Raw genomic sequence first — 55,954 nt, 5'->3', positions numbered from 1 at the left:
GGCGCTCGATCACCGGCGCCTTCTCCTCGATCACCAGCACCTCTTCCAGACCCTTGACGAAGTCCAGCGCGCGGTTCGGCTCGATGGGGAAGGACAGGCCGATCTTGTAGACGCGGATGCCGGCGCGGGCGAGGTCGTCTAGGGAGATGTCGAGGCGGCGCAGGCACTCGAGGAAGTCGAGGTGCGCCTTGCCGCAGGTGACGATGCCGAAGCGCGCCTGCTCGCAGGCGACGATGGTCTTGTCGATGCTGTTGCTCTTGGCGAAGGCGCGCACCGCGTCGAGCTTGTCGGCCTGGCGGGCTTCCAGCTGCAGCGAGGGCAGGTCCGGCCAGCGGTAGTGCAGGCCGCCGGTGGGAGGGGTGTAGTCCACCGGAGCGTCGAAGCGGGTCTGGATGCGGTCCAGGTCGACGGTCGAGCCGCTTTCCACCACCTCGGACAGCGCGGTGAAGCCGACCCAGGCGCCGGAGAAGCGCGACAGCGCCCAGCCGTACAGGCCGAACTCGAGGTATTCGGCGATGGTCGCCGGGGACACGGTCGGCACGCTCCAGGCCTGGAAGGCCAGGTCGCTCTGGTGCGGCATGGACGAGGATACGCAGCCGTGGTCGTCGCCGGCGACGATCAGCACGCCGCCGTTGGGCGAGGAGCCGTAGGCGTGGCCGTGCTTGAGGGCATCGCCGGCGCGGTCGACGCCCGGGCCCTTGCCGTACCAGTAGGCGAACACGCCGTCGACGGTGCGCGCGGGGTCGGACTCGACCTGCTGGGTGCCGAGCACCGCGGTGCCGCCGAGCTCTTCGTTGATCGCGGGGAGGAATTCGATCTGGTTGTCGGCCAGCAGGCGCTTGGCCTTCCACAGCGCCTGGTCGACCATGCCCAGCGGCGAGCCGCGGTAGCCGCTGATGAAGCCGGCGCTGTTGAGGCCGCGCGCGCGGTCGAGGGCGCGCTGCATCAGCGGCAGACGGACCAGCGCTTGGGTGCCGGTGAGGAAGATCTGCCCGCTGGTGGCTTCGAGGCTGTCGCTCAGGCGGTAGTCGCTGCGCAGCTGCACGGTGCTGGCGCGCTCGGTCGCATGGGTCATTGTTGTTGTCCTGCGAGGGGTTGTTCTGTGGGGAATAGTGTTCCCCAGCGCAGGCGGTTTTTTGTTTCTCTTTTTCCCTGCATGGCGGTAGATTCGAGAAAAAATGAATCGCCATATCGGTAAAAGGAGAATCCTATGCTCGACAAGTTCGCTCGCCAGCTGCTCCGCGAGTTGCAGCGCGACGCCCGGCAGACCATGCAGCAGCTCGCCGAGCGGGTCGGCCTGTCGACCACGCCCTGCTGGCGGCGCATCAAGGAACTGGAGGAGGAGGGGGTGATCCGCCGCTACACGGTGCTGGTGGATCGCGAGAAGGTCGGCCTGCAGAACTGCGTGTTCGCCGAGGTGGCGCTGAGCCGCCACGCCGGCGACGTCACTGCCGAGTTCGAGGCGGCGGTGGCCGCCACCCCGGAGATCGTCGCCTGCTACGCCACCACCGGCAAGGCCGACTACCTGATCAAGGTGGTCACCAGCGACATCAAGGCCTACGACGAGGTACTGCAGCAGCGCATCTTCCGCCTGCCCGGGGTGGCCAGCGTGCACACCAGCGTGGTGCTGCGCGAGGTGAAGAACGAGGTGAGCCTGCCGTTGTGAGGGGCAGGCCGCTGCGGCCGGATCGGTACGCGGCGCGTGCTACCACAGCCGATACGAGGCGTCCTCGTTCCCCTCTTCGGCTTGCGGCTGCGGAGGTTGCGCCTCCCGCTCGGGCGCGGCCAGCGCTGGCGGCTCCTCATCCCGCAGCGGCTGCATGGCGCGCTCGGCGAGGCTGCTCTCGATCTGTCCGGAGATGTGGTTGACCCCGGCCAGCACACCGGTCTCGGGGTTGTGCAGCAGATCGAGCCATTCCTCGTCGAAGGTGGCGTGCAGGTTCTGGCGCAGCTGGTTCTCCATTTCCGGACGCTGTTTTTCGCGCAGCATGGCGGTGAAGCCCGTCGTGCCCAAGGAAATCAGCATGCCTGCCACCCGTCCGACCGCTGCCGAGATGGCGCCTGCGACACTCCGGGTGGTGAGTTCGGTCACCAGCGTTTCACTGGTTTGCCGCGCCACGGAGGATATGCCGGCATCGGTCGTCCAGTCGCCGGAGCGTCCGGGCGTGCTGTGCAGGCGAGCGACCAGGGCCGCATAGGCCGGCTGGCCGTCGATGGGTTCGGCGCGGGCAAGCTGGTAGAGCGACGCGTTGTGGGCGGGGGGCGGTGCCAGCGCGATGGCGGGAATCTCCTGGAGGTGGCCGTCGAACTGGTCCAGGGGAACGCCGTAGCGTGGCGGCATGCCCTGCAGGTGTTCGCGGAGCAGGCGGATGTAGAGTTGCACCGTCTGTCCCGTGATCCAGTCGGGGTTGATCTCCCGGGCGACGGGGGCCAGCACGCGGTCGTGGTATTGCTCCTGCAGATAGGCAGCCAGACGCTCGACCGTCGGGTCCCTTTCTCCCCCGGCGTTCAGCTTGTACCAGGTCACCTTCATGGACAGCCATTGGCGGGTCCAGTAGCCGGAAAACCAGGGAATGAACGCTTCGTCGGTGCGCTGGTAGATGCGCTCCCGCCAGCGCTGCATGACGTCGCGGGCGTAATCCGAGGACTGCGCCCGGGCGTCCAGCGACGCGGCCGCGATGTCGCCGTCGATCTGCATCCAGGTGCTTTGCGGAACTACCACCGCAGGCGGGGGAGGGGGTGGCGGCTCGCGAGTGGCGCAGCCGCTCAGCGCCGTCAGCAGGACGACGATCAGGGCGCACAGCAGCGGGGTCGCCGGGGCCATGAACCGACTCGCCGGCGCCTGCCCGCTCGTCAGCGGAGTTCTCGCAACCGGGTTCGCAGGGCTGTTCATGCACGAACTGCCTGCTCCGCAGACCACAAGGGGCTGCGCTTTCCCTCCTCGCAAACTGCATGCGGAGCCTTCGCAGATTTGCCAGCCTCGCCAGCGGAACGTCCTGCGCGTCCGCGACCGTTCCTCAAGTCTAGGTGACGCAGCACTGCGGCGGAGCATTCTCCGGCGAACGGTCGGGGCGGGCGGCGAAGGCGGCCGTGGCCGGCGGCAAGGCGGTAGCCGGGGGGCGTTGCGGCCACCCCCCGGGAGATCGGCGAGGGTCTATTGCCGGGCCTCTACCTCCGCCTCCACTCGGCGGTTGATAGCCCGTCCTTCCGGAGTGGCGTTGTCGGCCACCGGGCGGCTTTCGCCGTAGCCGACAGCGTCGACGCGGTCGGCCGCCACGCCGTACTCGTTGACCAGCACGTCGCGCACGGCGTTGGCGCGCCGCTCGGACAGCCGCTGGTTGTAGGCGTCGGGGCCGACCGAGTCGGTATGGCCTTCGACGGTGGTGGTGGTCTGCGGATACTCGCGCATGAAGTCGGCCACTGCCTTGATGTCGACCTTGCTGCCTTCCTTGACCTCGGACTTGTTGAAGTCGAACTTGACGTCCAGCTCCACGCGTACCGGGGCGGCGGGCATCGGCTCCGGTGCGGGAGCGGCGGCGACCGGTTGCGGGCAGCCGGTGGCGTCCACCGGAGTGCCCTTCGGCGTGTCGGGGCACTTGTCTTCCTTGTTCACCACGCCATCGCCGTCGGCGTCGCCGCGTACCCAGCAGTAGGCCGCGCCGGTGAGGGCGCCGATGCCCAGGCCGCCGGCCGCCCATTCCGCGCTTTCGATGGCGCCCAGGGCCGCGCCGGTGACACCGCCGACGGCCGCACAGGGCGGCCAGTCGCTCTGGACCAGCCCGGCACAGCCTGTGAGCAGGCTGCTGGCCAGTACCAGGGGTACAGCTGTTCTTGCGATATGCATTGCCAGTTCTCCTCGATGGAACGGGAGGTACTACTTGTCTTGCCGGCCGTAACGGGCTGAGCAATGCAGCAAGTCTTGCACCGGATGTGGGGTTGTCAAAATGACGAGCCGCCCGGCGCCGCGGATGGCGCAGGCCGCGGCGGACCTTCTGACGAATGGCCGTGTCCAGTGGCCATGCCGCGCGGATCCTGACCTAACGTGAGTGTTTGTTCGCCCACTCCGGTGCCACCGGCCGAGCGAACTCCTGCAATCCCGCCCTCGTCAGGAGATCAGCATGAGCACTCCCTACTCGCGTCTCGACAGCAGGCAGGCCGCCGTCCTGCTGGTGGATCACCAGACCGGCCTGCTGTCGCTGGTCCGCGACCACGACCCGGACCGTTTCAAGAACAACGTGCTGGCGCTGGCCGATCTGGCCGCCTACTTCAAGCTGCCGACCATCCTCACCACCAGCTTCGAGAGCGGCCCCAACGGCCCGCTGGTGCCGGAGCTGAAGGCGCAGTTCCCCGACGCGCCCTACATCGCCCGGCCGGGCCAGATCAATGCCTGGGACAACGAGGACTTCGTCAGGGCGGTCAAGGCGACCGGCCGCCGGCAACTGATCCTCGCCGGGGTGGTGACCGAGGTGTGCGTGGCCTTCCCGGCACTGTCGGCCCTCGCCGAGGGCTTCGAGGTGTTCGTGGTCGCCGATGCCTCCGGTACCTTCAACGAGGTGACCCGACAGGCGGCCTGGCAGCGCATGGCGGCAGCCGGGGCGCAGCTGATGACCTGGTTCGGCGTGGCCTGCGAGCTGCATCGCGACTGGCGCAACGACGTCGAGGGACTGGCGGCGCTGTTCTCCAGCCACATTCCGGACTACCGCAACCTGATCAACAGCCATGCGGCCTTCACCGCAGGCAAGTAGTTCTGGCCGCTTCGCTCCGGGGAGGGGCGTGCGGCCGGGTCGACCGGCGGTATTTTGTCGGCCGGGGCGCGCGGAATCGGTGCCTGCGCAGGTCTTCGCCTAGAGTAGATAAGGTGCTTTACCACCCTGTAGTTGCCCTGCCGCTTCGCAGCGCAAGCGCAGGGCTTGCGAGCAGAGACGCTGCGCAGGTAAGCCACCATGTACACTCCGCGATACCCCATGGCCCTGTTAGGCAGCCTGCTCTGCCTGACCACCCCCGGCGTGGCCAATGCCGGGAGCATCGTGTCCTCCCCCTCGTCCGCCGCTGACGACCTCGGCCTGGTCTACCAGCTGCGCGAGGACACCCGCATCGGCCTGTTCTACAGCTTCCCGGTGGCGGGCGAGCAGGGTGCCGACAACCCGCCGCTGGCTCGAGCGAGCCTGCTGGATGCGCGCGGCCTGAGCAGCGCCCCGATGCCCGACATGAACCTGCCGCAGGCGGCGACCCTCAGCCTGCACCAGGCCCTGGGCGAGCAGTGGGTCGTGCAGATCAGCGCCGGCTGGCAGGACTGGTCGGCGTACAGCCGAACCGGTGTCGAGTGGGATGCCGCCACTGCGAGCGCCGTTGCGGCCAGGCGCAACTACCGCGACACCTGGCACCTGGCCATCGGCACCCAGTACCGGCCCAGCCCGAAACTGCTTCTGCAGGCAGGGGTGGGCTACGAGACCTCTGCGCTGACCGACGGCAGCCGGGCCTTCTCCGCCTCCATGGCGCCCACCTGGCGCCTGGCGTCGGGGCTCAGCTATGCCTACGACCGGAACACCGAACTCAACTTCAACTATGCCTTCACCCGGGTGGGCGACATGCCGGGGATCCAGGGCGGCGCGGAAAGAACCGGGCGTTTCGGCATCTCCGACGAGTTTGCCAATGCCTACTTCCATACCCTGACCTGGTCCGTGACCTGGCGTTACTGAAGCTTCCTGCACGGTGGCGACAGCGGGATGCGCGCCACCGGCTGGCCTGGTGTCGGGCTCCGCTGGCGGGGCGGCTCATTGCCGGGGGCAGGGGGGGCGAATAAAAAAGCGTGGCCGCGAGGGCCACGCGAAGGGCGAAGGGCAGGACTGAAATCCCTCCGCCTTGGAGATGGAGCGGCTGGACGCGGGCGGATGCCCGGCAGGGCGCGCAGAGGAAAAACGCGCAGGATTCTCCTCCGGATGGCCAGCCGCGGTGGGTCAGGCGCCGCTGCGCGCCGGCAGCAGCACGCCGCGGCATTCGCCGAAGCCGATCGAGGGCTGGCCCTCGCGGCGGCAGCGGGCACGCAGGATCACCTCGTCGCCGTCCTCGAGGAAGGTGCGGGTCTCGCCGCTGGCGAGCGTGAGCGGCTGCTTGCCGCCGAAGGTGCTCTCCAGCAGGCTGCCGAACTGGCTGGGCTCCGGGCCGGACAGGGTGCCGGAGCCGAACAGGTCGCCGGGCTGCAGCTTGCAGCCGCCGACGCTGTGATGGGCGACCATCTGCGCCACGGTCCAGTACATGTGGCGGGTGTTGCTCAGCGCCAGGCGCTGCGGGGGCAGGCCCCGCTCGCGCATGGCGGCGGTGAGCAGCAGCACTTCCAGCTCGATGTCGAAGGCGCCGCGGGCCTGGTCCTGGGCGTCCAGCAGGTAGGGCAGCGGCTGCGGATCGCCGGCCGGACGCGGCGGCTGGGCGGTGCGGAACGGCTCCAGCGCCTCGGGCATCACCACCCAGGCCGACACCGTGGAGGCGAAGTTCTTGGCCAGGAACGGGCCGAGCGGCTGGTATTCCCAGGCCTGCACGTCGCGCGCCGACCAGTCGTTGAGCAGGCAGAAGCCGGCGACGTGCTCGCCGGCCTCGCCGATGGCGATGGCCTCGCCCATCGCGTTGCCCTGGCCGATCCAGATGCCCAGCTCCAGCTCGTAGTCCAGGCGCTTGCTCGGGCCGAAGCTCGGCGCTTCCTGGCCCGGCGGCAGGGTCTGGCCGAGCGGGCGGCGAACCGGAGTGCCGGAGACGCACACGGTGGAGGCGCGGCCGTGGTAGCCGATCGGCACGTGCTTGTAGTTGGGCAGCAGCGGGTTGTCCGGGCGGAACAGGCGGCCGACGTTGTTGGCGTGGTGGATGCCGACGTAGAAGTCGGTGTAGTCGCCGACCTTGGCCGGCAGCTGCAGCTGGCAGGCGGCCATGGCCGGCAGCAGGGCGTCGCCGAGGGCCTCCATCTGCGCCTGTGCCGGCGAGCCTTCGGCGAGCAGTTCGCTCAGCGCGGCGCGCAGGGCGCGGCGGGCCGGGGCGCCCAGGGCGAAGAAGGCGTTCAGGCAGTCGCCGCTGGCGGCCTCGGCGGCGGCTTTCGCCTCGCCCTCGAACAGGCCGGCCTCGCAGGCGACCTTGAGGTCGAGGATGCGCTCGCCGATGGCCACGCCGCCGCGCGGCGCCTGGCCCTGCGGGCTGAAGATGCCCAGCGGCAGGTTCTGCAGGGGGAAGTCGGCGTGGCCGTTGGCCGAGGCGATCCAGCTGTTGCGGTTGGCTGCGTTGCTCATCAATCAGTTCCCCTCCGGGGTGAAGGTCTTGGCCATGCCGGCCCAGCAGGAATCGTAGTCCTTCTGCAGCTGCGGGCATTCCAGGGCGTATTGGGTCGGGCGCAGTACCTGGCCGCTCTCGAACATGAAGGCCATGGTGTTGTCGATCCTGTGCGGCTTGAGTTCGGCGGCGATGGCCTGGGCGGTGGTGGCGTTGTCCGGGCCGTGGGCGCTCATGCAGTTGTGCAGCGAGGCGCCGCCGGGGACGAAGCCCTCGGCCTTGGCGTCGTAGACGCCCTGGATCAGGCCCATGAACTCGTTCATCAGGTTGCGGTGGAACCACGGCGGGCGGAAGGTGCTTTCGGCGACCATCCAGCGCGGCGGGAAGATCACGAAGTCGACGTTGGCCTTGCCGGGCGTGTCGCTCGGCGCGGTCAGCACGGTGAAGATCGACGGGTCCGGGTGGTCGTAGCTGACCGTGCCGATGGTGTTGAAGCGGCGCAGGTCGTACTTGCAGGGCACCAGGTTGCCGTGCCAGGCGACCACGTCCAGCGGCGAGTGGTCCAGCTCGGTGGCCCACAGCTCGCCGCAGAACTTCTGCACCAGGCTGGTCGGCGCGTCGCTGTCCTCGTAGTGGGCGACCGGGGCGAGGAAGTCGCGCGGGTTGGCCAGGCCGTTGCTGCCGATGGGGCCGAGGTCGGGCAGGCGCAGGGCGCAGCCGTGGTTCTCGCAGACGTAGCCGCGCGCCGACTCATCCAGCAGCTCGACGCGGAACTTCAGGCCACGCGGGATCACCGCGATCTCCAGCGGCTCGACGTCCAAGCGGCCCAGCTCGCTGGCGATGCGCAGGCGCCCGACCTGCGGGACGATCAGCAGCTCGCCGTCGGCGTCGAAGAACACCCGCTGCATCGAGGCGTTGGCGGCGTACAGGTAGACGCTGATGCCGCTGGTGGATTCGGCGGGGGCGTTGGCGGCCAGGGCGACCAGGCCGTCGACGAAGTCGGTCGGCACCTGCGGGATCTCCAGCGGGCTCCAGCGCAGGCGGTTGGGGTTGACCGGGCCGAGGCGGTTGCCGGCGATCTGCCGCTCCAGGCGCTCGAAGCGGCCGTGGGCGGCGGACGGGCGGATGCGGTACATCCAGGTACGCCGCGCCTCGCTGCGCGGCACGGTGAAGGCGGTGCCGGACAGCTGCTCGGCATACAGGCCGTAGGGCACCTTCTGCGGCGAGTTCTGGCCGACCGGCAGGGCGCCGGGCAGCGCCTCGCTGGCGAACTCGTTGCCGAAGCCCGCCAGGTAGGCGAGATCTTCGCGGGTATGTTGTGCGTGCATAGGCATCGGGGGTGCTTTTTGTTATTTGCGTAAGTTTATTTTGATTAGCGTAATCATGGAGCCGTTGGGGCGTCAAGCGCAGGGCAATCGCTGTAGGGGCGAATTCATTCGCCTTGGCGGGACCATGCTGGCGAATGAATTCGCCCCTACAGGGTTTGCGAAAGCCTTACTGGAACATCTCCTTGTAGCTGCCGTCGTGCATCCAGGCGGCGTGCTTGGGCGCGCGCTTGGTCTGCGCCCACTCCTCGAGCATGGCCCACTTCACCTCATCCAGCGCTGCGAGCATCTTCGGCGAGCCGGTGTTGGCAGCCAGCTCCAGGCGGTGGCCGTTGGGGTCGAAGAAGTAGATCGACTGGAACAGCGCGTGGTCGGTCGGGCCGATGACCTTGATCCCGGCCGCCTCCAGGCGCGCCTTGGCGGCCAGCAGCACCTCCATGGACTCGACCTGCAGGGCCAGGTGCTGGGTCCACACCGGGGTGTTGGGGTCGCGGCCCATCTCCGGCTGGGTGGGTAGCTCGAAGAACGCCAGCACGTTGCCCATGCCAGCGTCGAGGAAGATGTGCATGTAGGGATCGGCCTCGCCGGTCGACGGCACAGCGTCCTCGGCGATCGACAGGATCAGCTTCATGCCCAGGTGCTGCTCGTACCAGCGGGCGGTTTCCAGCGCGTCCTTGCAGCGGTAGGCCACGTGATGGACTTTCTGCACGATCGGATTCATGACGGTCTCCCTTGCTCGATGGTTGCTGCGGGCTTGCCGGTTCGGAAGGGGAGCCGATGGCGTGCGCGCATTTTGTTATGTGTAATCAACTTACGCAAAACGTAACTCGCGTGTCGGGGAGCGTCAAGCGTAGAATTCGCCATCCATCGCCCAAGCACAGGAAGGACCATGACCAGCGATACCGAGCGCGCCGCGGCGCCGCGGCGGCAGAAGGTGCAATCCGCCGAGGTCGGCACCGACATCCTCAAGGGCCTGGCCGAGCTGGCCCCGGCCACCTCGCTGTCGCGCCTGGCCGAGCACGTCGGCATGCCGGCGAGCAAGGTGCACCGCTACCTGCAGGCGCTGATCGCCAGCGGCTTCGCCGAGCAGGACGAGACCAGCGGCCACTACGGGCTGGGCCGCGAGGCGCTGTTCGTCGGCCTGGCCGCCATCGGCCGGCTGGACGTGACCAAGGTGGCGCTGTCGCGCCTGGTCGAGCTGCGCGATGCGCTCAACGAGACCTGCTTCCTCGCCGTGTGGGGCAACAAGGGGCCGACCGTGGTGCACGTCGAGCAGGCGGTGCGCGCGGTGACCGTGGTCACCCAGGTGGGCTCGGTGCTGCCGCTGCTGGGCTCATCGACCGGCCTGGTGTTCGACGCCTTCCTGCCGGCGGTGGAGAGCGCCGCGCTGCAGGCCCAGGCGCTGGCCGAGCCGGGCGCGCCGAGTACCAGCGAGCTGGAGGCGCTGCGCGCGCAGATCCGCGCCCGCGGCCTGCACCACGTGCACGGGCTGCTGATGTCGGGGGTGAACGCGCTGTCGGCGCCGCTGTTCGCGGCGGGCGGCAAGCTGGCCGGGGTGATCACCGTGGTCGGCACCGCGCCGGGCTTCGCCGCCGATCCCGAGGGTGCGCAGGCCGAGCGGCTGCTGGCGGTGGCCCGGGAGATCAGTGCGCGGATGTGCGGGTAGGGGGCCTGGTCTTTCTCTCGTCTATGGCCCCGCACCCCAGGCCTGGCGCAGGGCCAGCAGGGCATGGGTGATGTCGGTCTCGGGGACGGCGGCGAAGCCCAGGACCAGGCCGGCCCGGGCATCCGCCGGCGTGTCGCCGCCGGGCAGCCAGTAGCGGCTCAGGCCGTTCAGCTCGACCCCGACCCGCTGCGCGGCGGCGAGCAGCGCACGCTCGCGGGCCAGACTGTCGAGCCGCACGCACAGGTGCAGGCCGGCCTCGACCGCCGGCAGCGGCGCGCAGCCGGGTACGTTCTCGGGCCAGCCGGCCAGCAGGGCATCGCGGCGGTGCCGCGCCGCCGCACGCATGCGACGGATATGCCGCTGGAAGTGTCCGGCGGCGATGAACTCGGCCATCACCGCCTGGGTGCCGATTTCGGAATGGCGCATGTCCAGGGCGCGGCGGCGCGCAAACGGCTGCGCCAGCGCCGGCGGCAGCACCAGATAGCCGAGACGCAGGGCGGGGAAGGCGATCTTGCCGAAGGTACCGACGTAGATCACCCGACCGCTACGGTCGAGGGCGGCCAGCGGCGCCAGAGGGGCGCCGCTGTAGCGGTATTCGCCGTCGTAGTCGTCCTCGACGATCCAGCGGTCGTTCCGCTCTGCCCACTCCAGCAGCTGCAGGCGCCGCGCCAGCGACAGGGTCACGCCGGTGGGGTACTGGTGCGCCGGCGTGACGTAGACCAGCCGGCAATCCCCCAGCCGCTCCAGGGCCTGCGTGTCCAGTCCCTCGCCATCCACGGCGATGCCCTGCAGCTGCGCCCCGGCCAGGGCGAAGGCCTCGCCGGCGGCCCGATAGCCGGGGTCCTCGACCGCCACCCGCTCGCCGGGGTGGACCAGCAGCTGCGCGCACAGGCTGATGCCCTGCTGGGCGCCGCAGGTGATCACGATCTGCGCCGGGTCGCAGTGCAGGCCGCGGCTGCTGCGCAGATAGGCGGCGATCAGCTCGCGCAGCGATGCCTCGCCAGCCGGGTCGCCGTAGCCCAGGCGCGCCGGCGACGGCTTGCGCCAGAAGCGCGCCGACAGCCGGGCCCAGGTCTCGAAGGGGAACAGGTCGAAGGCCGGCACGCCCACGCGGAAGGCGCGCGGCGCGCCTGGTAGCGGTGCGGGCAGGTGATGCGCGGCCAGATGCTGCAGCGCCGGGGTCGCGGCCGGGTCGCCGGCGGGCATGCTGACCGGCCGCACCACACCGGCCAGTTCGGCGACGTAGGTGCCGGCGCCGACCCGCCCCTCGACATAGCCTTCGGCGTACAGCTGGTCGAAGGCACGGGTCACGGTATTGCGCGACAGGCCGAGCAGGGCGGCCAGCTCGCGGCTGGCCGGCAGACGCGCGCCAGCGGGCAGGCGGCCGTCGAGGATGCGCTCGCGCAGGGTCTGGTACAACTGGCGGGCGAGGCCCTGGCGCGGATCGAGCTGGATGCCGGAAAGATCGACCGGCAGCGGCGGGAGCGACATGGATTGGCTCCATGAAAGTGACAGTAAATGGATCTTACAGCAGACCAATATTCCGTTCAGGATGGCTGCATCACCCCGCAAGAGCCACCGCCATGTACCTGCCCACCGCCTTCAGGCAGACCGATCTCGCCGAGCTGCACCGGCTGATCGCCGCCAGCCGTTTGGCCACTGGCGCGGACTGACCGCATCCATGGCCACCGACTGACCCACCACGCAAAGGAACCCGCATGTCCAGCACACCGCTCGTCATCCGCCCGCTCGACGCCGCCGATCACGCCGCCTGGCTGCCACTCTGGCAGGCCTACCAGCGCTTCTACGACACCGAACTCCCCGCCGCGACCAGCGCCGTCACCTGGCAGCGCTTCCTCGACCCGGCCGAGCCCATGCATGCCGCCCTCGCCTGGCGCGACGGCGTGGCCGTGGGCCTGGTGCACTGGATCTTCCATCGCTCGTGCTGGACGCCGGGCGACTACTGCTACCTGCAGGACCTGTACGTGGCCGAGGGCCAGCGCGGCGGCGGCATCGGCCGCGCGCTGATCGAGCACGTGCGCGCCCAGGCCGTGGCCGCTGGCGCCAGCCGCGTGCACTGGCTGACCCAGGAAACCAACTACCCGGGCCGCCAGCTCTACGACCGCCTGGCCGAGCGTTCCGGCTTCATCCAGTACCGCCAGCTGCTGTGAAGGAGACGTGGCCGTGACCGACACCGACCTCAGCCACTGGCAGCCCTGTCCCGTGCCGCAGCACGCCCCGCTGGCCGGACGCTTCGTCAGCCTCGAACCGCTCGACGCGGCGCGCCACGCCGGCGAGCTGTGGACGGCACTGCACGGACCGCACGCGGATCCGCAGCAGTGGCAGTACATGGCCTACGGTCCGTTCGCCGCACGTGACGCCTTCGACGCCTGGCTGGCGGAGCGGGCCGCCGGCCGTGATCCGCTTTTCTTCGCCGTGCGCGAGCACGCCGACGGCCGCGTGGTCGGCCAACTCGCCCTGATGCGCATCACCCCGGCCCACGGCTGCATCGAGATCGGCCACGTGCTGTTCGGCCCCGCCCTGCAGCGCACGCCGGGCGCCAGCGAGGCGGTCTATCTGCTGATGCGGCTGGTCTTCGCGCTGGGCTACCGGCGCCTGGAGTGGAAGTGCGATGCGCAGAACGTGCGTTCGCTGCGCGCTGCCGAGCGCCTGGGCTTCGTCGCGGAGGGCCTGTTTCGCCAGCACATGGTGGTCAAGGGGCGCAGCCGTGACACCGCCTGGCATGCCTTGCTCGACCACCAGTGGCCGGCCCGGCGGGCGGCTCTGGAGCGCTGGCTGGCGGCGGAAAACTTCGATGCCGAGGGGCGGCAACGGCGGCGGCTGGAGGAGCTGCGCAGGGAGTGAGCGGGCTATCCGGCGCGGATCGGCGTGCCGGCAGGTGCGCCGGAAAGAAAAACGGCAACCCGGAACCAAGCTGCCAGGCCGTCCGGATTGCCGTGGGAGAAACGTGGGGGCGCCGTGAGTGCCCTTTCCCCCGCAGCCCTCTCCCGCGAGCGGGAGAGGGGAAGGTGTCGCTTACTCGGTGGCCAGCACGCCGCGGCGGATCTGGTCACGCTCGATGGACTCGAACAGCGCCTTGAAGTTGCCTTCACCGAAGCCGCTGTCACCCTTGCGCTGGATGAACTCGAAGAACACCGGGCCCATCAGGGTTTCCGAGAAGATCTGCAGCAGCAGGCGCTGCTCACCGTTCTCCGAGGCGCCGTCGAGCAGGATGCCGCGCGACTGCAGCTCGTCCACCGGCTCGCCGTGGCCGGGCAGGCGGCTTTCCAGCATCTCGTAGTAGGTGGCCGGCGGCGCGGTCATGAAGCGCATGCCCAGTTCCTTGAGGGCGTCCCAGGTCTTCAGCAGGTCGTCGGTGAGGAAGGCCACGTGCTGGATGCCCTCGCCGTTGAACTGCATGAGGAACTCCTCGATCTGCCCGCTGCCCTTGGAGGATTCCTCGTTGAGCGGGATGCGGATCAGGCCGTCCGGCGCGGTCATCGCCTTGGAGGTGAGGCCGGTGTACTCGCCCTTGATGTCGAAGTAGCGGATCTCGCGGAAGTTGAACAGCTTCTCGTAGAAGTCCGCCCAGTAGGCCATGCGCCCGCGGTAGACGTTGTGGGTCAGGTGGTCGATCAGCTTGAGGCCGGCGCCCTGCGGGTGGCGGTCGACGCCCTCGATGAACTCGAAGTCGATGTCGTAGATCGAGCTGCCCTCGCCGAAGCGGTCGATCAGGTAGATCGGCGCGCCGCCGATGCCCTTGATCGCCGGCAGGCGCAGCTCCATCGGCCCGGTGGGGATGTCGATCGGCTGGGCGCCCAGCTCCAGGGCGCGGGCGTAGGCCTGGTGGGCGTTCCTCACCCGGAAGGCCATGCCGCAGGCCGACGGACCGTGCTCGGCGGCGAAGTAGGAGGCGAGGCTCTTCGGCTCCTTGTTGAGGATCAGGTTGATGTCGCCCTGACGGTACAGGTCGACGTCCTTGGAGCGGTGGGTGGCGACCTTGGTGAAGCCCATCATGGCGAAGATGGGTTCCAGGGTGTTCGGCGTCGGCGCGGCGAATTCGATGAACTCGAAGCCCATCAGGCCCATCGGGTTTTCGAACAGATCGGTCATTTCGGTATCTCGCTTCTGTATCTTGTTGTCTTGAAGTTTGGCAGGTCAGCGGGCAGGTGCCGGCGCCGGTGGGGCGCAGGACAGGCCGCGGACGCTGCGCGCGAGGAAATCGCCGATCAGCAGCTGGAGGCCGAGGATTTTCATCTGGCGTGTGCTCAGGTCGGCCTGTCGGCCTGGGCGTCCGGGTGGGCCTTCTGGAAGGCCGGGTGTTCGAGGGCCAGGCGCTCGACGCGGGCAATGCGCGGGTAGGGCGACAGGTCCACGGCGAAGCGGTGCGCGGCGTACAGCTGGGGCAGCAGGTAGGCGTCGGCCAGGCCCGGTTCGCCGAAGCAGAAACCCTGGTCGCCGATCAGCGCCTCGACCGCGCGCAGGCCCTCGCCGATCCAGTGGGCGATCCACTGCTGTACCTGTTCCTCGTTCAGACCCAGGCCGCGCAGGCGGTTGAGCACCGCGACGTTGTGCAGCGGGTGGATGTCGCAGCCGATCAGCGCCGCCACGCCGCGCTGGCGGGCGCGCTCGACGGGATCGCTCGGCAGCAGGGGAGGCTGTGGGTAGCGCTCCTCGAGGTACTCGATGATCGCCGGCGACTGGATCAGCAGTGCGCCCTCGTCGCTGCGCAGGGCCGGCACGCGGGCCTGCGGATTGATGGCGCGGTAGACCGGCTGCAGCTGTTCGGTGACGCCCGGCGCCAGGTTGACCGGGATATGGCGGGCTTCCAGGCCCTTGAGCGCCAGGACGATGCGCACGCGGTAGGAAGCGGTGGAGCGGTAGTAGGTGTAGAGGTCCATGGGGCGCGCGCTCGTCGTTAATTGTTTTTTGCGTAATGCAGTTATGTTTTGTGCAATTTGCGGATTCGCGTGGCCGCTGTCAAGACGAAAAACGGCCGGTGCATCTCCCGTGTCGCGCCCCTGCACGGAGCGCAGGGCGAACCTTGCCATGTCATCGAATTCCGCTATCGTGCCCCGTTCTTCCGGCTGCACAAGGCAAGTCCATGGCCAGTTCTTCCGTCGACGACCGCAGTCCCTGGGCGGTTTTCCTCATCTTCCTGCGTCTGGGCCTGACCTCCTTCGGCGGCCCCATCGCCCACCTGGGCTATTTCCGCGAGGAGTTCGTCAGCCGCCGGCAGTGGCTGAGCGAGCGCAGTTATGCCGATCTGGTGGCGCTCTGCCAGTTCCTGCCGGGCCCGGCGAGCAGCCAGGTGGGCATGGCGCTGGGGCTGTCGCGCGCCGGCTACCGCGGTGCGCTGGCCGCCTGGCTCGGCTTCACCATGCCTTCGGCCATCGCCCTGATCCTGCTGGCGCTGGGCATCGCCAGCCAAGGCGATGGGCTGCCAGCCGGCGCATTGCACGGCCTCAAGGTGGTGGCGGTCGCGGTGGTCGCCCAGGCGGTGTGGGGCATGGCGCGCAACCTGTGCCCCGATGCGCCGCGGGTGACGCTGATGGCGGCGGCCGCCTGCATCGTCCTGCTGCTTCCCTCGGCCTGGACCCAGGTCGGGGTGATCGTGGCGGCGGCCGTGGTCGGGCTGCTGCTGTTCCATCCCTCGTCGGCTCCCGGCAGCGATGAGTTGCCGGTGACGGTAAGCCGGCGCGCCGGGGCGTGCTGGCTGACGCTGTTCTTCGTCCTGCTGGCCGGCCTGCCGGTTCTCGCCGCCGTGCTGCCGGGGCAGGCCATCGATCTGGTGGATGCCTTCTATCGGGCCGGCGCGCTGGTGTTCGGTGGTGGCCACGTGGTGCTGCCGCTGCTGCAGGCCGAGGTGGTGCCGACCGGCTGGGTCGACAGCCAGGCCTTCCTCGCCGGCTATGGTGCGGCGCAGGCGGTGCCCGGTCCGTTGTTCACCTTCGCCGCCTTCCTCGGCGCCTCGCTCGAGGGCGAACCGTCCGGCTGGAGCGGCGGGCTGCTGTGCCTGCTGGCGATCTTCCTGCCGTCCTTCCTGCTGGTCGCCGGCGCCCTGCCGTTCTGGGAGCAACTGCGCCGCAGCCTGCGCATGCAGGCCGCACTGGCCGGGATCAATGCCGCTGTGGTCGGCCTGCTGCTGGCGGCGCTCTACCAGCCGGTCTGGACCAGCGCCATCGGTGGGGCAGGGGATTTCGGCCTGGCGCTGATCGCACTGGTCGCACTGATGTTCTGGAAGCTGCCGCCGTGGCTGGTGGTGGCCGGCAGCGGCCTGGCGGGCTGGGGACTGAGCCTCGCTGCATCCACCGTCTGAGGGAGGAGGGGAGGCTGCCGCAGCATCTGTTCCCCCTGTCTTTTCGGACCCTCCGAACCTTCACCGGACCTGATCCGGCAACCGGCGTGCCCTTGCCCATGATCGAGGCGGCTCTGCAGCCCGATGGGCAAGGGTCGGCATGGCTCATCGAGTTTATTCTTTGTTTAACATAATGAAATGTAGAAAACACATCTTCATCCTGAATCTCCCGGCCAGCCCGGCAATCAGTGCAAGAGCCGCCGGTGGAGCAGGGAGCAACGATCAACGCCCGCGATTGAAGGCGGCAGGCGCGATGATTAGACTTGCCGCCCAGAACCCTCCTACCTGTAAGGCTTCTCTCAGATGATCAAGAAGTGCCTCTTCCCGGCGGCCGGCTACGGCACCCGGTTCCTGCCCGCGACCAAGGCCATGCCCAAGGAAATGCTGCCGGTGGTGAACAAGCCGCTGATCCAGTACGCCGTCGAGGAAGCCTTGGATGCCGGCCTGAACGAAATCGCCATCGTCACCGGCCGCGGCAAGCGGGCGATCGAGGACCATTTCGACATCAGCTACGAGCTCGAGCACCAGATCCGCGACACCGACAAGGAAAAGTACCTGGTCGGCATCCGTCGCCTGCTCGACGAGTGCACCTTCTCCTACACCCGCCAGATCGAGATGAAGGGCCTGGGCCACGCCATCCTCACCGGCCGCCCGCTGATCGGCGACGAGCCGTTCGCCGTGGTGCTGGCCGACGACCTGTGCCTGAACCTGGAAGGCGACGCCGTACTGGCGCAGATGGTCAAGCTGTACAAGCAGTTCCGCTGCTCCATCGTCGCCATCCAGGAAGTGCCGCGCGAGGAAACCAACAAGTACGGCGTGATCGCCGGCGAGATGATCCGCGACGACATCTACCGGGTGAACACCATGGTCGAGAAGCCCAAGCCGGAGGATGCGCCGTCCAACTTGGCGATCATCGGCCGCTACATCCTGACCCCGGACATCTTCGACCTGATCGAGCAGACCCCGCCCGGCAAGGGTGGCGAGATCCAGATCACCGACGCGCTGATGAAGCAGGCCCAGGACGGCTGCGTGATCGCCTACAAGTTCAAGGGCAAGCGCTTCGACTGCGGTGGCGCCGAGGGTTACGTCGAGGCCACCAACTTCTGCTTCGAGAACCTGTACAAGGCCGGCAAGGCCTACTGATCCGCCAGCAGTTCCGGCAGCGAGTCCCGGCCGCCCCGGACCATACGGTCCGGGGCGGTTGCGTTTGGGGTGGTGGTATCCTGCCGGCCATCTGCAAGGAGATCCGACATGGCTTTCGATTTCGACCTGTTTGTAATTGGCGCCGGCTCCGGAGGCGTGCGCGCCTCGCGCTTCGCCGCCGGCTTCGGTGCCCGCGTGGCGGTGGCCGAAAGCCGCTACCTGGGCGGCACCTGCGTCAACGTCGGCTGCGTGCCGAAGAAGCTGCTGGTCTACGGCGCGCACATGGCCGACGAGTTCGAGCAGGCGCGCGGCTACGGCTGGTCGCTGGAGGGCGCGCAGTTCGACTGGCCGACCCTGATCGGCAACAAGACCCGCGAGATCCAGCGCCTCAACGGCATCTACCGCAACCTGCTGGTCAACAGCGGCGTGACCCTGCTGGAAGGCCATGCGCGCATCGTCGGCGCCCACGAGGTCGAGGTGAACGGCCAGCGCTACAGCGCCGGGCACATCCTGATCGCCGTCGGCGGCTGGCCGCAGGTGCCGGACATCCCCGGCCGGGAGCTGGCGATCACCTCCAACGAGGCGTTCTACCTGGAGCAGTTGCCGCGTCGCGTGCTGGTGGTCGGCGGCGGTTACATCGCCGTCGAGTTCGCGTCGATCTTCCATGGCCTGGGCGCGCAGACCAGCCTGCTGTACCGCGGCGAGCGCTTCCTGCGCGGCTTCGACGAGGCGGTGCGCAGCCACCTCGAGGAGGAGCTGCGCAAGAAGGGCATGGACCTGCAGTTCAACAGCGACATCGCCAGCATCGAGCGCCAGGCCGACGGCAGCCTGCTGGCGACCCTGCGCGACGGCCGCGCGCTGGAGGCCGACTGCGTGTTCTACGCCACCGGGCGGCGGCCGATGCTCGACGACCTCGGCCTGGAGAACGTCTGCGTGGCGCTGGATGCGCGCGGCTTCATCGCCGTGGACGACGAATACCGCACCAGCGTGCCGTCGATCCTCGCCATCGGCGACGTGACCGGCGGCGTGCAGCTGACCCCGGTGGCGCTGGCCGAGGGCATGGCGGTAGCGCGCCGGCTGTTCCGCCCGGAGGAGTACCGCCCGGTCGACTACGCGTTGATCCCCACCGCGGTGTTCAGCCTGCCCAACATCGCCACCGTCGGCTTGACCGAGCAGCAGGCGGTCGAGCAGGGGCACAAGGTCAAGGTGTTCGAGAGCCGCTTCCGGCCGATGAAGCTGACCCTCACCGACTGCCAGGAGCGCACGCTGATGAAGCTGGTGGTCGACGCCGACAGCGACCGCGTGCTCGGCTGCCACATGGTCGGCCCGGAGGCCGGCGAGATCGTCCAGGGCCTGGCGGTGGCGCTGAAGGCGGGGGCCACCAAGGCGGTGTTCGACGAGACTCTCGGCATCCACCCGACGGCGGCCGAGGAGTTCGTCACCATGCGCACGCCGCGGGCGGACTGAGTCCAGCCAGGAACGACGAGGCCCGCCAGATCGGCGGGCCTCGTCGTTTCAACCGGGGCTCAGTGGCCCTTGTGGTTGCCGTGCTCCATCGGCATCTTGTGGCTCATGCCCTGGCCGTCGGCGCCTTCCACCTGGACCTGCACCTCGACCTTGCCGGCCTTCTCGAACTCCAGGGTCAGCGGGAATTCTTCGCCGGCCTTCAGCGGCTGGCCGAGACCGAACAGCATCACGTGGTTGCCGCCCGGCTGGAACACCACCTCGCCCTTGGCGGGAATCTCCACGGCGGGGATCTGCTGCATCTTCATCAGGCCGTCCTTGTGGACGTGGGTGTGCAGTTCGCTCTTCTGCGCGCGCGGCGTGCTGGCGCCGATCAGGCGGTCGGCGGCGGCGCCCTGGTTCTTCAGGGTGAAGTAGGCGGCACCGGCCGGAGCGTTGGGCGGCAGCTCGCGTGACCAGGGGTGATCGATGGTCAGCTCGCCGACCTTGTAGTCATGGGCGAAGCTCGGCAGGGCGCAGGCGAGCAGGGCGGCCAGGCTCAGGGTGCGGATCAGCATCTGTGGATTCCTCATGATGGCGGGGGCCCGACGGGCGACTGCGCGCACCATAGCACAGCCCGACGGACGGCCAGCAGGCGACTAAAGCGCGCAGATCCGGCGCCCAGGTGGAAAGCTGTACAAGAAAGGCCGTGGTGTTCAACCTGCTCCAGTCAGGGGCCCGATATTCGCTGCGCTGATCAGTCTGGCTGTCTGTGCCTGTATAATTTTATTGTGCATATTTTGTGTTGTCGTATAGATTTCATGCAGGGTTCAGCTGGCGCGCCGTCGCAACTTGTCAGGTACCCGGTGACGCGACACTGAGCCCTGCCATTTCCGTGCGAGGACCCGTGCGATGTACGACTACCTGTCCGTGACCGGAACTGCCGTGACGCACAGTCTGCGGGTCGTCCTGCTCGGCCTCTGCCTGCTCAGCGGCAGCGCACTGGGCAACTGGCGCGAGGCTCTCCCCGAAGCCCGCCTGCTCGGCGAGGGGGGGCTGAGCCTGTTCGGCTTCCGCCTGTACAGCGCCCGCCTGTGGAGCCCGGCCGAGCGCCTCGCCGCCGGAGTGCCGTTCGCCCTCGAGCTGATCTACCACCGCGAGATCAGCCGCGAGCGGCTGGTGGAGGCCAGCCTCGACGAGATCCGCCGCCTGCACGGCGACCGGGTCGGCGCGGCGCAGCTCGCCGAATGGGCCGGACACATGCACCGGGCCTTCGTCGACACCGCGCCGGGATCGCGCATCACCGGCGTGTACCTGCCCGGATTCGGCGCGCGCTTCTACGCCGGCGACCGTCTGCAGCACGAGGTGCGCGACGAGGAGTTCGCCCGCATCTTCTTCTCCATCTGGCTGGATGCCCGCACGCGCAACCCCGAGCTGCGCGCCAGGCTGCTGGGCGCCGCCGCACCCTGAGGACCATCCATGCTGAAGAAACTCCTGCTGTCGCTCTGTGTCTGCCTCGGCGGCTGCAGCCAGATCGACGTCGAACACTACCGCGACCAGCAGCCGCGACTCGACCTGCCTGCCTACTTCGACGGCCGGGTGGACGCCTGGGGCATGTTCCAGAAGCGCTCGGGCGAGGTGATCAAGCGCTTCCACGTGGTGATCAACGGCCGCCGCGAAGGCGAACGGCTGATTCTCGACGAGGACTTCACCTACAGCGACGGCAGCAAGCAGAAGCGCGTGTGGACCCTCTATCCCGATGGCCCGGGCCGCTGGCGGGGCACCGCTGCCGACGTGGTCGGCGAAGCGCGCGGCGAGGTGGCCGGCAACGCCCTGCGCTGGCGCTACGTGCTCAGCCTGCCGGTGGACGGCAAGGTCTACCAGGTCGACTTCGACGACTGGATGTACCTGCTCGACGAGCGCACCATGGCCAACCGCTCGTTCATGACCAAGTTCGGCTTCGAACTGGGCCAGGTCACCCTGTTCTTCCGCAAGGAAGCGCCCTGATGGACTCCTTCCCCGACGGCTACCGCGCCCTGGTGATCGGCGCCTCGGGCGCCATCGGCTCGGCGCTGGTCGCGGAGTTGCGTGCGGACCCGCGCTGCGCGGCGGTGCTCGGCCTGTCGCGCGGCTCCCGGCCGACCATCGACTTCGCCGACGAGGCGAGCATCGCGGATGCGGCCGAGGCACTGGCCGCGCAGGCGCCGTTCCAGCTGATCGTCAACGCCGCCGGCGTGCTGCACGGCCCGGCGTTCATGCCGGAGAAGAAGCTCGGCGATCTCCACTACGACCAGCTGCTGGACACCTTCAGGGTCAACACCTTCGGGCCGGCGCTGCTGCTGCGCCACTTCGCCCGCCTGCTCGACCGCCGGCGCGGCGTGCTGGCCATGCTTTCCGCCAAGGTCGGCAGCATCGGCGACAACCGCCTGGGCGGCTGGTACAGCTATCGCGCCGCCAAGGCGGCGCTGAACATGCTGGTGAAGACCGCCGCCATCGAGGTGCGGCGCAGCAATCCCAACGCCGTGCTGCTGGCCCTGCATCCGGGCACGGTCGACTCCGCGCTGTCACGGCCATTCCGCGGCGCCGAGATCGGCCGCGCGCCGGTGCTGGCGGCCAGGCAACTGCTGCAGGTGATCGACGGGCTCGGCCCCGAGGCCAGCGGCGGCTTCTATTCGTGGAACGGCGAGCAACTGCCCTGGTAGGCGCTCAGCGGACCGCGCCAAGACGCAGGCGCAAGCCGTGCAGCAGCGGCACCAGCAGCGCCCAGATCAGCGCCAGCAGGAGCAGGGTCGGCCACAGGCCCAGCGGCAGGCCGACGCCGACCAGGCGCGCGCCGAGCAGGTAGGACAGCGGCCCGCCGAGGGCGCCGAGCAGGCTGCCCAACCACCAGGGCCGGGCGCTCCAGGCCAGGCTGTGGCCGAGGGTGGTGGCGAACAGCGCCCACAGCAGGGCCAGCCAGAGCGGCAGCACGCGGCTGTCGCCGGCGAAGTCGAAGACCCCGAGATTGAGCAGCAGGCTGTCGAGGGCGCAGCCGGCGAGGGTCAGCGCGCCGACCCTCGCCAGCTCGCCGTGCCCGCGGCCGACGAAGGCGAAATGGGCCAGCAGGCAGGCGCCGGCGAGCAGCAGCAGGGCCGGGCGCTGCGCCCCCAGCACGCAGGCGAACCAGCCGAGCTGGAACAGCGCCGCGTTGGCCAGCAGGCGCATGTCAGGCCTGCTGGCGGCCGAGCAGCGGCGCCGGGCGGGCCGCCGGCTTGGCCAGCAGCAGCTGCGCGGTACCGATGCTGCGCTCGAGGAAGCCCCCTTCGCAGTAGCACAGGTAGAACTCCCACAGACGGAAGAACTGCTCGTCGTAGCCGAGCTGCTCGAGGAAGTGGCGGGCGCGGCGCAGGTTGTCGTGCCACAGGCGCAGGGTGCGCGCGTAGTGCAGGCCGAAGTCCTCCATGTGGAACAGGTTGAGATCGGTGTCGCGGCCGACGACCTCCAGCATGCGGCTGATCGAGGGCAGGGCGCCGCCGGGGAAGATGTAGCGCTGGATGAAGTCCACCGAGCGGCAGGCCTGCGCGTAGCGCTGGTCGCGGATGGTGATGGCCTGCAGCAGCATCAGGCCGTCGTCCTTGAGCAGGCGGGCGCACTGGCGGAAGTAGGTCGGCAGGTAGCGGTGGCCGACCGCCTCGACCATCTCGATCGACACCAGCTTGTCGTACTGGCCCTGCAGGTCGCGGTAGTCCTCGAGCAGCAGGGTGATGCGATCCTCCAGGCCCTGCTCCTCGATCCGCCGGCGGGTATAGGCGTACTGCTCCTGGGACAGGGTGGTGGTGGTCACCCGGCAGCCGTAGTGGGTCGCCGCATACATCGCCATGCTGCCCCAGCCGGTGCCGATCTCCAGCAGGTGGTCGCCCGGCTGCAGGTCGAGCTTGCGGCAGATGCGCTCGAGCTTGTTGAGCTGGGCCTGCTCGAGGGTGTCGGCCTCGTCCTGGAACATCGCCGCCGAGTACATCATGGTCGGGTCGAGGAACTGCTCGAACAGCGCGTTGCCGAGGTCGTAGTGGGCGGCGATGTTGCGCCGCGAGCCCTTGCGGGTGTTGCGGTTGAGCCAGTGCAGGCCCTGCAGCAGCGGCCGGCCGAGGCGGGCGATGCCACTGTCCAGGGCGTCCAGCACCTCGAGGTTGGCGACGAACACGCGCACCACGGCGGTGAGGTCCGGGCTGCTCCAGTAGCCGTGGATGTACGCCTCGCCGGCGCCGATCGAACCGTTGCCGGCGACCATCGCCCAGGCGGCGGCATCGTGGATGTGGATCTCGCCGTGCAGCTCGCTGCCGGGCTGGCCGTAGCTGCGGCGTTCGCCGTCCTCGCAGACGGTGAGCTGGCCGTGGCGCAGGCCGGCGAGCTGGCGCAGCACGGCACGCTTGAGCAGGCCCGCGCCCAGTCCGTTGCCGGCGAACAGGCCCGGTTTGGCCGGGGAAAGGCTAGTGCTCTTCATGGCTGGGCTCCGGTCGTGCGGTACGGTGGTCGCCGTCCGCAAGTTGGTGGTCGAAGATCGGCACGCGCTTGAGTGCCAGGCGCAGGGCCTGCCAGTAGATGGCGGCCACGGTCTTGGCGGTCATCGCCGGGAAGGCCAGCAGGTGGCGGTGCAGGCTGCGGCGGTCGAGTTCGATGCGGCTGAGGCCGAGCGCGGCCTCGAACAGCTTGGCGTCGCCCTGCCAGTCCTCCATGTGGATGCGCAGCTGCTCCCCGGGGGCGGAGAGGCGCATGCGGTACTCCAGGTCGCGCGGCAGGAAGGGCGAGACGTGGAAGCCCTTGGCCACCCGGTGGCGCGACTCGCCGGTGGCATCGACCGGCAGCACATAGTGGTAGCGCTCCAGCCAGGGCGTGTTGCTGACCTCGCAGAGGATCGCGGCGAGGCGGCCGTCGGCCTCGAAGCAGTAGAAGAAGCTCGCCGGATTGAAGGCCAGGCCCCAGCTGCGCGGCTGGGCGAGCAGGCAGATGCGGCCCTGCGGCGCATGGCCGAGCGCCTCGCCGACGCGCAGGCGCACCGCCTCGGCCAGCGGCATGCCGCTGCGCGTGTACTGCGGCAGGAAATCCGTCTCGCGGATGGCGAACGGCGCCCAGCGCGAACGCCCGGCCAGCGGCGACAGGGCCAGCACCGCGTTCAGTTCGGCGAGATCCAGGTAGAGCAGGCCGATGCGGTAGCGGAAGGCGTGGCCGCGCGGCAGGAAGCGCCGGTGACCGACCCAGCCCTGGTAGAGCGCGCTGTTCACAGGCGCTCCCCGAAGGCCTCGGCCACGCGCAGCGCGCTGACCACGCCGTCCTCGTGGAAGCCGTTGGCCCAGTAGGCACCGCAGAAGAAGCTGTGCTGCTGGCCGTGCAGCTCGCGCCAGCACGCCTGGGCGGCGATGCCGGCGAGGCTGTACTGCGGATGGGCGTAGTTGTAGCGGCCGAGGATCCGCGCCGGATCGATGGCGGCGGTCTGGTTGAGGCTGACGCAGAAGGTCTTTGGCGCCTCGATGCCCTGCAGGATGTTCATGTTGTAGGTCACCGCCGCCGGCTGGCGCGCCGGGCCGCCGAGCCGGTAGTTCCAGCTCGCCCAGGCCAGCGGACGTTGCGGCAGCAGGCGGGTGTCGGTGTGCAGCACCACGTCGTTGTCGGCGTAGCGCAGCGCGCCGAGGATCCGCTGCTCGGTCAGGCTCGGCGCGGCGAGCAGCGTCAGGGCCTGGTCGCTGTGGCAGGCGAACACCACCTTGTCGAAGCGCTCGCGGCCGGCCGGGCTGAGCAGGGTGACGCCGTCCGCGTCGCGCTCGACCAGCCACACCGGGCAGTTGAGGCGGATGCGCTCGCGGAAGCTGGCGGTCAGCGGCGCCACGTAGGCGCGCGAGCCGCCCGCGATGACCCGCCACTGCGGCCGGTCGTTGACCGACAGCAGCCCGTGGTTCTTGAAGAAACGCACGAAGAACTGCAGCGGGAAGTCGAGCATGTCCGCCAGCGACATCGACCAGATCGCCGCGCCCATCGGCACTATGTAGTGGTCGACGAAGCGTCGGCCGTAGCGGCCGCGCGCCAGGTAGTCGCCGAGGGTGATGTCGGCGCCGATGCGCTCCTCGGCGAGATCCCTCAGTGCCTCGCGGTTGAAGCGCAGGATGTCGCGCAGCATGCCGAGGAAGCTCGGCGACAGCAGGTTGCGGCGCTGGGCGAACAGGCTGTTGAGGTTGTTGCCGTTGTACTCGCAGCCGCTGTCGGGGTCGTGCACCGAGAAGCTCATCTCGGTGGGGCGCGAGGCGACGCCGAGCCGCTCGAGCAGGCGGATGAAGTTGGGGTAGGTCCAGTCGTTGAAGACGATGAAGCCGGTGTCGATGGCGTAGTCGCGCCCGTCCAGCTGCACGTCCACGGTATGGGTGTGCCCGCCGATCCAGTCGCTGGCCTCGAACAGGGTGATCTCGTGGCGGCGGTTTAGCAGGTAGGCGGCGGTCAGGCCGGCGATGCCGCTGCCGATGATGGCGATCTTCATGGACGGTCTTCCGTGGTGGTGCGGGACATGCGCCGGCCCAGCGCCAGCTGCAGGCGGCGCGGCAGATGGGCGAGCAGCAGCAGGATGGCGACGAAGGCGCCGGGAAAGGCGATCTCGAACGGCCGCCGCGGCAGCCGCTCGGCGATGTGGCGGGCGGCGCGTTCCACGGGCCAGCGCATGGGCATGGGGAAATCGTTGCGGCGGGTCAGCGGGGTATCGACGAAGCCGGGGCTGACCAGGGTGACGGCGATGCCTTCGGCGGCCAGGTCGAGGCGCAGCGACTTGCACAGGTAGCGCAGCGCCGCCTTGGACGCGCCGTAGGCCTCGGCGCGCGGCAGCGGCAGGAAGGTCACCGAACTGGCCACCGCCACCAGGTGCGGCTGGTGGCCACGGCGCAGCAGCGGCAGCGCCGCCTCGATGCAGTGGGCGGCGGAGAACAGGTTGGCGCGCACCACGCGCTCGACCATGGCCGCCTCGAAGGCGCGCGCGTCGATGTACTCGCAGGTGCCGGCGTTGAGGATGGCGCAGTCCAGCGCGCCCCAGGCCGCGGCGATGCGCTGGCCGATGGCGCGCACCTGCTCGGCGTCGACGAGGTCGCCGGGCAGCACCAGCACCTGCTGCGGCCAGCGCTCGGCCAGGGCCTGCAGGGGCGCTTCGCTGCGCGCGCTGAGCGCCAGGTGGTGGCCCTGCTGCAGGAGGATTTCCGCCAGCGCGGCGCCGATGCCGCTGCTGGCTCCGGTCAGCCAGATGCGTTTCATGCCAGCCTCCGTTTCAGCCAGGCGATCACGCCGCCCAGCACGGGTAGGTGTTCGTAGAGCAGGGCGCCGGCATCGAAGTAGTCGCGGTGGCGGTACACCCGGTCGTCGTGCCAGCGCAGGTGCGAGCAGCCCTCGACGCGGATCGGCGCACCGCGGCGCAGGCGCGGGTGGCGGTAGCTCATGGTCCAGCGCAGGTAGCCCTCGCCGGCGCCGACCTGGTCGAAGCCGTGGAAGTCGAAGCGCAGATCCTCCACGTTGGCGTACATTTCGCCGAAGTAGTCGCGCAGGGCCTCCAGGCCGCGGATCTCGTGCAGCGGATCGCGGAACACCACGTCGCGGGTGTACAGCGCATCGAGGCGCTGCAGCCGGTGCTTGTCCAGGCGGGCGAAGTCGTCGGCGAAACGGCGCAGGAAGTCAGCCATGGCCGGCGTCCTGCCGCGCCCGCTGGCGCAGGTCGTCACGGGGCCAGGTCGATCGGCGCATGGCGCAGTTCTCCTTGCAGGCCGAGCAGGCCGAGGCCATGCAGGCACTGCTGGGCGTCGAGCGGGTCGAGGGTCAGGTGCAGATCGGCGATCGCTGCCAGCTGGTCGCGCTGGCGCTCCGCCGCCGGACCGCACAGCAGGCACGGGCAGGCCACACCCTGCAGCAGGCGGGCGAGGGCATCGCGGTCGAGCGCCTCGCTGGCGTAAAGCAGCACGGCACGCGGCTGCATGCGCTGTACCGCCAGCGCCAGCTGGGGCGCCGGCAGCGGCCAGTCGAGCACGCTGACCGGGCATTCGGCACTGCCGACCAGCCAGGCGCACAGCCAGAGCGCCGGCTCCAGCGGCGCCGAGGAGCAATTGACCAGCAGCAGCGGGGCGCTGCCGAGCAGGCGGTTGCTGTGGTACAGCCGCGCGCCCAGCTTGCTGCGCAGCCAGGACAGGAAGAACGCACGCTCCAGTTCGGCATTCGGCAGGCTGACCCAGCGCCGGTGCAGGTCCTCGAGCAGCGGCAGCAGCAGATGGCGGCATACCGTCGCCGGCGGGTAGAGGGCTACGGCCTGGTTGAAGCCGTCGTCGAGGGCGCGTTCGGCCAGGTTGGCGATGGCGCCCAGCAGTTGCTCCCGGCGCGCCCGCCAGCCGTGGTCGTCGGCACCGCTCGGCACCCGGGCATCGCTGAGCAGGCCACGCACCTGGCTGACCGACACGCCGCGCTCCAGCCAGTCGAGGATCTGCTGCACCTGCGCCACCTGCGCCTGCGAGTACAGGCGGTGGCCCTTGGCGGTGCGCTGCGGGACGATCAGCCCGTAGCGGCGCTCCCAGGCGCGCAGGGTCACCGGGTTCACCCCGGTGCGCCGCGCCACCTCGCGGATCGGCAGCAGGCCGGCCATTTCGTCGTCCGAAAAATCGTCGCGTGGATCGCGGTCGTCGTGCATGGTCAGATCGCGTCACGCAGGCTGGAGGTTGCCCGATGCAGCTGCGGGCCGGCGTTGCGGCCGGGCTTGTGGCGGGGGAGCGTGAGGGACATGGCAGTCTCCAACTTGTACGTCGCAAGATTTGTGTACAACCTTGCTACAGGATAAGTCGTTGCTGCCGCCGGTCAATAGGTTATGTATAGATTTTGTATAAATATTTGTCGCGGGCGGCGAGGTCAGTGCCAGCCGATCCGCCAGCGTGCGCTGTCGCGCAGCTCCCGCCAGTCGAGCCACTGGCTGCGGCCGCTGTACACCGCCTGCAGCTCGACTTCGAGCAGGTTGCCCGCTTCGTCCTCGAGCAGTTCGACGACCAGGAAGTGCTTTTCCCGGTTGCACGGCTGGCGAGCGGTCCACTTGGAGAGCCGCAGCTTGCGCGGATTGAAGCGGTTGGGCGGATTCTTCGAGGTTGGCGGTTCGATCTGGCTCATCACGGGCCTCGCGTGGTTACCCCACAAGGCTACGCCGGACGGGCAAATCTGTACAAGATGGCGAGTCGTACAAGGCGGGTGCGTACAGCTCGCAGGCCGCTGAGACCACTGCGGGCACTGGCCGCACGCGGTGCGCCGGCGCCGCAGGCGGGCGGGACGGAAGAGGGGAACGGCGTTGCCGGCGGACGACGGTAACGCCGTTCGGGTGGGAGCGGTTGTCAGCCTTTGGCTTGCAGCGCCGCGAGCTGGTTCTTCAGCTCGGCAACCTCGGCTTCCAGCTCGCGCACGCGCTGCTGCGCTTCGACCTCGGTGCTGACGTCCTTCTGGATGCCGATGTAATAAGTGAGCTGGTCGGCCTCGTTGAATACCGGGGTAATCGACAGCTCGTTCCAGAACACGCTGCCGTCCTTGCGGTAGTTGCGGATTATCTGTCGGCAGGGGCGGTTGTGCTTGACCGCCTCGCGGATCGCCGCGAGGCCCGGCTGGTCGCGGTCGCCATCCTGGAGGAAACGGCAGTCCTGATAGAGGATATCGTCGACGGAGTAGCCAGTCAGGCGCTCGAAGGCCGGATTGGCGTAGATCAGGATATTGTCGTCGCCTTCCTGTTCCGCGACCACGATTCCGTCGTTGGAGGCTTCGATCACCAGTTGCAGCAGCTTGGCATTGATCATCTTGCAGGTCCCGGGTGGTTTCCGCGCATTTTAAAGCAACTGCGCCATCCTGCATGCAGGCCGCGCGTTTTTCGTGGCCGGAAACGCCAGAAGACGGCGAATCGCTGCCATGCATCTGCCTTGCGAAGGCGAGCTCTGCGATACAATGGCGGCTCATCAAGTCCCTCGAGCCATTCGCCATGACCGAACTCACTGCAGCCCCGTCCCCCGCCAGCGGCCTGCCCTTGGGGGAGGAGCTGTTTCCGATCCGTGAAGTGGTCCGCCTCACCGGCGTCAACCCGGTCACCCTGCGCGCCTGGGAGCGTCGCTACGGGCTGATCCAGCCGGTGCGCACCGAGGGTGGCCATCGCCTGTACTCGCAGAGCGACATCGAGGCGATCCGCAGCATCATCGCCTGGACCGAGCGCGGCGTGGCGGTGAGCAAGGTCGGCAGCCTTCTGGCGCGCAACAGCGGGGACAAGACCGAGGCTCCGGTCGAACAGGGCTCGTCCACCGGCGAGTGGGGCGAATGGCAGGACCGGCTGCGCGAGGCGGTGCGCCATTTCGACGAGGTGCGCCTGGAGCAGCTCTACGGCCAGGTGTTCTCCACCTATCCGCTGGCGTCGGTGTTCCAGGACGTGCTCATGCCGCTGTGGCTGGAGCTGCAGCAGCAGGACGGCTTCGGCCAGACCAGCCAGTGGCTGTTCCTCGATGCCTTCCTGCGCGCCCGCGTGCTGCAGCGCCTGCAGTTCTCGCGGGCGGCGGCGGGGCGAGACTGCGTGCTGGTCGCAGCGATTCCCGGACAGTGTCGCGAGCTGGAGCTGCTGGTCACCGCGCTGCTGCTCGGTGGCGACAGCAATCCGGTGCGGGTGCTGCCGCCGGGCCAGCCCCTGGAGGAGTTGTCGCTGGTCTGCCAGGAAGTCCGGCCACAGGCGCTGGTGCTGTATTCCACCCTGGCGCCCAGCGCCGCGCTGCTGCGCCAGCTGGCCCGGCTGGTGCTGATCCTGGACTGCCCGCTGGCCCTGGCTGGCGAGGCCGCGGTGCTCGGCGAAGGCAGCCTGGCCGGCAGCGCCATCGCCTGCCTGGGCAACTCCGGTCGTCTCATGCAGCGCCGTCTGGCGCAGTTCCTCGCCGGCCACCTCGATACCTGAGGTCGTCTTCCTCAGTCCCCGTCGCCGTAGGGCGGCGGCAGCCGCTCCCGCGACCCGTCGGCTTCGGCCGGCCGCAGCGCCAGGCCGCCGAAGGAGATGGCCGGGTCGATGTAGCGCATCGCCGACTTCACGTCGCGCCAGCCCACGTAGCTCATCAGCGCCTTGAGGTCCCAGCCGTTACGGGTGGCCCAAGTGGCGAAGCCGCGGCGCAGCGAGTGGCTGGTGTAGGCCTCGGCCGGCACGCCGGCGCGCTCGAGGATGCGGCGCAGCAGGGCGACCAGGCTGCTGGCGTGCAGGCCGTCCTCGCCCAGGTGCCCCCAGCGGTCGATGCGGCGGAACACCGGACCCTGGGCGATGCCGGCCACCTCGATCCAGTTCAGGTAGGCGGCCACCGGGCACAGTCGCCGCAGCGCCGGCGCTTGGTAGGTGGTGCCGTGGTGGTCGCGGTCGCCCTTGCTGTGCGGCAGGTACAGGGTCATTCCCACGCCGGCCTCGGCGCGGATGTCCTCGACGCGCAGGCGGCACAGCTCGTCGCTGCGAAAGCCGCGCCAGAAGCCGACCAGCAGCAGCGCCGCATCGCGCCGGCAGCGCCGCAGGCTGGCGAGGTCGTCACACTCGGCCGCCTGCGCCGCCTCGCGCTCCAGCCAGTCCACCGCCTGCTGCAGGTGCAGCACCTGCAGCGGCGCCGCCTGCCTGGCCTGCTGCGGGTGCAGGGCGCGGATGCCGCGCAGCACCTGGCGCACTGCCGGCGCCTTGGTCGGATCGGGAAAGCCCTGGCTGTTGTGCCACTGCGCCAGCGCCGCGAGGCGCTGCTTGAGGGTGCTGAAGGCCAGCTGGTCGGCGTAGGCGGCGAGGTAGCGGAGGATGCTCTCGCTGCTGGCCGGCAGGAAGCCGCCCCAGGTCACCTCGAAGTGCTCGATGGCCGACCGGTAGCTGCGCCGGGTGTTCTCCCGCGTGCCGGCCTCGATGTAGCGCTCGACCTCGTTCATTGCCATTGACCCTGCGCCGCTGCCGCTGCGCTCTCGAACCTGATGAATGGCGGCCATCTTATCCCAGGGCAGCGACGGAAACGGAGCGCCCTGCAGCTCGGTCTGCCCGGCCCATTGCGGCGCCTCCTGCGGGCGCCCGGCTCGGCCGGATAAAACTGACCCAGATCAAAGGTCGCTGCAGCTTGCCGGCGTCGGCGGGGATCTGGTCATGAAATGAAAAGCCACTGTCGCCAAATGAAAGGTCGGCAACGCGGCGCCTCCCTAAATTCCTCCTCACGGCCTGCCCGGCGAGCCCCGCCATCCGGCGCTTCGCCCGGTCGCTGCAACCGACCTTCGCCTGAGGAGAACAACAAGATGCGCGTAGAACCACTCACTTGCAGTATCGGCGCCGAGCTGATCGGCGTGAACCTCGCCGATGCCGTCCATGACGATGGCCTGTTCAACGAGATCAAGGGCCTGCTGCTGCAGAACAAGGTGCTGTTCCTGCGCGACCAGGACATCTCGCGGCCGGATCACGTGGCCTTCGCCCGCCGCTTCGGCGCGCTGGAAGACCATCCGATGGCGCCGACCCACCCGGAAGCGCCAGGCCTGGTGCAGATCTACAAGCGCCCCGACCAGCCGATCGACCGCTACGAGAACGCCTGGCACACCGACGGCACCTGGCGCGAGAACCCGGCCATGGGCTGCGTGCTGCGCTGCGTGGAGTGCCCGCCGGTGGGCGGCGACACCATGTGGGCGAACATGGCGCTGGCCTACGAACGCCTGCCGGTGGAGATCAAGGAGCAGATCGAGGGCCTGCGCGCCAACCACAGCTTCGAGTCGTCCTTCGCCGCCGCCATGCCGTTCGAGCAGCGTCTGGCGATGAAGGCGCAGTACCCGGACGCCGAACACCCGGTGGTGCGCATCCACCCGGAAACCGGCGAGAAGATCCTCTTCGTCAACGCCTTCACCACCCACTTCACCAACTACCACACCAAGGAGCGCGTGCGCTTCGGCCAAGACTACAGCATGGGCGGCAGCGACCTGCTGCGCTACCTGATCAGCCAGGCGTACATCCCGGAGTACCAGGTGCGCTGGCGCTGGAAGCCCAACAGCATCGCCATCTGGGACAACCGCAGCACCCAGCACTACGCGGTCATGGACTACCCGGCCTGCCATCGCAAGATGGAGCGCGCAGCCATCGTCGGCGACAAGCCGTTCTGATCCTCCCGTAAAACAAGCACAACACCGCCAATCCGAGGAAAACGCCATGAACTTCATCGATGGTTCGCTGTTCGTCGAAAACATGCAGAAACTGGTCATCACCGCCGCGCCCTACGGCCCGGAGTGGATGCCGTCCGACTTCCCGGAAGACATACCGGTGAGCATGGAGGCGCAGATCCAGAAGGCCGTCGACTGCTACAACGCCGGCGCCACTGTGCTGCACGTGCACGTCCGCGAGGAGGACGGCAAGGGCTCCAAGCGCCTGTCCAAGTTCAACGAACTGCTGGCTGGCATCCGCGAGGCGTGCCCGGGGATGATCCTGCAGGTCGGTGGTTCGATCTCCTTCGCACCGGAGAATGACGGCGACGTCGCCAAGTGGCTGTCCGACGGCACCCGCCACATGCTGGCCGAGCTGACCCCGACGCCGGACCAGGTGACCATCGCCATCAACACCAACCAGATGAACGTCTGCGAGCAGATGACTGCCGCCGACATCCGCGGCACCTCGCTGGCCGATCCGGTGATGCTCAAGGCCTACCAGGAGATGACCATCCCGGCCGGTCCCGCCTGGGTCGAGGAGCACATCCGCCGCCTGAGTGACAAGGGCATCCAGACCCACTTCCAGCTGGCCAACATCACCCAGCTCAACACCGTCGAGCGCATGATGCGCCGCGGCGTGTGCAACGTGCCGCTGATCCTCACCTGGGTGGCCATCGGTGGCGGCTTCGACTCGCCCAACCCCTACGACCTGGCCAACTTCGTGCGCGCCTGTCCGGACGGCTCGGTGCTGACCCTGGAAACCAGCATGCGCAACGTGCTGCCGCTGAACATGATGGCCATCGCCCTGGGCCTGCACGTGCGCTGCGGCATCGAGGACAACATCTGGAACCAGAAGCAGACCGCCAAGATGACCACCGTCGCGCAGATCGAGCAGCTGGTGCGCCTCTCCCGCGAGTTCGGCCGCGAGGTCGCCAATGGCCAGGAAGCGCGCGAGATCTACAGGATCGGCACCTTCTACAAGGACGCCGACGAGACCCTTGCCAAGAACGGCTTCGCCCCCAACCGCAAACCGGGTCAGGTGGGTTTCACCCAGCACGCCTGATTCCTTGAGCGGCCAGCGCTGAGCTGAGCCTTGCCGGCACGCCCGGCGGGACCTGCATGCAGATGCAGGCCTGCCGCGCCTGCCGGTTTTTTTGCGTGCGGCGCACGGAGAGGCAGGAATCCCCAGCGGTTGTCATGAAATGAAAAATCGCTGTCGCCCGATGAGAAGCGCAGGAAGGGGCAACTCCCTAAATTCCCTACTACACGAGCGGTATTGCTCAACAGGAATGCATTGGGGAGAGAAACATGGCCAAAGCCGTACGCTTCTATGAAACCGGGGGTCCAGAGGTTCTGCGCTACGAGGACGTCGAGGTCGGCGAACCCGGTCCCGGTCAGGTCCGCCTGCGCCACGTGGCGGTCGGCCTGAACTACGCCGATACCTACTTCCGCAACGGCACCTACCCGATCCCGCTGCCTAACGGCATGGGCGTGGAAGCCTCCGGCGTGGTGGAAGCGGTGGGCGAGGGCGTCACCAACGTGGCGGTCGGCGATCGCGTCACCTACACCGGCTTTCTCAACACCCTCGGCGCCTACTCGACCGAGCGCCTGATCCCGGCCGCGCCGCTGATCAAGCTGCCGGAAACCATCGCCTTCGAGACCGCCGCGGCGATGACCATGCGCGGCCTGACCTCGGCCTACCTGATGCGCCGCATCTACGACTTCAAGGCCGGCGACACCGTCCTGCTGCACGCCGCCGCCGGCGGTGTCGGCCTGATCGTCTCGCAGTGGGCCAAGCTGCTCGGCCTGACCGTGATCGGCACCGTGTCCACCGAGGCCAAGGCCGAAGTCGCCCGCGCCCATGGCTGCGACCACACCATCAACTACAGCCACGAGGACGTCGCCAAGCGCGTGCGCGAGCTGACCGATGGCGTCGGCGTCAACGTGGTGTTCGACAGCGTCGGCAAGAACACCTTCATGGCCTCGCTGGACTCGCTCAAGCGCCGCGGCCTGCTGGTCTGCGTCGGCACCGCCTCCGGGCCGATCCCGCCGTTCGATCCAGTGCTGCTGGCGATGAAGGGCTCGCTGTACATGACCCGTCCGGCGCTGGCCGACTACATCGCCGATCCGGCCGAGAAGGCCGACCTGGCCGGCGAGCTGTTCGATCACGTCGGCAGCGGTCGCATCAAGATCGAGATCAACCAGCACTACGCCCTGCAGGACGCTGTGGAGGCCCACCGCGACCTGGAGTCGCGCAAGACCACCGGCTCGTCGATCTTCGTCATCTGAGGAGGCCACCGCCATGCAAGTCGAACAACTGACCTGCGCCATCGGCGCCGAGCTGGTCGGTGTCAGGCTGGCCGACGCCATCCACGATGACGGCCTGTTCGCCGAGATCCGCGCCCAGCTGCTCAGGCACCGCGTGCTGTTCCTGCGCGACCAGGACATCAGCCGCGCCGAGCACGTGGCCTTCGCCCGTCGCTTCGGCGAGCTGGAGGACCACCCGGTGGCCGGCAGCGATCCGGAGCATCCGGGCCTGGTGCAGATCTACAAGCGCCCCGACCAGCCGATGGACCGCTACGAGAACGCCTGGCACACCGACGCCACCTGGCGCGAGGCGCCGCCGCTGGGCTGCGTGCTGCGCTGCGTGGAGTGCCCGCCGGTGGGCGGCGACACCATGTGGGCCAACATGGTGCTGGCCTACGAGCGCCTGCCCGACGAGGTGAAGGCGAAGATCGAGGGCCTGCGCGCCCGCCACAGCATCGAGGCCAGCTTCGGCGCGGCCATGCCGATCGAGAAGCGCCTGGCGCTCAAGGCCCAGTACCCGGACGCCGAGCATCCGGTGGTGCGCATCCATCCGGAAACCGGCGAGAAGGTGCTGTTCGTCAACGCCTTCGCCACCCACTTCAGCAACTACCACACCCCGGAGCACGTCCGTTACGGCCAGGACTACAACATGGGCGGCAGCGACCTGCTGCGCTACCTGATCAGCCAGGCGTACATCCCGGAGTACCAGGTGCGCTGGCGCTGGAAGCCCAACAGCGTGGCGATCTGGGACAACCGCAGCACCCAGCACTACGCCGTCATGGACTACCCGCCGTGCCATCGCAAGATGGAGCGCGCCGGGATCATCGGCGACAAGCCGTTCTGAACCACGCCTCCCCCCTGCGTGCATGCCATCGCCGCCCCGGCCTGACCGGGGCGGCCAGATAACAAGACCGAGGACCACAACATGCAATTCTTCGACGATTCCCTGCACCCCGAAAACATGGAGAAGGTGGTCATCACCGTCGCCCCCTATGGCCCGGAGTGGATGCCCGCCGACTTCCCGGAAGACATCCCGGTGACCATGGACGAGCAGGTGCAGAAGGCCGTCGACTGCTACGAGGCCGGCGCCACCGTGCTGCACCTGCACGTGCGCGAGCTGGACGGCACCGGCTCCAAGCGCCTGTCCAAGTTCAACGAGCTGATCAAGGGCGTGCGCGAGGCCGTGCCGGAGATGATCATCCAGGTCGGCGGCTCGATCTCCTTCGCTCCGGAAGGCGAGGGCGAGGCGGCCAAGTGGCTCTCCGACGACACCCGCCACATGCTGGCCGAGCTGACCCCGAAGCCGGATCAGGTCACCGTGGCGATCAACACCACCCAGATGAACATCATGGAGCTGCTCTATCCGGAATACCTGGAAGGCACCTCCCTGGCCAATCCGGCGTTCCAGGCCGCCTACAGCGAGATGACCGTGCCGGCCGGCCCGGCCTGGGTCGAGGAGCACTTGAAGCGCCTGTGCGCCAACGGCATCCAGCCGCACTTCCAGCTGACCGGCATGCACGCCCTGGAAACCCTCGAGCGCCTGGTGCGCAAGGGCGTCTACAAGGGCCCGCTGAACCTGACCTGGATCGGCATCGGCGGCGGTTTCGACGGCCCCAACCCGTTCAACTTCTTCAACTTCATCCACCGCGCGCCGGACGGCTGCACCCTGACCGCCGAGTCGCTGCTGAAGAATGTGCTGCCGTTCAACATGATGGCCATGTCCATGGGCCTGCACCCGCGCTGCGGCATCGAGGACACCATCGTCGGCCAGCACGGTCAGCGCATGACCTCGGTCGAGCAGATCCAGCAGTGCGTGCGCGTCGCCCACGAACTGGGCCGCGAAGTGGCCAACGGCAAGGAAGCGCGCGAGATCTACCGCATCGGCGTGCAGTACGAGACCGTCGAGGAAACCCTGCTGGCCAACGGCATGGCGCCGAACCGCAAGCCGGGGCAGAAGGGCGTGCCGCAGCGCGGCTGACCCTCAAGCGGGCCGGCGCACCGCCGGCCCGCCTGCGCGGTACAAACAAAGGTTGCGCAAAGGCTTCACCCCGGGCGAAGCCTTTGCAGAACCGGTCAGGCATGACCCATAACAACAATTACCTACGCCAGACAGACACAAGGAGGCAGCATGGCCGCCTACCACCCCACCGCCGACGACGGCGAAGACATCTCCATCGGCATCCCGCGTCGCTACGCCTGGATCGTCTTCGCCCTGACCTTCGGCCTGCTGATCTCCGACTACATGTCGCGGCAGGTGCTCAACGCCGTGTTCCCCATGCTCAAGGGCGAATGGGCGCTCTCCGACGCCCAACTCGGCCTGCTCAGCGGCATAGTCGCGCTGATGGTCGGCCTGCTGACCTTCCCGCTGTCGCTGCTCGCCGACCGCTTCGGCCGGGTCAGGAGCCTGACCATCATGGCCGTGCTGTGGAGCCTGGCGACCCTGGGCTGCGCGCTGGCGGAGAGCTACGAGCAGATGTTCGTCGCCCGCTTCCTGGTCGGCGTCGGCGAGGCCGCCTACGGCAGCGTCGGCATCGCCGTGGTGGTCTCGGTGTTCCCGCGCGAGATGCGCGCCACCCTGTCCGGCGCCTTCATCTCTGGCGGCATGTTCGGCTCGGTGCTGGGCATGGCCCTCGGCGGGGTGATGGCCCAGCACTTCGGCTGGCGCTGGGCGTTCGCCGGCATGGCGCTGTTCGGCCTGGCCCTGGCGCTGCTCTATCCGGTCATCGTGCGCGAGGCGAAGATCGCGCCCCAGCGGGTGGCCGACGCCGCCAGCCAGGCGGCCCTCAAGGCCCAGCGTCCGCTGCGCACCCTGTACTCCAGCCGCTCGGTGATCTGCGCCTACGTCGGCAGCGGCCTGCAACTGTTCGTCGGCGGCACCGTGATCGTCTGGATGCCCAGCTATCTGAGCCGCTACTACGGGATGGGCACCGACCAGGCCGGTGGCGTCGCCGCCATCATCGTGCTGTGCAGCGGTGTCGGCATGATCCTCTGCGGCATGCTCAGCGACCGCCTGTGTCGCAACCGTCCGGATCGCAAGATCGGCCTGGCCATGAGCTACTGCCTGGGCAGCTGCCTGCTGCTGTCGGCAGCCTTCGCCCTGCCGGTGGGCACCGCCCAGCTGGCGCTGATCTGCCTGGGCATGCTGATCGCAGCGGGCACCACCGGCCTCGCCGGGGCGATGGTCGCCAACCTGACCCACTACACCGTACACGGCACCGCGTTCGCCACCCTGACCCTGGCCAACAACCTGCTGGGCCTGGCCACCGGCCCGCTGCTCACCGGCAAGGTGTCCGACCTGATCGGCCTGGCCAACGCCTTCCAGCTGGTGCCGATGATCAGCATCGCGGCGGCGGCGGTGTTCTTCTACGCCAAGCGCTACTACCTGAACGACATGGCCCGCCTGAAGGGCGAGGGTGTCGAGGAAACCGCCACCGAAGCGGCACTGGAGGCCCAGTCGTGAGCCAGCCGCTGCATATCGAGGTGTTCTTCGACTTCATCTGCCCCTGGTGCCTGATCGGCAAGCGCCAGCTGGAGCGCGCGCTGGCCCGCCTGCGCGCCACCCGGCCGGATGTAAAGGTCGAGCTGGAGTGGCACGGCGTGCAGCTGCTGCCGGACCTGCCGGCCGCGGGCGTGCCGTTCGCCGAGTTCTACCGGCGCCGGCTGGGCAGCGAGCAGGCCGTGCGCCTGCGCCAGGCCCAGGTGCGCGAGGCGGCGGCCGCCGCCGGGGTGGACATCGACTTCGCGCGCATCCTGCGCATGCCCAACACCGCCGACGCCCACCGCCTGCTGCAGCGCGCCGCCACCATCGGCACCGCGCAGAAGGTCGAGGACCTGCTCGAGTGCCTGTTCGCCGCCTACTTCCACAACGGCGAGGACCTCGGCGATCCCGCCACCCTGCTGGCGATTGCTGAAGACTGCGGCTTCGCCACCACGGACCTGGCCGACGCCCTGCGCGGCGACGGCGCTCCGTTCTTCGGCGAGGCGGCCGGCATGGCCGCTGGCGGCGTGCCGTGCTTCGTCTTCGACCGCCAGCTGACGGTATCCGGTGCGCAGTCGACCGAGGTGCTGCTCGGCGCCATGCACGCCGCGCTGCAGCGTCGGGAGCAGCCGGCATGACCCGCCACATCGAAGTGCCGGCCGCCAGGGTGCCGGCGCCGGGCGCGCGCGCGCTGGTCGAGTCGGACGGCAAGAGCCTGGCGCTGTTCAACGTCGACGGCCAGTTCTACGCCATCGACGACAGCTGCCCGCACCAGGGCGCCTCGCTGTGCGGCGGCCGCCTGGACGGCCGGGTGATCCAGTGCTGCGCCCACGGCCTGCGCTTCAACCTGGCCAGCGGCTACCTGCTCAACTCGACCGCGCTCAAGGTCGCCAGCTATCCGGTCGAGGCACAGGCAGACGGCCGGCTGTTCATCGTCATCGCTTCCGAGGAGTCCGCTCAATGAGCGCCATCGCTCTCGTTTCCTTCCCCAGCCGCGTGCGCGAACTGGCGCCGGGCTTCATGGTCAGCCTGATCGCCGCCGCGGCGGCGACCTTCCTCTCCGAGCACTACGGCGCGCCGGTGATGCTGTTCGCCCTGCTGCTCGGCATGGCGCTCAACTTCCTCTCCGCGGACGGCAAGTGCAAGGTCGGCATCGAATTCACCGCGCGCACCGTGCTGCGCATCGGCGTGGCCCTGCTGGGCATGCGCATCACCCTGGAGCAGATCGCCGGCCTCGGCTGGAAGCCGGTGGCGCTGGTGGTGATCCTGGTGGCGGTGACCATCAGCGTGTCGGTGGTTGCGGCCAGGGCGCTCGGCTTCCAGCGCCTGTTCGGCATGCTCACCGGCGGTGCCACCGCCATCTGCGGCGCCTCGGCGGCGTTGGCGCTGTCCGCCGCGCTGCCCAACCATCCCCAGAAGGAGCGCGCCACCCTGTTCACCGTGATCGGCGTGTCGGCGCTGTCCACCGTGGCGATGATCCTTTATCCGATGATCGCCAACTGGTTCGGCCTGTCGCCGCAGGACGCCGGGGTGTTCCTCGGCGCCACCATCCACGACGTCGCCCAGGTGGTCGGCGCCGGCTACAGCATGTCCCCGGAGACCGGCGACACCGCCACCGTGGTCAAGCTGATGCGCGTCGCCATGCTGCTGCCGGTGATCGTCTGCGCGGCGATGATCACCCGCATGCAGGGCGCCGACCCCACCGGCAAGCGCCCGCCGCTGCTGCCCTGGTTCGCCGTCGGCTTCCTGATCCTCGCCTGCGTCAACAGCACCGGCTGGGTGCCGACGCTGGTGCAGGGCGGGGTCAACGAGCTGTCGCGCTGGTGCCTGGTCATCTCGATCAGCGCGCTGGGCATGAAGACCCAGCTCAAGGAGCTGGCCTCGGTGGGCATCAAGCCGATTTTGCTGATGGTGGGTGAGACCGTGTTCCTGGTCGCGCTGGTGCTCGCATTGATGCACTGGGGGCTGTGATCGCCGCGCTGCAGATTACCCGATGACGGACAAGGCCCAGTGGCTGCTGTCCGCCGAGGGCCCTGCCGCTACTTGCGCGGCACCACGCCGTGCTGCGCGCGCCAGCTCGCCGGCGGCATGCCGAACTGGGCGATGAACCAGCGGGTGAAGGAGCTGGGCATCGAGTAGCCGAGCATGTCGGCGATGCGCCCGAGCGAATAGCCGGGGTTCTCCAGGTAGCGGATCACCAGGTCGCGGCGCACGCCGTTGATCAGCTCGCTGAAGGTGGCGCCGCCTTCCTCCAGGCGGCGCTGCAGGGTGCGCACGTTCATGCCCTGGGTCTGGGCGATCTGCTCGATGGTGGCGCGGCCCATCGGCAGCAGCAGGTAGATGCTCTTGCGGACGTCGAACACCAGCGAGCTCTCGCCCTCGGTGTGCAGCGAATCCAGGTAGCGCCGGGCATGCCGCGCCATGGCCTCGTTGGCCAGCGGGTTGGCGGCGTCCAGGTCGGCGGCGGGGCAGACGATGCCGTTGAACTCGCTGCCGAACTCCAGCTTGCAGCCGAAGATGCGCCGGTGCACGGTCAGGTCGGCCGGCGCCTCGTGGGTGAAGTTGACGCTGATCGGGTGCCAGTGCGCGCCGAGCAGGGCGGCGCAGAAGCGGTGCATCACGGCGACCGCCAGCTCGCTGGCCTGGCGGCTGCGCGTCGGCTCGTCGGTGATCACTTCCTCGCGGATGATCACCGTCTTCCCCGCCTCCTCGATGAAGATCGCCAGCGAGTCGTTGAGCAGGTGGCGGTACTGCACGATCACCTGCAGGGCGTCGCGCAGGGTGCGCTGGTGGCTGAGCAGCAGGCTGACCTCGCCGAAATCCGACAGCTGGCGCAGTTCTGCCATGCGCAGGCCGAACGACTCGCAGCCGCTGACCCGCGCCGATTCCTCGAGCAGGTTGACCGCGGCGGCGACCGGAATGCGCTGGTTGGGGTCGTCGAGCTGGCTCTGGCTGAGGCCGAAGCGGGCGAGCAGGCTGAGGGCGTTGAGGCCCAGGTGGCGGGCAACTTCCTGGTAGTTGGTGAGCACGGCGGCTCGGGCGAGGGCGGTCATCTTGTTGTTTCCACGTTTTGCAAATGGCGTCCCGCTACGCTGGCGGGGACACCACTTATAGCCCTGGCGTCGCCAAATGAAAAGCCGTGATCGCTCTGCCACGGCCATTTCGGCGGGGCCCGGCGGCGGGATGGCGAGTCGGGTGGGTGGCAATGCGCCTGTCATCAAATGAAAACTGCCTGTCGCGGAATGTAAAGCGGGTCGGGGGAGCGCTCTTTACTGTTGATCTCAAGCAGTCGGCTGGCTGGCCGACCCGAATATCGAGAGCAATGGTGCTGACGTGGAAAAACTGCAAACCGCCGCAACCGTCCTGATCGTTCCCGGCCTGCGCGACCATGTGGCCGAGCACTGGCAGACGCTGCTGCAGGCCCGCCTGGCCAGGGTGCGCTCGGTGCCGCCGCTGGAGACCGACAAGCTCAGCTGCGCCGCGCGGGTCGAGGCGATCCAGCGCGAGCTGGCGCAGATCGACGGCCCGGTGATCCTGGTAGCGCACAGCGCCGGCGTGCTGATGGTGGCGCACTGGGCGGCCCGCTACCGCCATGACATCAAAGGCGCGCTGCTGGCCGCGCCGCCGGATCTGGACGCCCAGTGGCCGCAAGGCTACCCGACCCCGGAAACCCTGCGCGCCAACGGCTGGGATCCGCTTCCCGCCGGTCCGCTGCCGTTCCCGAGCATGGTCGCGGCCAGCAGCAACGATCACCTGGCCAGCTTCGAAGCGGTGGCCCGCCTGGCCGGGCAGTGGGGTAGCGAGCTGGTCAACTGCGGGGCCGTCGGTCACCTGAATCCGGCCGCCGGCTACGGGCCCTGGCCACAGGCCGAGGAGTTCGTGATGGCTCTGGACCGCCGGCAGGCGTAGGCGTCACAACCGGTCGCTCAGGCCGCCGCTCTCTGAAAGCGATTCATCGTCAACAACAATAAAAACAAGCGGAGTCAACGCAATGCATAACAAGCAAACTCTCGGTGCAACCCCGCTGCGTCGCAGCCTGCTGGCCACCGCCATCATGCTGGCCTCGCTGCCCGCCGCCCACGCCGTCGAGATCGACACCGGCAGCGAGGACTGGTCGGTGCGCTTCGACAACACCGTCAAGTACAACTACGGCGTGCGTACCGAGAGTGCCGGCAAGCGCTTCCTGGGCTCTCCGAACAACAACGACGGCGACTACAACTTCCGCAAGTCGGGCACCAACATCACCAACCGGGTCGACCTGCTGTCCGAGCTGGACGTGATCTACCAGGAGTCGATGGGCTTTCGCGTCAGCGGTGCGGCCTGGTACGACAAGGCCTATGACAACACCGGCTCCAACTCCAATCCGTTCGTCAACGGCAACGGCGACCAGTCCGGCATCAATCCGGGCATCGGCGGCCTGCCGGGCACCGGTGTCCCGCTGGGCAGCCCGCACCTGAGCAACTACGCGCAGCGCTACTACAGCGGCCCATCCGGCGAGATCCTCGACGCCTTCGTGTTCTACAAGACCGAGGTGGGCGAGCAGTCGGTATTCAGCACCAAGATCGGCCAGCACAACCTGTTCTGGGGCGAGACCCTGCTCAACCCGGTGCATTCGCTGAGCTACGGCCAGTCGGGCCTGGACCTGGCCAAGCTGGCCGCTTCGCCGGGCACCGAGGCCAAGGAACTGTTCGTCCCGCGCAACCAGATTTCCGCCTCCTTCCAGGTCAACCCGGAGCTGACCATCGGCGCCCAGTACTTCCTCGAGTGGGACGCCGCCCGCCTGCCGGAGGCCGGCACCTACTACGGCGGTTCCGACCTGGTGGGCGAGGGCGCGCAGAGCTTCCTGCTCGGTCACACCGGCACTCCTGGGCTGATCCCGGTCCAGGGCGCGCTGACCACCATCCGCCGCGGCGACGACCTCAACCCCGACAAGCGCGGCGACTGGGGTGTGATGGCCAAGTGGTCGCCGGAGTGGCTGGAGGGCACCCTGGGCGTCTACTACCGCAACAGCTCGGAGATCCTGCCGCAGGCCTGGCTGGACGCCCGCGGCCTGACCGTCACCGGTGCCGGTGGCCCGATCGCCAACCTGTACAACTCGCTGCAGACTGCCACCTACCAGTTCGCCTACGCCGACGACATCGACATCTACGGCATCAGCCTGTCCAAGGAGATCGCCGGCATCAGCGTCGGCAGCGACCTGAACATCCGCCACAACATGCCGCTGGCCAGCATCCCGGCCATCGTCAGTTCGACCAGCTCGGCCGGCCTGGGCAACGGCTTCGGCCTGCTGCCGCCGCGCTCGGCAGGCACCGGGGTGATCTACGACGTGCCGGGCGACGGCGACGGCCTGAGCGCCACCGGCGACACCCTGCACTGGACCCTCAACGGCCTGATGACCATCGGCGACACCCCGCTGTTCGATGCCGCCACCCTGCTGGGCGAGCTGTACTACAGCAACCTGCTGGAGCTCGATGGCAACAACGAGGCGCTGTACAAGGGCAAGAGCACCTACCGTGGCATCGACAAGCCGACCCGCGACAACTGGGGCATCGGCGTCAACTTCACCCCGACCTGGTACCAGGTCGTCCCCGGCGTCGATCTGAGCATGCCGGTTTCCGTCAACCTTGGCCTGGATGGCATTTCCCCGGTGCAGGGCGGTGGCGCGGAGGACACCGGCAACTACTCGGTCGGCCTGAGCGCCGCCATCTACAACCAGTACTTCGTCGACCTGAAATACGTGGACGCCTTCGGCGAGGCCAAGGCCTGCCATGACGGCCAGACCGACGGCTCGACCCCGAACGCCTTCGACGGCGAGCAGGACTACACCTGCTACGGCGGCGGCTACTCGTCCTTCTCCGGTGGTGGTTCGACCACGGAAGACCGCGGCGCGGTCTACCTGACCCTCAAGACCACCTTCTGATCCGCGTATTTCTCAGCCTTAGAGCAGGAAAACAACAATATGAAATTCGTGCATACCCTGATCGCAGCCTCTCTCGCCCTGGCCATCGCCGGCCAGGCCCATGCCGCCGTATCCGCCGATGAAGCCGCCAGGCTCGGCGCCAGCCTGACCAAGGTCGGCGCCGACGCGGCCGCCAGCGCCGACGGCGCCATTCCCGCCTACCAGGGCGGCCTTACCACCCCGCCGGCCGGTTTCAAGAACGGCGACTCCATGCGCCCCGATCCGTTCGCCGGCGAGAAGCCGCTGCTGAGCATCGACGGCAAGAACGTCGACCAGTACAAGGACCAACTGACCGCCACCACCGTCGAGCTGGCCAGGCGCTTCCCGACTTTCCGCGTCGACGTCTACCCGACCCACCGCAGCGTGGCGCTGCCGCCGGACGTGCTCGCCAACACCCTGAAGAACGCCAGCAACGCGCAGTCCAAGGAAGGCGGCAGCGCCGTCGAGAACGTCCTGCCGGGCATTCCCTTCCCGATCCCGAAGAGCGGCGCCGAGGCGATGTGGAACTTCCTGCTGCGCTACCAGGGCGTGAGCATCGCCTCCAAGTACGACTCCTGGAACGTCGATGCCGCCGGCAAGGCGACCCTGTCCACCACCGGCCAGGCGCACATCAGCTATCCGATCTACGAGGACATGAACAAGCCGATCGGCGCCAAGGACACCTACTACCAGATGAAGCTGGCCTACACCGCGCCGGCCCGCCGCGCCGGCGAGGCCATCATGCTGCGCGACGCCGCCAACCCGCTGGTGCAGCCGCGCAGCGCCTGGCAGTACCTGCCCGGCCAGCGTCGCGTCAAGCTGGCGCCCAACCTGGCCTACGACACCCCGAACCCCGGCACCTCCGGCTCCGGCACCTACGACGACGTGTTCGTGTTCAACGGCGCGCTGGACCGCTACGACTGGAAGCTGGAAGGCAAGAAGGAAATGTACGTTCCGTACAACACCTACAAGCTGACCTACGCCACCGATCCCAAGCAGCTGACCACCGCCAACCACCTGAATCCGGATGCGGTGCGCTGGGAGAAGCACCGCGTGTGGGTGGTGGAAGGCACCCTGAAGGGCAACGCCCGTCACATCTACCACAAGCGCCGCTTCTACCTGGACGAGGACAGCTGGGTGGCCCTGGCTTCCGACCAGTATGACGCCCGTGGCCAGCTGTATCGCGGCTCCTTCGCCTTCCTGACCCAGAGCTACGACAAGCAGACCCCGGACGCTACCCCGTTCATGATCTACGACCTGATCGGTGGCACCTACAACATCAACGGCGTGGTCGGCCCGTACGGTGGCATCAAGTACATCGCGCCGCTCTCCAAGACCCAGTGGTCGCCGGAGTCCCTGGCCGGCGCCGGCATCCGCTGAGCAAGGCTCTGCGACAGGCCGCCACCCCTCGCCATTCAGGACGGCGAAGGGTGGCGGCCGGGAGCCTTGCGGCTCCCGATGCGACGTGATTCCGGGTGGCGCCTCGCCGCGACCCGGTACGGTTTCCCCAAGAGGACGCGGTAATGGGTTCCTTCAAGAAGTCCGCGCTGCTGGCGCTGGGTATCGCACTGGGCTCGCTGCAGGGCATCGCCCAAGCAGCCACCTTCGTGGATGTGCTGGACCTGCCGGCCAAGCCGAGCGCCCTGGCGACGCGCAGCCCGCTGCGCGACGTGGCACAGGCCGGTGAGCGGCTGGTGGCGGTCGGCCAGCGCGGGCACATCCTGTATTCCGACGATGCCGGCAAGAGCTGGCAGCAGGCCGGCGTGCCGGTCAGTTCCGATCTCAACTCCGTGCACTTCCCGACTGCGAAGCAGGGTTGGGCAGTCGGCAACGACGGCGTGGTGCTGCACAGCAGCGACGGCGGCGCCAGCTGGGTCAAGCAGCTCGACGGCCGGCAGATCGGCGAGCTGGGGCTCGCCCACTACCAGGCACTGGCCAGCGCCGAGCCGGCCAACGAGACGTGGGCGCAGTTCGTCGCCGAGGGCGAGCGCCTGGTCGCCGAGGGCGCCGACAAGCCGCTGCTCGATGTGTGGTTCGCCGACGACAAGCGCGGCTACCTGGTCGGCGTGTTCAACCTGATCCTGCGTACCGAGGATGGCGGCCGGAGCTGGGTGCCCATGCAGGATCGCACCGACAACCCGCAGAGCCTGCACCTCAACGCCATCGCCGCGGTCGGCGACGAGCTGTACCTCGCCGGCGAGCAGGGCCTGCTGCTCAAGTGGGATGCCGGCCAGCAGCGCTTCGCGGCGCTGCCGTCGCCCTACCAGGGTACCTGGTTCGGCGTGGTCGGCAAGCCCGGCGAAGTGTTCGCCTACGGCCTGCGCGGCCACGTGTTCCGCAGCACCGACGGCGGGCAGAGCTGGAGCCAGGTGGACACCGGTCTGCCGGTGAGCATCACCGCCGGCGCCCTGGATGCCGGCGGCGACATCTGGCTGTTCAGCCTCGCCGGCCATGCCCTGCGCGGGCGTGACGATGGCGCGGGCGTGGTGCTGGTGCCCCAGCAGAGCCTGGCGCCGGTGGCCGGCGCCGCACCCGCCGGCAGCGCCGGCCTGGTGCTGGTCGGTGAACGTGGCGTGCGTGCGCTGCCCGTCGAATAACGATAAGAAAACAGAGCGAGTACCCAGACATGGGCAATATCAAGCAAGACACCATGCCGGTGATCCGCGACTTGCGTGAGTTCGACCCGCGCTCCGGCAATCTGCTGGAGCGCCTGGTGTTCAACTACCGGCCGCTGTTCATGCTGATGATGGCGCTGGTCACCGTGGTGCTGGGCTACATGGCCGTCACCCGCCTGGAGCTGCGTCCCAGCTTCGACAAGATGATTCCGCAGAGCCAGCCCTACATCCAGAATTTCCTGGAGAACCGCAAGTCGCTGCGCGGCCTGGGCAACTCGGTGCGGGTGGTGGTGGAGAACACCCAGGGCGACATCTTCGACCCCGAGTACCTCGAGGTGCTCAAGCAGGTCAACGACGAGCTGTTCCTCGCCGAGGGCGTCGACCGCGCCTGGATGAAGTCGCTGTGGAGCCCGGCGGTGCGCTGGACCGAGGTCACCGAGGAAGGCTTCCAGGGCGGCACGGTGATGCCCGACAACTACGCGGGTTCGCCGGCCGACATCGAGCAGCTGCGCCAGAACATCAACCGCGCCGGCATCGTCGGCAGCCTGGTGGCCAGCGACCTGAAATCGACCATGCTGATCGTGCCGCTGCTCGACCAGGACTCGGCCACCGGCCACGGAATCGACTACCACCAGTTCTCGCAGATGCTCGAGGAGAAGCTGCGTGCCAAGTACGAGTTCGCCGGCGACGCCAAGGCGGCGGCGAGCGGCGAGGAGGGCAGCGGCAAGTACAAGATCCGCGTGATCGGCTTCGCCAAGCTGATGGGCGACCTGATCGACGGCCTGATCCAGGTGATGCTGTTCTTCGCCATGGCGGTGGTCACCTCGCTGGTGATCATCTACCTGTACACCCGCTGCGTGCGCAGCACCCTGCTGGTGGTCGGCTGCTCGCTGGCCGCGGTGGTCTGGCAGCTGGGCATCGTCGCCTGGATGGGCTACGCCATCGATCCCTATTCGATCCTGGTGCCGTTCCTGATCTTCGCCATCGGCGTGTCGCACGCGGCGCAGAAGATGAACGGCATCATGCAGGACATCGGCCGCGGCACCCACAAGCAGATCGCCGCGCGCTACACCTTCCGCCGCCTGTTCGTCGCCGGGGTCACCGCGCTGCTGGCCGACGCGGTGGGCTTCGCCGTGCTGATGCTGATCGACATCCCGGTGATCCAGGACCTGGCGATCACCGCCAGCATCGGCGTGGCCGTGCTGATCTTCACCTCGCTGCTGCTGATGCCGGTGGCGCTGTCCTACATCGGCGTCGGCCGCAAGGCCGCCGAGCGGGCCATGCGCATCGACTCGCGGGCCGCCGAGCACCGCGGTTTCGGCAAGCTGTGGGACCTGCTCGACCTGTTCACCTCCCGCAAGTGGGCGACCGGTGCGGTGCTGGTGGCGACGCTGATGGGCATCGGCGGCTTCATGGTCAGCCTGCAGCTGAAGATCGGCGATCTGGACAGCGGCGCCCCGGAACTGCGCGAGGATTCCCGCTACAACCGCGACAACGCCTACATCACCAGCCACTACGCGCTGTCCAGCGACCTGTTCGCGGTGATGGTCAAGACCGCGCCGGAAGGCTGCCTGAACTACCAGACCCTGGTCCTTGCCGACCGCCTGGCCTGGGAGCTGCAGCAGCATCCGGGGGTGCAGACCACCGTGTCGCTGGTCAACGCGGTGCGCCAGATCACCGCCGGCACCTTCGAGGGCAACCCGAAGATGAACAGCATCCAGCGCAACCAGGACATGCTGAACTACGCCGCCCAGCAGGCCTCGGTGAACGCCCCCGAGCTGTTCAACAGCGACTGCTCGGTGATGCCGGTGATCGCCTACCTCAAGGACCACAAGGCCGAGACCCTCGACGAGGTGGTGGCCATCGCCGACCGCTTCGCCAAGGAGAACAGCAGCGAGGAGCGCCAGTTCCTGCTCGCCGCGGGCAGCGCCGGCATCGAGGCGGCCACCAACATCGTGGTGCGCGAGGCCAACCGCACCATGCTGCTGTTCGTCTACCTGGCGGTGACCCTCTTCTGCCTGTTCACCTTCCGCAGCTGGCGGGCGACCCTGGTGGCGCTGCTGCCGCTGGTGCTGACCTCGGTGCTCTGCGAGGCGCTGATGGTGGCCATGGGCATCGGCGTCAAGGTGGCGACCCTGCCGGTGATCGCCCTCGGCGTCGGCATCGGCGTCGACTACGCACTGTACCTGCTCAGCGTGCAGCTGCACTACCAGCGCCAGGGCATGTCGCTGTCCGACGCCTACGAGAACGCGGTGGCCTTCACCGGCCGGGTGGTCGGCCTGGTCGGCATCACCCTGGCCGCCGGCGTGGTGGGCTGGGCCTGGTCGCCGATCAAGTTCCAGGCCGACATGGGCATCCTGCTGACCTTCATGTTCCTGTGGAACATGCTCGGCGCACTGATCCTGATCCCGGCGCTATCCTACTTCCTGCTGCCGGACAAGCGCAGCGGCACGGTCGCCGTGCGCCAGGTGGAGAGCGGTTCCACCCGGGCCCAGGCCCAGGTCAACCCGCAAATCCACCCCGAGTTCGAAGCATGCGCCGATCGTGGCCTGATACAAAAACAGCGGTGAATGGCCGCAACGACGGCTACTACTACAACAACAGAAATCAGGGTGAGTGTTAGCAATGTCCGATTACAAAGCGCCCCTTCGCGACATGGACTTCGTGCTCAATGAGGTCTTCGAAGTTTCCAAACTGTGGGCCGAGCTGCCGGAGCTGGCCGAGGTCGTCGACGCCGACACCGCGCGCGCCATCCTCGAGGAGGCCGGCAAGGTCACTGCCGGGGTGATCGCCCCGCTGAACCGCAGCGGCGACGAGGAAGGCTGCTCCTGGCACGATGGCGCCGTGAAGACCCCGGCCGGTTTCCCCGCGGCCTGGCGCACCTACGCCGAAGGCGGCTGGGTCGGCGTCGGCGGCGCGCCGGAGTTCGGCGGCATGGGCATGCCCAAGGTGATCGGCGCCCAGGTCGAGGAGATGGTCAACTCGGCCAACCTGTCCTTCGCCCTGTACCCGATGCTGACCGCCGGCGCCTGCCTGGCGGTCCTCAACCACGCCAGCGAGGAACTGAAGGCGCAGTACCTGCCGGCCATGTACGAAGGCCGCTGGGCCGGCTCCATGTGTCTGACCGAGCCGCATGCCGGCACCGACCTCGGCATCATCCGCACCCGGGCCGAGCCGCAGGCCGACGGCAGCTACAAGGTCAGCGGTACCAAGATATTCATCACCGGCGGCGAGCAGGACCTGTCCGAGAACCTCATCCACCTGGTACTGGCCAAGCTGCCGGACGCCCCGGCCGGTCCCAAGGGCATCTCGCTGTTCCTGGTGCCCAAGCTGATGGTCGAGGCCGACGGCTCGCTGGGCGAGCGCAACGCGGTGAGCTGCGGCTCCATCGAGCACAAGATGGGCATCAAGGCCTCGGCCACCTGCGTGATGAACTTCGACGGCGCCACCGGCTACCTGGTCGGCGAAGTGAACAAGGGCCTCAACGCCATGTTCACCATGATGAACTACGAGCGCCTGGGCGTCGGCATCCAGGGCCTGGCCCTCGGCGAGCGCTCCTACCAGAACGCCGTGGAATACGCCCGCGAGCGCATCCAGAGCCGCGCGCCGACCGGTGCGGTGGCGAAGGACAAGGCGGCCGACCCGATCATCGTGCATCCGGACGTGCGCCGCATGCTGCTGACCATGAAGGCGCTCAACGAGGGCGGCCGCGCCTTCTCCAGCTTCGTTGCGCTGCAGCTCGACCTCGCCAAGTACAGCGAGGATGCCGCCACCCGCAAGCGCGCCGAGGAACTGGTCGCCCTGCTGACCCCGGTGGCCAAGGCCTTCCTCACCGACATGGGCCTGGAAACCACCATCCACGGCCAGCAGGTGTTCGGCGGCCACGGCTACATCCGCGAGTGGGGCCAGGAGCAGCTGATCCGCGATTGCCGCATCACCCAGATCTACGAAGGCACCAACGGCATCCAGTCGCTGGACCTGATGGGTCGCAAGGTGGTCGCCAGCGGCGGCAGTTACTACCAGCACTTGTCCGAGGAGATCAACGCCTTCATCGCCGGGGCCGACGCCTCGCTGGGCGAGTTCACCGCCCCGCTGAAGGCTGCCGTGGACAACCTCGACGCGCTGACCGCCTGGGTGATCGACAAGGCGCAGACCAACCCCAACGAGATCGGCGCCGCCTCGGTCGAGTACCTGCACACCTTCGGCTACACCGTGTACGCCTACCTGTGGGCACGCATGGCCGCCGTGGCGCTGGCCAGGCAGGGCGAGGATGACTTCTACGCCAGCAAGCTCGGCACCGCGCGTTTCTACTTCGCCCGCCTGCTGCCGCGCATCCACTCGCTGAGCGCCTCGGTGCGCGCCGGCAGCGAGAGCCTGTACCTGCTGGACGCCGAGCAGTTCTGATCGCGTCCCTCCGCGCTCGCCACGCCCTTTAGCCGGGGCGTGGCGGCGCCGCTTACCCCCATCTCCTCATTCCCCGCTTTCCGCGCTGCAGCGGCGGGCCACGCACGTCCTGCAGAAGTCCAGCTTGTCATCAAATGACAAGTGTGTGGCGTGGAATGTGAAGCGGTCGAGGGGAGGGCTATTTACTGTTCGCTCCATAGGGGAACCAGGCCCTCCGGTCGCGTGCTCCGGCCGGTGCGGATACCGGTTCCCCCGCATACAGCGAACCCAAATTTCAGATTGGCAAAGTCGGGAACACAAACATGGCGACGACAAAAATAATTCCGCCTGCGCAAGGTGCCTACAACTACCAGCTGCTGATCAAGCGCCTGCTGCTGTCCGGGGTGCGCTACCAGCCGGACCAGGAAATCGTCTACTCCGACAAGCTGCGCTACAGCTACCGCACCCTCAACGAGCGCATCCAGCGCCTGGCCAACGCGCTGAGCGTTGCCGGCATCAAGGCCGGCGACACCGTGGCCCTGCTCGACTGGGACAGCCACCGCTCGCTGGAGTGTTTCTTCGCCGTGCCGATGCTCGGTGCGGTGCTGCACACGGTGAACGTGCGCCTGTCGCCGGAGCAGATCATCTACACCATGAACCATGCCGAGGACGACATCGTCCTGGTGCATGACGACTTCCTGCCGCTGCTGGAGCAGATCCACGGCGAGCTGACCACCGTGAAGGGCTACGTGCAGCTCACCGAGAGCGATGCCAAGGCCACGCAGCTGCCGCTGGTGGGCGAGTACGAGGCGCTGCTGGCCGGCGCCGCCAGCCACTTCGAGTTCCCCGACTTCGACGAGAATTCGGTGGCGACCCTGTTCTACACCACCGGCACCACCGGCCATCCGAAGGGCGTGTATTTCACCCACCGCCAGCTGGTGCTGCACACCCTCAACGAGCTGGGCACCTTCGCCGGCTGGGAGGGCCAGCCGCTGCTGCGCTCGAACGACGTGTACATGCCGATCACGCCGATGTTCCACGTGCACGCCTGGGGCGTGCCCTACGTGGCCACGGCGATGGGCGTCAAGCAGGTCTACCCCGGCCGCTACGAGCCGAACATGCTGGTCCGCCTGTTCCGCGAGGAGGGGGTGACCTTCTCCCACTGCGTGCCGACCATCCTGCAGATGATGCTGGACTGCGAGCTGGGCAAGCAGACCGACTTCACCGGCTGGAAGATGCTGCTCGGCGGCAGCGCGCTGACCCTCGGCCTGGCGCGCCAGGCCAGCCAGCAGGGCATGCTCATCCATGCCGGCTACGGCATGTCCGAGACCTGCCCGCTGCTGACCCTGACCCACCTGCGCGCCGAAGACCTGGCCCTGCCGATGGACGAGCAACTGCCGGAGCGCATCAAGACCGGCGTGCCGATCCCGCTGGTCGACCTGCGCATCGTCGACGGCGCCGGCAACGACGTGCCGCACGATGGCGTGGCACTGGGCGAGATCGTGGTGCGCACGCCCTGGCTGACCCAGGGCTACCTGAAGGAGCCGGAGAAGGGCGCCGAACTCTGGGACGGCGGCTGGCTGCACACCGGCGACATGGCTTCGATCGACGCGCGCGGCGCGGTGGAGATCAAGGACCGCATCAAGGACGTGATCAAGACCGGTGGCGAGTGGATCAGCTCGCTGGAGCTGGAGAGCCTGATCAGCCAGCACGCGGCGGTCGCCTCGGTGGCCGTGGTGGGCATTCCCGACGAGCAGTGGGGCGAGCGGCCGCTGGCCCTGGTGGTCTGCGTGCCGGGCGAGAACCTCGACCAGCAGGCTATCGAGGTGCACCTGCAGCAGTTCGTGGCAAGCGGCCACATCAACAAGTGGGCGATTCCGCGGCAGATCCGTTTCGTCGCCGACATCCCCAAGACCAGCGTCGGCAAGATCAACAAGAAGCTGATCCGCGAGACCGAGCTGGCTGCGGTCGCGACCACTGCCTGAGCGATGACCGGCTGACTCTCGGGGGGCCGGTCATCAGGTTTTCCCTGGCTCGACAGGCCCCGCCGCGCGGGCGGGGCAACATGGATTGGGTTTGTCGGGTGACTGGCGGCAATCAGGCGACGCCCTGCAGGGCCTGGCCGACCGCGTCGAACAGACGGTCGAGGTCTTCCGGCCGGGCGTTGAAGGTCGGGCCGAACTGCAGGGTGTCGCTGCCGAAACGCACGTAGAAGCCGGCCTTCCACAGCGCCATGCCGGTCTCGAACGGGCGGACGATGGCGTCGCCGTCGCGCGGGGCGAGCTGCAGGGCACCGGCCAGGCCGCAGTTGCGGATGTCGAGCACGTGCCTGGCGCCCTTGAGGCCGTGCAGCGCCTGCTCGAAATGCGGCGCCAGCTCGGCGGACTGCTGGATCAGGTTGTCCTTCTTCAGCAGCTCCAGGGTGGCCAGGGCGGCGGCGCAGGCCACCGGGTGCGCCGAGTAGGTGTAGCCGTGGGTGAACTCGACGGCGTACTCCGGGCTGTTCTGCTGCATGAAGGTCTCGTAGATCTCGCGGCTGGCGATCACCGCGCCCATGGGGATGGCGCCGTTGGTGATCTGCTTGGCCACGTTCATCAGGTCCGGGGTCACGCCGAAGTACTCGGCGCCGGTCCACCTGCCGAGGCGGCCGAAGGCGGTGATCACCTCGTCGAAGATCAGCAGGATGTTGTGCGCATCGCAGATCTCGCGCAGGCGCTGCAGGTAGCCCTGCGGCGGCACTATGACCCCGGCCGAACCGGACATCGGCTCGACGATCACCGCGGCGATGTTGGAGGCGTCGTGCAGCTCGATCAGCTTGAGCAGCTCGTTGGCCAGCGCCACGCCGCCGCTCTCGGCCATGCCGCGGGTGAAGGCCAGTTCCGGCTGCAGGGTGTGCGGCAGGTGGTCGACGTCCATCAGCTGGCCGTACATCTTGCGGTTGCCGCCGATGCCGCCGAGGCTGGTGCCGGCGATGTTGACCCCGTGGTAGCCGCGGGCGCGGCCGATGAACCTGGTCTTGCTCGGCTGGCCCTTCAGGCGCCAGTAGGCCTTGGCCATCTTCACCGCGGTGTCGGCGCACTCGGAGCCCGAGCCGGTGAAGAACACGTGGTTCAGCTCGCCCGGGGTCAGCTCGGCGATCTGCTCGGCCAGCCGGAACGACAGCGGGTGGCCGAACTGGAAGCCCGGCGAGTAGTCGAGGGTGCCGAGCTGCCTGGCCACCGCCTCCCGGATCTCCTGGCGCGCATGGCCGGCGCCGCAGGTCCACAGTCCGGACAGGCCGTCGTAGACCCGGCGCCCGTCGCTGTCGAGCAGCCAGCTGCCTTCGGCGCCGACGATCAGCCGCGGGTCGCGCTGGAAGTTGCGGTTGGCGGAGAAGGGCATCCAGTGGGCATCCAGCTTGAGCTGGCTGGCGAGCAGGCGCTGGTTCATGACGGGGTCCCGGCGAGTGGGCGTGCAGCCAGCTTGTGCCGGAAGGTTGGGTGAGTTAAATCTGAATCTTCTCAACTCGACTTTCGGAAACGCTCACGTATGCCCCGGAAGACTCCCCTGAGCCAGGTCAGCGACTTCGACCTGCGCCTGCTGCGGCTGTTCAAGACGGTGGCCGAGTGCGGCAGCTTCTCCGCCGCCGAAAGCGCCCTGGGCATCAGCCGCTCGGCGATCAGCCTGCACATGAGCGACCTGGAGAAGCGCCTGGGCATGCGCCTGTGCCAGCGCGGTCGGGCCGGCTTCGCCCTCACCGACGAGGGCCGCGAGGTGCTGCGTGCCGGCGAGGTGGTACTGGCGGCCATCGAGGGTTTCCGCAGCGAGGTCAACCTGCTGCACCGGCAGCTGCGCGGCGACCTCAACATCGGCATCGTCAACAATCTGGTGACCCAGCCGCGGATGCGCATCACCCAGGCCCTCAAGGGGCTGCGGGCGCAGGGTGCCGGGGTGCGCATCAACATCAGCATGAGCAAGCCGGGCGAGATCGAGCGCGGGCTGCTGGACGGGCGCCTGCACGTCGGTGCGCTGCCGCTGATCACCCCGCTGTCGGGGCTGGAGTACAGCCTGCTCTACGAGGAGCGCTCGTGCCTGTACTGCAGCCACGAGCACCCGCTGTTCGCCCGCGCCGCCACGGTGAGCGACGAGGAGCTGGGGCGCGCCGATGCGGTGGTGCCCAGCTACGGGATGACGGCCGAGGCGATCGGCCTGCACCAGCGGCTCAACGCCGCCGCCTCGGCCACCGACCGCGAGGGCATCGCCTTCCTGATCCTCACCGGCGGCTACATCGGCTTCCTGCCCGATCACTACGCGGCGACCTGGGTGGACCGGGGGCTGATGGCGCCGCTGAATCCGCAGCGCCTGTCCTTCGACGTCCGGCTGGCGGTCGCCACCCGCAAGGGGCGCCGGCAGAACCTGATCCTCGAGCACTTCCTCGACGCCTTGCAGCACACCCGCTGAATCCTGCTCAGGACCGGGCCCGCTGCCGCCCGCTCGGCTCAGCGGGGAGCCGAGCGGACCATGCCGTCACATGTTGGGATAGGTCGGCCCGCCGGTGCCCTCCGGGGTCATCCAGGTGATGTTCTGCGCCGGGTCCTTGATGTCGCAGGTCTTGCAGTGCACGCAGTTCTGCGCGTTGATCTGGAACTTCTTCTCGCCGCTTTCCTGGGTGACGATCTCGTACACCCCGGCCGGGCAGTAGCGCTGCGCCGGCTCATCGAAGAGCGGCAGGTTCTTCGCCAGCGGGATCGAGGCATCGGCCAGCTTGAGGTGGCAGGGCTGGTCTTCCTCGTGGTTGGTGTTGGAGAGGAACACCGAGGACAGCTTGTCGAAGCTCAGCTTGCCGTCCGGCTTGGGGTAGTCGATCTTGGTCGACTGGGCGGCGGGCTTCAGGC

The 55,954-nt window shown here is 68.5% G+C and carries 53 protein-coding genes (1 of these 53 cut by a window edge); 30 read left to right on the top strand and 23 right to left on the bottom strand.

The genetic code is table 11. The features are described 5' to 3' along the window. Positions 1-1,075, bottom strand: partial view of an indolepyruvate ferredoxin oxidoreductase family protein gene (locus RA210_RS11570; protein ID WP_201486547.1) — the 5' end (the start) only. The gene continues 2,531 nt to the left of window position 1, outside the view; the window shows 1,075 of its 3,606 coding nt (coding positions 1-1,075); its start codon is at positions 1,073-1,075; its stop codon lies off the left edge, out of view. Between the two features lie 135 nt (positions 1,076-1,210). Between RA210_RS11570 and RA210_RS11565 the strand changes: the two genes are divergently transcribed. Beyond that, entirely contained in the window at positions 1,211-1,666 is a 456-nt protein-coding gene (locus RA210_RS11565) for an Lrp/AsnC family transcriptional regulator (protein WP_201486546.1), read from the top strand. 39 nt (positions 1,667-1,705) lie between these two features. On the opposite strand, the gene RA210_RS11560 is transcribed toward RA210_RS11565, so the two are convergent. Beyond that, positions 1,706-2,824, bottom strand: a complete 1,119-nt coding sequence (locus tag RA210_RS11560; protein ID WP_178084034.1) for a hypothetical protein — start codon at positions 2,822-2,824, stop codon at positions 1,706-1,708. A gap of 330 nt (positions 2,825-3,154) precedes the next feature. Then, entirely contained in the window at positions 3,155-3,844 is a 690-nt protein-coding gene (locus RA210_RS11555) for an OmpA family protein (protein WP_136488323.1), read from the bottom strand. 274 nt (positions 3,845-4,118) lie between these two features. On the opposite strand from RA210_RS11555, the gene ycaC reads away from it, so the two are divergent. Together ycaC and RA210_RS11545 are read left to right on the top strand one after the other, a co-directional pair. Further along, positions 4,119-4,745, top strand: coding sequence for an isochorismate family cysteine hydrolase YcaC (ycaC, locus tag RA210_RS11550; protein WP_136488322.1), 627 nt, complete (start codon positions 4,119-4,121; stop codon positions 4,743-4,745). A 219-nt stretch (positions 4,746-4,964) separates the two neighbouring features. Continuing rightward, a complete protein-coding gene (locus tag RA210_RS11545) occupies positions 4,965-5,699 on the top strand; it encodes an OmpP1/FadL family transporter (protein WP_168772454.1) in 735 nt (244 codons plus the stop codon). A gap of 258 nt (positions 5,700-5,957) precedes the next feature. Here RA210_RS11545 and fahA read toward each other — a convergent pair whose 3' ends face one another. The 3 genes from fahA to RA210_RS11530 form a co-directional block, all read right to left on the bottom strand. Then, positions 5,958-7,271 (bottom strand): fumarylacetoacetase, encoded by a 1,314-nt coding sequence (fahA, locus tag RA210_RS11540; RefSeq protein ID WP_201486545.1) that lies wholly within the window; start codon positions 7,269-7,271, stop codon positions 5,958-5,960. Between the two features lie 3 nt (positions 7,272-7,274). Then, positions 7,275-8,579, bottom strand: a complete 1,305-nt coding sequence (hmgA, locus tag RA210_RS11535; protein ID WP_442963398.1) for a homogentisate 1,2-dioxygenase — start codon at positions 8,577-8,579, stop codon at positions 7,275-7,277. A 166-nt stretch (positions 8,580-8,745) separates the two neighbouring features. Further along, a complete protein-coding gene (locus RA210_RS11530; protein WP_201486543.1) occupies positions 8,746-9,297 on the bottom strand; it encodes a VOC family protein in 552 nt (183 codons plus the stop codon). Positions 9,298-9,465: 168 nt separating this feature from the next. On the opposite strand from RA210_RS11530, the gene RA210_RS11525 reads away from it, so the two are divergent. Beyond that, a complete protein-coding gene (locus RA210_RS11525) occupies positions 9,466-10,242 on the top strand; it encodes an IclR family transcriptional regulator (RefSeq protein WP_201486542.1) in 777 nt (258 codons plus the stop codon). Positions 10,243-10,263: 21 nt separating this feature from the next. On the opposite strand, the gene pdxR is transcribed toward RA210_RS11525, so the two are convergent. Then, positions 10,264-11,733 (bottom strand): MocR-like pyridoxine biosynthesis transcription factor PdxR, encoded by a 1,470-nt coding sequence (gene pdxR, locus RA210_RS11520; RefSeq protein ID WP_201486541.1) that lies wholly within the window; start codon positions 11,731-11,733, stop codon positions 10,264-10,266. Positions 11,734-11,960: 227 nt separating this feature from the next. Here pdxR and RA210_RS11515 point away from each other — a divergent pair, with 227 nt between their 5' ends. Next, positions 11,961-12,413, top strand: coding sequence for a GNAT family N-acetyltransferase (locus RA210_RS11515; RefSeq protein ID WP_136488315.1), 453 nt, complete (start codon positions 11,961-11,963; stop codon positions 12,411-12,413). A gap of 13 nt (positions 12,414-12,426) precedes the next feature. After that, the gene (locus RA210_RS11510; protein WP_136488314.1) at positions 12,427-13,107 is read left to right on the top strand and encodes a GNAT family N-acetyltransferase; all 681 of its coding nucleotides are present in this window, start codon (positions 12,427-12,429) and stop codon (positions 13,105-13,107) included. Positions 13,108-13,278: 171 nt separating this feature from the next. Here the strand turns inward: RA210_RS11510 and hppD are convergent, their stop codons facing one another. Further along, a complete protein-coding gene (gene hppD, locus RA210_RS11505) occupies positions 13,279-14,355 on the bottom strand; it encodes a 4-hydroxyphenylpyruvate dioxygenase (protein ID WP_136488313.1) in 1,077 nt (358 codons plus the stop codon). A 155-nt stretch (positions 14,356-14,510) separates the two neighbouring features. Continuing rightward, the gene (gene maiA, locus RA210_RS11500) at positions 14,511-15,143 is read right to left on the bottom strand and encodes a maleylacetoacetate isomerase (RefSeq protein WP_136488312.1); all 633 of its coding nucleotides are present in this window, start codon (positions 15,141-15,143) and stop codon (positions 14,511-14,513) included. Positions 15,144-15,346: 203 nt separating this feature from the next. Here maiA and chrA point away from each other — a divergent pair, with 203 nt between their 5' ends. The 3 genes from chrA (at position 15,347) to gorA (ending at position 19,210) form a co-directional block, all read left to right on the top strand. After that, positions 15,347-16,561 (top strand): chromate efflux transporter, encoded by a 1,215-nt coding sequence (gene chrA / locus RA210_RS11495; RefSeq protein ID WP_136488311.1) that lies wholly within the window; start codon positions 15,347-15,349, stop codon positions 16,559-16,561. Positions 16,562-16,903: 342 nt separating this feature from the next. Further along, the gene (galU, locus tag RA210_RS11490; protein ID WP_090348120.1) at positions 16,904-17,743 is read left to right on the top strand and encodes a UTP--glucose-1-phosphate uridylyltransferase GalU; all 840 of its coding nucleotides are present in this window, start codon (positions 16,904-16,906) and stop codon (positions 17,741-17,743) included. A gap of 108 nt (positions 17,744-17,851) precedes the next feature. After that, on the top strand, positions 17,852-19,210 hold the full coding sequence (gene gorA / locus RA210_RS11485; protein WP_201486540.1) for a glutathione-disulfide reductase: 1,359 nt from the start codon (positions 17,852-17,854) through the stop codon (positions 19,208-19,210). A 59-nt stretch (positions 19,211-19,269) separates the two neighbouring features. On the opposite strand, the gene RA210_RS11480 is transcribed toward gorA, so the two are convergent. Then, complete coding sequence (locus RA210_RS11480; RefSeq protein ID WP_136488309.1) at positions 19,270-19,764, bottom strand: copper chaperone PCu(A)C; 495 nt, start codon at positions 19,762-19,764, stop codon at positions 19,270-19,272. Between the two features lie 367 nt (positions 19,765-20,131). On the opposite strand from RA210_RS11480, the gene RA210_RS11475 reads away from it, so the two are divergent. Genes RA210_RS11475 through RA210_RS11465 form a run of 3 tightly spaced genes read left to right on the top strand, consistent with a single transcriptional unit; the run spans position 20,132 to position 21,888 of the window. Continuing rightward, positions 20,132-20,656 (top strand): chalcone isomerase family protein, encoded by a 525-nt coding sequence (locus tag RA210_RS11475; protein ID WP_236574722.1) that lies wholly within the window; start codon positions 20,132-20,134, stop codon positions 20,654-20,656. A gap of 9 nt (positions 20,657-20,665) precedes the next feature. Then, a complete protein-coding gene (locus RA210_RS11470; RefSeq protein ID WP_201486538.1) occupies positions 20,666-21,193 on the top strand; it encodes a DUF3833 domain-containing protein in 528 nt (175 codons plus the stop codon). Continuing rightward, positions 21,193-21,888: an SDR family NAD(P)-dependent oxidoreductase gene (locus tag RA210_RS11465; protein WP_201486537.1), complete on the top strand. Its 696-nt coding sequence runs from the start codon at positions 21,193-21,195 to the stop codon at positions 21,886-21,888. Before RA210_RS11470 ends, RA210_RS11465 begins: the two co-directional genes overlap by 1 nt. 4 nt (positions 21,889-21,892) lie before the next feature. On the opposite strand, the gene RA210_RS11460 is transcribed toward RA210_RS11465, so the two are convergent. From RA210_RS11460 to RA210_RS11420, 9 genes are all read right to left on the bottom strand, one after another. Beyond that, the gene (locus RA210_RS11460; RefSeq protein ID WP_201486536.1) at positions 21,893-22,390 is read right to left on the bottom strand and encodes a DUF2878 domain-containing protein; all 498 of its coding nucleotides are present in this window, start codon (positions 22,388-22,390) and stop codon (positions 21,893-21,895) included. Between the two features lies 1 nt (position 22,391). Next, positions 22,392-23,666 carry an SAM-dependent methyltransferase gene (locus RA210_RS11455; protein ID WP_201486535.1) on the bottom strand — a complete coding sequence of 425 codons (1,275 nt, stop codon included), beginning with the start codon at positions 23,664-23,666 and terminating at the stop codon, positions 22,392-22,394. Further along, positions 23,653-24,444 carry a DUF1365 domain-containing protein gene (locus tag RA210_RS11450; RefSeq protein WP_201486534.1) on the bottom strand — a complete coding sequence of 264 codons (792 nt, stop codon included), beginning with the start codon at positions 24,442-24,444 and terminating at the stop codon, positions 23,653-23,655. Before RA210_RS11450 ends, RA210_RS11455 begins: the two co-directional genes overlap by 14 nt. Then, a complete protein-coding gene (locus RA210_RS11445) occupies positions 24,441-25,688 on the bottom strand; it encodes an NAD(P)/FAD-dependent oxidoreductase (RefSeq protein ID WP_136488303.1) in 1,248 nt (415 codons plus the stop codon). Before RA210_RS11445 ends, RA210_RS11450 begins: the two co-directional genes overlap by 4 nt. Next, positions 25,685-26,446, bottom strand: a complete 762-nt coding sequence (locus tag RA210_RS11440; RefSeq protein ID WP_201486533.1) for an SDR family NAD(P)-dependent oxidoreductase — start codon at positions 26,444-26,446, stop codon at positions 25,685-25,687. The genes RA210_RS11445 and RA210_RS11440 overlap by 4 nt, the downstream gene beginning before the upstream one ends. Beyond that, positions 26,443-26,868: a nuclear transport factor 2 family protein gene (locus RA210_RS11435; protein WP_201486532.1), complete on the bottom strand. Its 426-nt coding sequence runs from the start codon at positions 26,866-26,868 to the stop codon at positions 26,443-26,445. Before RA210_RS11435 ends, RA210_RS11440 begins: the two co-directional genes overlap by 4 nt. A gap of 35 nt (positions 26,869-26,903) precedes the next feature. Then, positions 26,904-27,860, bottom strand: a complete 957-nt coding sequence (locus RA210_RS11430; protein ID WP_201486531.1) for a MerR family transcriptional regulator — start codon at positions 27,858-27,860, stop codon at positions 26,904-26,906. Between the two features lie 215 nt (positions 27,861-28,075). Next, a complete protein-coding gene (locus RA210_RS11425; protein ID WP_201486530.1) occupies positions 28,076-28,327 on the bottom strand; it encodes a TIGR02450 family Trp-rich protein in 252 nt (83 codons plus the stop codon). A gap of 218 nt (positions 28,328-28,545) precedes the next feature. Beyond that, positions 28,546-28,998 (bottom strand): PAS domain-containing protein, encoded by a 453-nt coding sequence (locus RA210_RS11420; protein ID WP_201486529.1) that lies wholly within the window; start codon positions 28,996-28,998, stop codon positions 28,546-28,548. 179 nt (positions 28,999-29,177) lie between these two features. On the opposite strand from RA210_RS11420, the gene RA210_RS11415 reads away from it, so the two are divergent. Continuing rightward, entirely contained in the window at positions 29,178-30,128 is a 951-nt protein-coding gene (locus tag RA210_RS11415; protein ID WP_201486528.1) for a MerR family transcriptional regulator, read from the top strand. An 11-nt stretch (positions 30,129-30,139) separates the two neighbouring features. Here the strand turns inward: RA210_RS11415 and RA210_RS11410 are convergent, their stop codons facing one another. Next, entirely contained in the window at positions 30,140-31,117 is a 978-nt protein-coding gene (locus RA210_RS11410) for a site-specific integrase (protein WP_201486527.1), read from the bottom strand. Positions 31,118-31,471: 354 nt separating this feature from the next. Here RA210_RS11410 and RA210_RS11405 point away from each other — a divergent pair, with 354 nt between their 5' ends. From RA210_RS11405 to RA210_RS11365, 9 genes are all read left to right on the top strand, one after another. Further along, the gene (locus tag RA210_RS11405; RefSeq protein ID WP_201486526.1) at positions 31,472-32,320 is read left to right on the top strand and encodes a TauD/TfdA dioxygenase family protein; all 849 of its coding nucleotides are present in this window, start codon (positions 31,472-31,474) and stop codon (positions 32,318-32,320) included. A gap of 46 nt (positions 32,321-32,366) precedes the next feature. After that, positions 32,367-33,422: a 3-keto-5-aminohexanoate cleavage protein gene (locus tag RA210_RS11400; protein ID WP_201486525.1), complete on the top strand. Its 1,056-nt coding sequence runs from the start codon at positions 32,367-32,369 to the stop codon at positions 33,420-33,422. Positions 33,423-33,667: 245 nt separating this feature from the next. Beyond that, the gene (locus RA210_RS11395) at positions 33,668-34,648 is read left to right on the top strand and encodes a quinone oxidoreductase family protein (protein WP_201486524.1); all 981 of its coding nucleotides are present in this window, start codon (positions 33,668-33,670) and stop codon (positions 34,646-34,648) included. A gap of 13 nt (positions 34,649-34,661) precedes the next feature. Then, complete coding sequence (locus tag RA210_RS11390; protein WP_201486523.1) at positions 34,662-35,510, top strand: TauD/TfdA dioxygenase family protein; 849 nt, start codon at positions 34,662-34,664, stop codon at positions 35,508-35,510. Positions 35,511-35,591: 81 nt separating this feature from the next. Beyond that, positions 35,592-36,644, top strand: a complete 1,053-nt coding sequence (locus tag RA210_RS11385; RefSeq protein WP_201486522.1) for a 3-keto-5-aminohexanoate cleavage protein — start codon at positions 35,592-35,594, stop codon at positions 36,642-36,644. A 150-nt stretch (positions 36,645-36,794) separates the two neighbouring features. Further along, the gene (locus RA210_RS11380; protein WP_201486521.1) at positions 36,795-38,126 is read left to right on the top strand and encodes an MFS transporter; all 1,332 of its coding nucleotides are present in this window, start codon (positions 36,795-36,797) and stop codon (positions 38,124-38,126) included. Then, positions 38,123-38,782 carry a DsbA family oxidoreductase gene (locus RA210_RS11375; RefSeq protein ID WP_201486520.1) on the top strand — a complete coding sequence of 220 codons (660 nt, stop codon included), beginning with the start codon at positions 38,123-38,125 and terminating at the stop codon, positions 38,780-38,782. The genes RA210_RS11380 and RA210_RS11375 overlap by 4 nt, the downstream gene beginning before the upstream one ends. Beyond that, positions 38,779-39,108: a Rieske (2Fe-2S) protein gene (locus RA210_RS11370; protein ID WP_201486519.1), complete on the top strand. Its 330-nt coding sequence runs from the start codon at positions 38,779-38,781 to the stop codon at positions 39,106-39,108. The genes RA210_RS11375 and RA210_RS11370 overlap by 4 nt, the downstream gene beginning before the upstream one ends. After that, entirely contained in the window at positions 39,105-40,115 is a 1,011-nt protein-coding gene (locus RA210_RS11365; RefSeq protein WP_201486518.1) for a YeiH family protein, read from the top strand. Before RA210_RS11370 ends, RA210_RS11365 begins: the two co-directional genes overlap by 4 nt. A 68-nt stretch (positions 40,116-40,183) precedes the next feature. Here RA210_RS11365 and RA210_RS11360 read toward each other — a convergent pair whose 3' ends face one another. After that, complete coding sequence (locus tag RA210_RS11360; protein WP_136488287.1) at positions 40,184-41,197, bottom strand: AraC family transcriptional regulator; 1,014 nt, start codon at positions 41,195-41,197, stop codon at positions 40,184-40,186. A gap of 280 nt (positions 41,198-41,477) precedes the next feature. On the opposite strand from RA210_RS11360, the gene RA210_RS11355 reads away from it, so the two are divergent. The 7 genes from RA210_RS11355 to RA210_RS11325 all read left to right on the top strand — a co-directional run bounded on the left by RA210_RS11355 (position 41,478) and on the right by RA210_RS11325 (position 53,065). Continuing rightward, positions 41,478-42,053 carry an RBBP9/YdeN family alpha/beta hydrolase gene (locus tag RA210_RS11355; RefSeq protein WP_201486517.1) on the top strand — a complete coding sequence of 192 codons (576 nt, stop codon included), beginning with the start codon at positions 41,478-41,480 and terminating at the stop codon, positions 42,051-42,053. An 82-nt stretch (positions 42,054-42,135) separates the two neighbouring features. Next, complete coding sequence (locus RA210_RS11350) at positions 42,136-44,064, top strand: DUF1302 domain-containing protein (protein WP_201486516.1); 1,929 nt, start codon at positions 42,136-42,138, stop codon at positions 44,062-44,064. 39 nt (positions 44,065-44,103) lie between these two features. Further along, on the top strand, positions 44,104-45,462 hold the full coding sequence (locus RA210_RS11345) for a DUF1329 domain-containing protein (RefSeq protein ID WP_136488284.1): 1,359 nt from the start codon (positions 44,104-44,106) through the stop codon (positions 45,460-45,462). Between the two features lie 143 nt (positions 45,463-45,605). Beyond that, complete coding sequence (locus RA210_RS11340; RefSeq protein ID WP_201486515.1) at positions 45,606-46,679, top strand: WD40/YVTN/BNR-like repeat-containing protein; 1,074 nt, start codon at positions 45,606-45,608, stop codon at positions 46,677-46,679. Between the two features lie 29 nt (positions 46,680-46,708). Continuing rightward, positions 46,709-49,267 carry an efflux RND transporter permease subunit gene (locus RA210_RS11335; RefSeq protein WP_201486514.1) on the top strand — a complete coding sequence of 853 codons (2,559 nt, stop codon included), beginning with the start codon at positions 46,709-46,711 and terminating at the stop codon, positions 49,265-49,267. Between the two features lie 55 nt (positions 49,268-49,322). Next, a complete protein-coding gene (locus RA210_RS11330) occupies positions 49,323-51,101 on the top strand; it encodes an acyl-CoA dehydrogenase C-terminal domain-containing protein (RefSeq protein ID WP_201486513.1) in 1,779 nt (592 codons plus the stop codon). Between the two features lie 302 nt (positions 51,102-51,403). Further along, positions 51,404-53,065, top strand: a complete 1,662-nt coding sequence (locus tag RA210_RS11325) for a fatty acid--CoA ligase (RefSeq protein WP_201486512.1) — start codon at positions 51,404-51,406, stop codon at positions 53,063-53,065. Positions 53,066-53,177: 112 nt separating this feature from the next. Here the strand turns inward: RA210_RS11325 and RA210_RS11320 are convergent, their stop codons facing one another. Further along, positions 53,178-54,509, bottom strand: a complete 1,332-nt coding sequence (locus RA210_RS11320; RefSeq protein WP_201486511.1) for an aspartate aminotransferase family protein — start codon at positions 54,507-54,509, stop codon at positions 53,178-53,180. 99 nt (positions 54,510-54,608) lie between these two features. On the opposite strand from RA210_RS11320, the gene RA210_RS11315 reads away from it, so the two are divergent. Then, positions 54,609-55,520, top strand: a complete 912-nt coding sequence (locus tag RA210_RS11315) for a LysR family transcriptional regulator (RefSeq protein WP_201486510.1) — start codon at positions 54,609-54,611, stop codon at positions 55,518-55,520. 66 nt (positions 55,521-55,586) lie between these two features. On the opposite strand, the gene RA210_RS11310 is transcribed toward RA210_RS11315, so the two are convergent. Next, positions 55,587-55,954, bottom strand: a 368-nt coding sequence (locus RA210_RS11310; RefSeq protein ID WP_201486509.1) for a 4Fe-4S dicluster domain-containing protein, incomplete at its 5' end; no start/stop codon positions are given.

This window comes from Pseudomonas sp. OF001, from assembly GCF_904426495.1.
GTDB lineage: Bacteria > Pseudomonadota > Gammaproteobacteria > Pseudomonadales > Pseudomonadaceae > Geopseudomonas.
Note: the sequence above shows the minus strand (reverse complement) of the source record. Positions and strands in the feature narration are given on the sequence as shown.

Bases quoted from the DNA above. Each gene is read 5' to 3' on its own strand.
- RA210_RS11465 (WP_201486537.1), top strand. From the start codon at position 21,193: ATGGACTCCTTCCCCGACGGCTACCGCGCCCTGGTGATCGGCGCCTCG.
- RA210_RS11410 (WP_201486527.1), bottom strand. From the start codon at position 31,117: ATGAACGAGGTCGAGCGCTACATCGAGGCCGGCACGCGGGAGAACACC.
- RA210_RS11380 (WP_201486521.1), top strand. From the start codon at position 36,795: ATGGCCGCCTACCACCCCACCGCCGACGACGGCGAAGACATCTCCATC.
- RA210_RS11445 (WP_136488303.1), bottom strand. From the start codon at position 25,688: ATGAAGATCGCCATCATCGGCAGCGGCATCGCCGGCCTGACCGCCGCC.
- RA210_RS11405 (WP_201486526.1), top strand. From the start codon at position 31,472: ATGCGCGTAGAACCACTCACTTGCAGTATCGGCGCCGAGCTGATCGGC.
- RA210_RS11460 (WP_201486536.1), bottom strand. From the start codon at position 22,390: ATGCGCCTGCTGGCCAACGCGGCGCTGTTCCAGCTCGGCTGGTTCGCC.
- RA210_RS11560 (WP_178084034.1), bottom strand. From the start codon at position 2,824: ATGGCCCCGGCGACCCCGCTGCTGTGCGCCCTGATCGTCGTCCTGCTG.
- RA210_RS11470 (WP_201486538.1), top strand. From the start codon at position 20,666: ATGCTGAAGAAACTCCTGCTGTCGCTCTGTGTCTGCCTCGGCGGCTGC.
- RA210_RS11315 (WP_201486510.1), top strand. From the start codon at position 54,609: ATGCCCCGGAAGACTCCCCTGAGCCAGGTCAGCGACTTCGACCTGCGC.
- RA210_RS11350 (WP_201486516.1), top strand. From the start codon at position 42,136: ATGCATAACAAGCAAACTCTCGGTGCAACCCCGCTGCGTCGCAGCCTG.
- RA210_RS11345 (WP_136488284.1), top strand. From the start codon at position 44,104: ATGAAATTCGTGCATACCCTGATCGCAGCCTCTCTCGCCCTGGCCATC.
- RA210_RS11415 (WP_201486528.1), top strand. From the start codon at position 29,178: ATGACCGAACTCACTGCAGCCCCGTCCCCCGCCAGCGGCCTGCCCTTG.
- pdxR (WP_201486541.1), bottom strand. From the start codon at position 11,733: ATGTCGCTCCCGCCGCTGCCGGTCGATCTTTCCGGCATCCAGCTCGAT.
- galU (WP_090348120.1), top strand. From the start codon at position 16,904: ATGATCAAGAAGTGCCTCTTCCCGGCGGCCGGCTACGGCACCCGGTTC.
- RA210_RS11340 (WP_201486515.1), top strand. From the start codon at position 45,606: ATGGGTTCCTTCAAGAAGTCCGCGCTGCTGGCGCTGGGTATCGCACTG.
- RA210_RS11430 (WP_201486531.1), bottom strand. From the start codon at position 27,860: ATGCACGACGACCGCGATCCACGCGACGATTTTTCGGACGACGAAATG.
- chrA (WP_136488311.1), top strand. From the start codon at position 15,347: ATGGCCAGTTCTTCCGTCGACGACCGCAGTCCCTGGGCGGTTTTCCTC.
- ycaC (WP_136488322.1), top strand. From the start codon at position 4,119: ATGAGCACTCCCTACTCGCGTCTCGACAGCAGGCAGGCCGCCGTCCTG.
- RA210_RS11360 (WP_136488287.1), bottom strand. From the start codon at position 41,197: ATGACCGCCCTCGCCCGAGCCGCCGTGCTCACCAACTACCAGGAAGTT.
- RA210_RS11530 (WP_201486543.1), bottom strand. From the start codon at position 9,297: ATGAATCCGATCGTGCAGAAAGTCCATCACGTGGCCTACCGCTGCAAG.
- fahA (WP_201486545.1), bottom strand. From the start codon at position 7,271: ATGAGCAACGCAGCCAACCGCAACAGCTGGATCGCCTCGGCCAACGGC.
- RA210_RS11335 (WP_201486514.1), top strand. From the start codon at position 46,709: ATGGGCAATATCAAGCAAGACACCATGCCGGTGATCCGCGACTTGCGT.
- RA210_RS11480 (WP_136488309.1), bottom strand. From the start codon at position 19,764: ATGCTGATCCGCACCCTGAGCCTGGCCGCCCTGCTCGCCTGCGCCCTG.
- RA210_RS11525 (WP_201486542.1), top strand. From the start codon at position 9,466: ATGACCAGCGATACCGAGCGCGCCGCGGCGCCGCGGCGGCAGAAGGTG.
- RA210_RS11555 (WP_136488323.1), bottom strand. From the start codon at position 3,844: ATGCATATCGCAAGAACAGCTGTACCCCTGGTACTGGCCAGCAGCCTG.
- RA210_RS11320 (WP_201486511.1), bottom strand. From the start codon at position 54,509: ATGAACCAGCGCCTGCTCGCCAGCCAGCTCAAGCTGGATGCCCACTGG.
- RA210_RS11545 (WP_168772454.1), top strand. From the start codon at position 4,965: ATGGCCCTGTTAGGCAGCCTGCTCTGCCTGACCACCCCCGGCGTGGCC.
- RA210_RS11435 (WP_201486532.1), bottom strand. From the start codon at position 26,868: ATGGCTGACTTCCTGCGCCGTTTCGCCGACGACTTCGCCCGCCTGGAC.
- RA210_RS11370 (WP_201486519.1), top strand. From the start codon at position 38,779: ATGACCCGCCACATCGAAGTGCCGGCCGCCAGGGTGCCGGCGCCGGGC.
- RA210_RS11455 (WP_201486535.1), bottom strand. From the start codon at position 23,666: ATGAAGAGCACTAGCCTTTCCCCGGCCAAACCGGGCCTGTTCGCCGGC.
- RA210_RS11385 (WP_201486522.1), top strand. From the start codon at position 35,592: ATGCAATTCTTCGACGATTCCCTGCACCCCGAAAACATGGAGAAGGTG.
- RA210_RS11395 (WP_201486524.1), top strand. From the start codon at position 33,668: ATGGCCAAAGCCGTACGCTTCTATGAAACCGGGGGTCCAGAGGTTCTG.
- RA210_RS11420 (WP_201486529.1), bottom strand. From the start codon at position 28,998: ATGATCAATGCCAAGCTGCTGCAACTGGTGATCGAAGCCTCCAACGAC.
- maiA (WP_136488312.1), bottom strand. From the start codon at position 15,143: ATGGACCTCTACACCTACTACCGCTCCACCGCTTCCTACCGCGTGCGC.
- gorA (WP_201486540.1), top strand. From the start codon at position 17,852: ATGGCTTTCGATTTCGACCTGTTTGTAATTGGCGCCGGCTCCGGAGGC.
- RA210_RS11325 (WP_201486512.1), top strand. From the start codon at position 51,404: ATGGCGACGACAAAAATAATTCCGCCTGCGCAAGGTGCCTACAACTAC.
- RA210_RS11565 (WP_201486546.1), top strand. From the start codon at position 1,211: ATGCTCGACAAGTTCGCTCGCCAGCTGCTCCGCGAGTTGCAGCGCGAC.
- RA210_RS11440 (WP_201486533.1), bottom strand. From the start codon at position 26,446: ATGAAACGCATCTGGCTGACCGGAGCCAGCAGCGGCATCGGCGCCGCG.
- RA210_RS11400 (WP_201486525.1), top strand. From the start codon at position 32,367: ATGAACTTCATCGATGGTTCGCTGTTCGTCGAAAACATGCAGAAACTG.
- RA210_RS11330 (WP_201486513.1), top strand. From the start codon at position 49,323: ATGTCCGATTACAAAGCGCCCCTTCGCGACATGGACTTCGTGCTCAAT.
- RA210_RS11365 (WP_201486518.1), top strand. From the start codon at position 39,105: ATGAGCGCCATCGCTCTCGTTTCCTTCCCCAGCCGCGTGCGCGAACTG.
- hmgA (WP_442963398.1), bottom strand. From the start codon at position 8,579: ATGCACGCACAACATACCCGCGAAGATCTCGCCTACCTGGCGGGCTTC.
- RA210_RS11390 (WP_201486523.1), top strand. From the start codon at position 34,662: ATGCAAGTCGAACAACTGACCTGCGCCATCGGCGCCGAGCTGGTCGGT.
- RA210_RS11425 (WP_201486530.1), bottom strand. From the start codon at position 28,327: ATGAGCCAGATCGAACCGCCAACCTCGAAGAATCCGCCCAACCGCTTC.
- hppD (WP_136488313.1), bottom strand. From the start codon at position 14,355: ATGACCGATCTGTTCGAAAACCCGATGGGCCTGATGGGCTTCGAGTTC.
- RA210_RS11515 (WP_136488315.1), top strand. From the start codon at position 11,961: ATGTCCAGCACACCGCTCGTCATCCGCCCGCTCGACGCCGCCGATCAC.